Consider the following 57063-nt stretch of genomic DNA (forward strand, 5'->3'; position numbering starts at 1 on the left):
GGAACTGCGAGAGGCGCTTTTCGCTTCGGTCTTTCGTTGTGTCTTTATTCTTTCAGCGACCCGATTTACTGTCAAATTCGGCGCTTCCGGAATTCGGACTCTGCCCCGTCTCCGAGGCAACTCTCCAACCCTACTCCGACATCTGACCGATGTCAAAGCCGCTGTCCAGAGGCACGGTGCAGACGCACAGTGATCCGCCGGATGGCGATGGGACTGGGGAGGGGCCCTGAGCGAGGCCGGCGATCACCGCCGTCCTCGTGGGACTGGTGAACTCTATGCAGCCCTTCCCGAACCGTCAAATCAACGGATTCACGAGCCCTTTCCGGTGTTCCCGCCCAGCCCCGGGTAGGTACATGACGTGCGCGATCAACCTGCCCTACCCAGAGCGCTCATCGTCCTGCTGGGAATCGCCGGGGCGGTCATCGCCCTGTTCGGGATGCGTGAGGTCGCGTCCATCCTCGGCCCGGTCGTGCTCGCGCTCGTCCTCGTCATAGCCGTCTCGCCGGTGCGCCGGTGGCTGCAGCGGCGCGGCGCGCCCGGCTGGTCGCAGGTGCTCCTGCCGTTCCTGATCGTGGTGCTCGTCCTTCTCGGCATGGTCGCGGTCGCGACGTACTCGGTGACGCAGCTCGCCACGCTGCTCCCCACGTACGCCCCGCAGTTCCAGAAGCTCCTCAGCGACGCGCAGAGCTTCGCGGCGGCGCACGGCGTCAGCAACAGCATGATCAACGACGCGGTCAAGGCCATCGACGTGGACAAGATCGTGGGCGTCGTGCAGAGCCTGTTGTCCAGCCTGGTCAGTGTCCTGTCCAGCCTGTTCCTGATCGTGGTGCTGCTGCTCGCGATGTGCCTGGACGCGCCCGTGACCGCGAGGATCCTGGCCGCCGGGCACGCCCACCAGCACCGGCTGGTGGGCGCGCTGGACACGTTCGCCGAGAAGACCCGGCGCTACCTCATCGTCTCCACGGTGTTCGGGCTGATCTGCGCGGTGCTGGACACGGCGGCGCTGTCGATCCTCGGCGTGCCGCTGCCCGTGCTGTGGGGCGTCCTGGCGCTGATCACGAACTACATCCCGAACGTCGGCTTCGTCCTCGGTCTCATCCCGCCCGCCCTGCTGGCCCTGCTCGACGGCGGCGTCAAGCAGATGCTGCTGGTCATCGCCGCGTACTGCGTCATCAACGTGGTGATCCAGTCGTTCATCCAGCCGAAGTTCCTGGGCGACGCGGTGGGGTTGTCGACGACGATGACGTTCCTGTCGCTGATCCTCTGGGCGTTCGTGCTCGGGCCGCTGGGGGCGCTGCTGGCGATTCCGCTGAGCCTGTTCGCGCGGGCCCTGCTGGTGGACAGCGATCCGCGCGCCACCTGGGCCTCTGCGCTGTTGTCCGGTACGCCGCCGGACGAACCGCCCGCCGCCGCGCCGCCCGGCACCCCACCTCCGACGGAGTCGCGCCCGCCGGCCGCGACCGGAGACCCGGTGGCCGAGAACGCCAAGGCCGCCGGAAGTCCGGTCCAGCGGCGGCGATGACGCCGGGGCCGGGCGGAGTCAGGTGAGAAGGCGGCCCAGCGGGACGCCGCTCAGCCGCTTGACGTCGTGGGACAGGTGGGCCTGGTCGGCGTAGCCGGACGCCGCCGCCACCTCGGCCAGGGCGACACCCGAGCGGGCCAGCCGCAGCGCGTGCTGGAACCGCACGACGCGCTGGAGCGTCTTGGGCGGGTAGCCGAACCCGGCCACGCTCCTGCGGCGGAGCTGCCGCTCGCTGAAGCCGAGCTCCCGGGCGGCCTCCCGCACGCTCGACCCCGAGCGCAGCGCCGCGACCAGGGCCGGGGCCGCCGGGTCGGCGGGCGCCGTCTCCCGGATCCGGGCGGTGACGGCGGCCCGCATGAGGCGCAGGCGATCGGCGAGCGCGTTCTGCGGAGAGTCCGGTGACAGGACGGGGCGCCAGGCCGGGGCGTCCAGCGAGGCGAGGGTGACGCGCTCGTCGCGCAGCCAGTGGACGGGCACGCCGAACACCTCACCCGTCGCGCCCGGCCGGAACCGGATGCCGGCATACCTGTCGCCGGGCAGCATGGGCGCGGGCATCGGCCCGGTGTCCGGGCCCGCCACGAAGAGCCCGCCGGGCCCCCAGATGAGGTCGACGCAGCCGTCCGGGACCACGAGCTGTGTGCCTCCGGCCTCGCTGACGTGCGCCCACTCGCACACGACCCGGCCGGCGAGCCCGGGCGCGGGCGGCCGTTCCTCGTACATCCCTCCACGCTAGGCCACGGCACCGACAGCGCGGAGTGAGGGCTCAGGCGTTCAGGCGTTCAGGCGGCCGTACGCGCGCAGGGTCTTGAGGCGCTCGACGGTCACGTAGCCGCCCCACTCGTGCTCGACCAGCGGCGTCCACATCGTCCAGTTGCCGTTCCACCCGCCTTCGGGCGACTGGGCGGCGGCCAGCGCGTCCAGGTGCCGGTCCAGCAGCCCGGCGTCGAACAGCGGCAGCCGCAGCGGCGACGGCGCGAAGTCCAGCGGGAAGTGCGCCTCGCCGGATGCGTCCGGGTCGAGGGCGACGGTGTCCAGGATGGCGGGCCGTAGCCGAGCGAACTCGGCCTCCGCCCGCTCGCGGTCCGGCGCCTGCTCCAGGAAGGCGACGACGGCCCGCGCCTCGTACGGCGTGGTGCGCTCGACGGCGGCGATCCGCGTCCAGCAGAACCCGGTGGCCGGCTCCAGCCAGGGATGGCGGACGCGGTGCTTGTGCAGGAGCGCGACGATGGAGGCGGTCGGCACGAGGTTGCCCGGCGGGTCGTCGCCGGTCTCCCACCAGGGCGCGCGGGCCATGCCACGCACGCTGGGCAGCACGAACGGCACGCCGCCGTCCCCCGCCGTCACCGACAGCAGGTAGTCGCACGCCGGCGGCACCATCGGGTCGGCGAACGCGTCCAGCTCGTCGAGGATGTGGAAGGCCACCTCGACCGGTTCGGGCTGGCTGGCGGCGCCGCGCAGGTCGGGTTCGAGCGCGTTGCCGAAGCCGCCGTCGGCGTTCTGGTAGCAGCGCAGCGCGTCCAGCACCGGTCGCGCCGGTCCGCCGGCGAACAGCGCGGCGAAGCGCAGCCGGTCGATCAGCCTGCCGTGGAGCTCCAGGTAGGCGGCGGCACGGGCGAGCATGCCGTCGCCTGTCGTGTTCGTGTCCATGGGCGGACGCTATCCGGCACGGCACGCCCGGCTCTTGTAGGAAACGGACGTCCTAGACGGCGGAGGTGACGGGGGCCCTGCCTGTGGCCTCGTCCGGGGTGGCCGTCAGGCGGGAGGCGACGCGGCGGCCCCACGGCATGGCGACGAACAGCAGCGGCAGCAGCACGATGGACGCCCGTGACCATTGCGAGTGCAGGAACCACCAGGTGTCGACGTCGAACTGGGTCATGTACAGGTAGCCGTAGGCCGCCCACGCCGACCCGCCGATGATCGCCGGCCACGCGAACCGGGTCGGCCGGGCGATCAGGAACGGCATGAACCACAGCAGGTACTGCGCGCCGAGCCGCGGGGTGACGACCATGAAGATCAGCAGGATGGCCGTGGTCATGTCGATCGGGTCGGCCCGCCGCCAGAGGAAGATCACGCCGACGACGCAGGCGTAGATGAGGTTGGTGCCGAACTTGGCGAGATCGGCCCGCAGCTCCCAGTTGCCGCCGGTGAACCACGGGGTCCAGCCCCATTCGCCGACGATCGGGCGGATGTCCTGGATGGTCTTGATGACCTCAGGGATCTGCTGGAGCGTGGTGCCCGCGAAGACGGGCAGGGTGACCAGGAAGAACAGCGGCACCAGGCCGGTCATGAACAGCGCCGCCACCCGCGCGCGCAGGTGCGGCAGGAGCAGCAGCATGCCGGGGACGAGCCAGATCGGCCAGCTCTTCGCGCACAGGGCGAGGCCCATGAGCAGGCCCGCCAGGCAGGCCCGCTTGAGGTCGGCGCGGTCGGTCGGGCCGGGCGTCAGCGCTCGCCGGAGCATGCCGCCGGGGCCGAGCACGCGGTACACAGAGGCGCGCCAGCCGTAGGCCGTCACGCCACGGCGGACGCGGGCGACGACCCGGGTGGTGACGCCGGCGCGGTCGTGCGGGCCCGGCCCGCGCGCCACCACGAACGCGGCCACGCCGAAGACCAGCGCCACCGGCTCGACCTGGCCATGGATGCAGGCCACCAGCAGCGCGAGCGGGTTGAGCGCGTACTGCAGGGCGCGCAGCGACGCCTTGGGGCCGCCGGCCAGCTTGGCCACGAGCGGGATCAGGACGATGTCCGCGACGACGGTGACCAGCCGCCCGGCGTACTCCCACGGGATGCCCATCCACAGCAGGATGCCGTAGACGTACGGGATCGTCGGCAGGAAGTGCCAGCCGCCCTCGCTGGCCAGCACGGGGTCCTGGCCGTTGAGCACGGCCTCGCCCGCGGGCTTGAAGCTCTCGACGAAGTCGACGGGCTGCCACGAGTCGTGCGCCGCGGTGAACAGCAGCAGCACGCGGACGGCGACGCCCACGACCACTGCGACGACGATCGGCGGCCGCCAGTCACGCCACTGGGCGATGACGGCGAACACTACTCCTGCGACGAGGACTGTCCCGGTGAGAAATGCGTATTCCATGGCGGGTCTAGCCTGCCGTACTCGCCTGGATGCTGCTACTTGCGAGGGCATTCTTAACCCCGACATGGCGGGTCGTACCGCGATAGACCGTGACCGTCTGTGTTGAACTCTTTCCATGGGGGGATCGCAGGTCAACCGGGCTCTGGCCCGGCTCTACTTCGAGGTGAAAGATGAGCTTCGCGACCCGGTCGCCGCCTGGGCGAAACTCACAGCAAATTCTGAGGTGTACCGTCGCGCCCGGGGCGGGCGGCGCGTGCCGCTGGACGACGGTACGGCGGCGGAGCTGACGGCCGCGGCGATCGTGCACACGGTCGCCGAGCACGGCGCGGACCGGGTGGCCGCGCTCGCGACCTCGCCGCTGGCGGGGCTGGTGGGCGCGCTGGGCGGCGCGGTCCTGACCGAGCAGCCGAGCGCGCCGCGGCAGGTGCTCGGCCCCGGCTTCCGCGGTCCGGAGCCGGACGACTGGCCGCGTGTCGCGTACGTGATGCTCTGGGGTGAGAACAACCGGCTGACCCGGACGCCCGGCACGCCGTCGGTGATCGCCGGACGGTACAAGGGGCAGAAGGTCGTCGCGATCGGGCCGCATCCGACGCGGCTGTCGGACGAGACCCTGGTCGTGCGGCCGGGCACGGACGGCGCGCTGGCGATGGCGATGGGGCATGTGCTGCTCAGCGAGTTCCTGGTGGAGCGGCCGGTGTTCGCCGAGCACGCCCTGGACCACACCGACCTGCCGTGTCTCGTGCGGCTGCGCGAGGTGGGCGGGTCGTGGGTGGCGGGCTGCGGCATCGGGCGGCGCGCGGACCGGCTCAGCGTGTACGGCGGGCCGCGGGGCGAGGCGGTGGAGGTGCTGCTGCCACGCTTCGACGACGGGCCGGGCGCGCTGCGGCGCGGGGTGCCGGTGCGGCGGTACGGGGATCTGCTGGTGACGACCGTGTTCGACCTGCTGCTGGCGGTGTACGGGGTCGCCAGGGACGGGTTGCCGGGCTGCTGGCCGGGCGGCTACGACGACCGGGGCGAGCCGTACACACCCGCCTGGCAGGAGCCGCTGACCGGGGTGCCGGCCGCGCGGGCGGTCAAGGTGGCGCGGGAGCTGGGTGCGACGGCGGAGCGGACCGGGGGCCGGTGCGTGATCGTGCCGGGGCGGCTGGAGACGGCGCACGCCGACACCGCGTACCGGGCGATGCTGGCGCTGCTCGTGCTGGCCGGGTGCGGGCGCGGGTGGGCGCAGGAGGAACGGGGCGACGAGGTTGCGCTGGTGCCGTACCTCTGCCTGCACGCCCTGGGCGAGGACGGCGCGAACGTGGGGAAGCTGTGCTGGCCGCTCGCCGACGGCGTGCTGAGCGGGCGCACGGCGCGGTCGGTGCTGGTGGAGGCGGTGCGCGACGGGCTGCCGATGGCTCCCGCGCCGCGGGTGCTGGCGCTGCCGCGGCCGATCTACCCGGTGCCGCCCGAGCTGGACCTGCTCATCGGCCCGGACGACAGGTGCGACGTGGCGCTGCCGGACGCGGGGCTGGTGGCCGACGCGGTGGCCAAGCTGGCGGTGGGGCGCGTGGACCCGGTCCCGGCGCGGGCGGAGAGTTCGTCCGCGCCGGGGCCGATGCGGCTGATGGTGGACCACGCGTGGATGCACGAGTACGGGGAGGCGCTGCCGACGTACCGGCCGCCCGGGCCTGGGCTGCCGGTGAAGCCGACCGAGCTGGTGCCCTACCTGCCGCTGGTTCCGTTCATCCCCTGATCTCTCTCAGCCCGTGAAACCTTTGAAGATGCCGGTGAACTCGTAGGCCGACTGGGCGATGCCGCTGCACGTCGGCGAGACGCCGCCGCCGGGGCAGCCGCCGTTGTCGCGGCCGGCGGACCAGAAGCCCATGAAGCCGATGTGGTTGGCGTTGGCCCAGTCGCGCAGTTCGCGGGCGTCGGCCTGGGTGGTGGTCATGCCGGTGTCGTTGCGGCCGATCATCGGGGTGACGCCGAGCATCCGCCTGAGCTGGGCGTCGGACCGGGACGGCCAGACAGTCCTCATCTGGGCGAGGGTGGCCTGGGCCGCCGAGATCATGGCGTCGCCCCAGTCGCCGGTGTGGCCGAAGTTCATGAGCATCGGGTTGACGACGACCTCCAGCCCGCGGGCGGCGGCGTCCTGGAGGATCTGCAGCGAGAACGGGTCCACGCCGTAGTCCTGGCCCTGCACCCGCAGCGTGTAGCGGACCGTCGTGCCCCGCTCGGCCTGGAGCTGCCTGAGCGCGGTGTTGACCTTGGCCACGTCGATGGACGCCTCGACGTCGACGTCCAGGTGGTTGGTGCCGACGGTGTCGAGCACCTTCTTGTACGCGGCCAGCAGCGCGGCCGTGCTGCCGCAGGTGTGCTCCAGGTAGGGACCCATCGCGCCGCCGCTGGCCACGACGACCTGGCCGCCCTGGGCCTGGAGTGCCTTGACGTCGCCGATGATCCGCGGGTCGGCGAGCGGGATCGTGCCGCCCCAGGCGGGGTTGCAGCCGGTGCTGTCGCCGAGGACGAAGGCGAGCGTGTAGTTCTTGACGCCGGTGGCGGAGGCCGCGGCCGTCAGGGAGGGCGTGGTCATGGTGATGTCGATGTACGGGGCGTACCGGATGGCTCCCGTGGGCGGCGGCGTGGTCCCGGTCGTCCGGGCGGTGGCGGTGGCGCTGTAGGCGGAGCAGTTGCCGGCGGCGTCGCAGGCGCGTACGCGGAAGCCGTATGCCGTGTCGGCGCTCAGGCCGGTCGCGGTGTAGGTGGTGGACGTGACGGAGGCCGGGGCGCCGTTGTCGCGGGAGACCTCGTAGCGGGCGACACTGCCGGAGTCGTCGGTGGAGGCGTTCCAGGAGAGGGTGAGGCTGGAAGCGGTCGCGCCGGCGGCGGACAGGCCGGCGGGCACCGTGGGCGGCCGGGTGTCGGGGGCGCCGCCGGGGCCGTCGAGGACGACGTCGTCGGCCAGGTAGGCGGACTGGCCGTACCAGCCGTTGACGTACACCGTCACGGAACGGGTGCCGGCCGGGGCGGTGAAGGAGGTCGTGAGCTGTGCCCACTGCGAGCCGGGCGCACCCCAGGTGCTGACCTCCACGCCCGTGCCGGTGGCGCCGAGGAAGACGTACGAACCCTGGACCCAGGCGGACAGGCGGTAGGTGGTGCCGGGCTGGACGGTCACAGTCTGCCCGCAGCGGGCGTAGTCGCTGCCGGCCGGGGTGCCCTGGAGGGCGCGGGCGCCGCCGTGGACGGGTGAGGAGACGGCCGCGGCGGTGCCGGAGCAGGTCCAGCCGGCGAGGTCCGACTCGAAGCCGGGGTTGGGGAGGATGTTGGCGGCGGCGGCCGGGGCGGCGTTCAGGACGGTGAGGCCCGTCAGACCGGTGGCGAGCGCGACGGCCGCCACGAGTCCCCGGATGCGGAGCTTCATGGGGGTGTCCTTTCGTGGGAGCGCCCCACCGCGCGGGGCGCGCGGTGGGGCGGTGGTACGGCGGGCTCCTGGTCCGGCGGGTCAGAAGCCGGCGGTGATCCGGGTGAACTCCCAGTCGGCCTGCGAGATGCCGCTGCAGTTGGACACGACGCCGCCGCCGGGGCACGGGCGGTCACGGTTGACGGCCCAGTAGGCGAGCCTGGTCAGGCCCTTGCCCTTGGCCCAGTCGCGGATCTGCGTCCACGTGGCCGGCGAGGTGAGCTCCTGCTGGTCGGACAGTCCGTTCATGCCGGAGATGCCCATGTGCGCGTACGCCTGGGCGTCGCTCCAGCCGAAGGCGTTCTTGAGGGCGTTCTTCAGGCCCTCGGAGGCGTTGACGGTGTCCTGGTAGATGTTGGTGCCGCCGAAGTCGAACGGCATGATCGTGTAGTTGTCGATCGGCACGCCGAGGGCCTTCGACTGGTTGATCAGCCGGACGCCGTGCGCGTTGGGACCGGTCTTCGTCGTGCCGAAGGTGACGACGACCTTGACGCTCGGGTTGTTCTGCTTGACGATCTTCAGGCCGTTCAGGATGCGGTCCTGGACGGTGTAGTTCTCGAACTCGTCGGTGTTCTCGATGTCGAAGTCGACCACGGCGGGGCCGACGGCGTTGATGACCTGCTGCACCGCGCCCGCGAACGCCTGCGGCGTCGAGCAGTTCGGGCCGAGCTTGTTGCCCTGCCAGCCGCCGAAGGAGACCTGAACGCTGCCGCCCGCGGACTTGACGGCCGAGATGGCCTGCGCGTCTGCGCCGCCGGTCAGCGGGCGCTGCCCGTCCCACGCGGGGGTGCAGCCGCCGCTGGACAGGATGAACGCCATCGTGAACGACTTGACGCCGGTCGCGCTCATCACCGAGGCGGGGGCGGGCGGGTTGCCCCAGCCCATGTAGAGGTAGGGGGCGCCGGGCATCTTGGTGCCGCCGCCCGTGCAGCCGCCGGTGGTGCCGGTCACCGAGGCGCCGGCGGACTCGCCGGCCGAGTTGTAGGCGCGGACCGTGTACGTGTGCGTGGTGCAGGTGCCGAGCGAGCCGATCGTGGCCGAGGTGCCGGTGACCGTGGCGCGCACCGTGGAGCCCTCGTAGACGCGGTAGCCGGTGACGGTGCCGGTCGAGGCGGTCCAGGACAGGGCGATCGAGCTGTTGGTGGTCGAGGTCACCCGTGGGGAGCCGGGGGTGGAGGGGGCGCCGGGCGTGCCCGGGTCGCCGCTGACGGGCTTCCACAGGGCCGGCACGATGGGCGGCTCCCAGCCGACCTGCGAGGTGTGGGCCTGGATGCACTCGTAGTCGACGCCGTTGTAGGTGACGCGGGCGCCGACGGCGTAGGAGACGTTCGGCTGCCACTGGGCGGCGAACGCCGCGGAAGTGCTCGGGACGGCGGTGGCGCCGGCGGCGGGCACCGACGTGGCGGCTCCGGCGCCGATCATGGCGATGGCGGCGAGTAAGGCGAGGAACATGCGACGGAATCTCATGGCATTTCCCTGGAAGTGCGGCTTCACGGGTTGGGGGTGCGCACGGGTTGGGGGGTGCGCGGGGCGCCCGGTCCGGCGCCTTCCGCCCGGGGTGCCCGGACGCGCGCACCCGGGGGGGGGAGCGCGCGCCCGAAGGCACCGCCCCCCCCGGGGGGGGGGGGGGGGGGCGGGGGGCGCCGGCCCCGCGCCCCCCCCGGGGGGCGGGGCCCCCCCCCCCCGGGGGGGGGCCCCCCCCCCCCCCCCCCCCACGGCCCGCACGGGTGGGGCGGGCTCCTGGAGAGGCGGGGTGGTGGCTCGCTGGGGTGTCAGGTCAGGGCGGGGGGTGGCGGCGAGCGGGTCATGGCTCCCCGATTCAAGATTTCTTTTAGGAAAGTTTCCTAAGAGTTGGGGTGATCGTAGCCTTGACACCCGGTCCTTACAAGACCCAAAGAAGGGGCGCATGCGAAGGCGCCGCGGCCCGGTCGGCCACGGCGCCGGTGGTCCCGCGCCTCAGGGATCAGGGGCGGCGGGTGATGCGGACGTCGTCCACGCCCGCCTCGACCAGCGAGGCGCCTGAGACGTCCGCCGCGTCGATCACGACGCGGACCGTCTGGCCCGCGAACGCCGTCACGTCCGCCGTCGCCGCGCTCCACGAGCCGTTGCGGTTGGCCGCCGCTCCCGCCTGCTGCAGGACGGTCGCGGTGGTGTCGCCCACCACCCGCACGCGCAGGTAGTCCGCGCTGGAGCTGTTCGAGCCGTGCGCGAGGTACCACGACAGCGACAGGCTCAGCGTGCCGCCCGAGGGCAGCGTGATCGGCGGCGACTGGATCGAGGTGACGCCGCCGTCGACGTCGTGGTCACCGGCGGCGGTGCCGGCGAGCCGGCCGGTCACCAGGTCGTTGGCGCCGCTGACGGTGGTGCCGAGCTGCTTGGCCCCGGACGAGGTGGTGTCCGCGGGGTCGCCGCGCTCCCACTGCCCGGCCGTGGCCGTGTCGGTGCCGGACGGGTCGGCGGTCCAGGCCGTGGCCGACTCGAACGTGTCGGAGTACACGGTCTCCCCCGGGGTGCCGGTGCCGCAGTACTGGGAGTCCTTGCCGATGATCCGGTAGACGCAGTCGGAGTACTCCAGGAAGCGGAGCACGGCCTCGCGGTTGCGGGTGGTCTGCGGGCCGATCTGCTCGTCGGGCGGGTAGAAGCCCGGGCTGGTGCCGGTCGGGTACATCTCGAAGGTGAAGCTGAAGATCTTGTAGACGCCCCACATCCAGTCGTCGATGGTGCCGTCGGTGATGTAGAGGTCGCTGGCCTGCTCGGGCGTGTAACCGTTGGAGGAGGTCATGCTCCTCCCCAGCGCCGCGTGGGCGTCCCGGTCGTCCTGGGTCAGGCCGGGCGCCGTGTCGGCGTAGGTGTAGCCGTACGGCCACAGCACCAGCTCGCTGTAGGTGTGCCAGTCGAGGTGCGCCTTGATCTGCTGGACACCGCCCACGACCCGGCCGCGCACCCAGTCGGCGACCGCCCTCACCTCGGTCGCCGACTCGCCGGACGAGCCGCGGTACGTCTCACTGGATGTGGAGCCGGATGAGCCGCCGCAGCAGCCCCAGTTGTAGGCCCAGTTGCGGTTGAGGTCGGTGCCCACGGCCGAGGAGCCGGCGTTCGGCTGCCGGTTCTTCCGCCAGGACCGGTAGGAGCCGGTCGCGATGTCGTACTCGCCGCCGTCGGGGTTGAGGTCCGGCATGATCCAGATCTCCCGGGTGTTCACCAGGTCGGTGATCCGGCTGTCGCTGCCGTAGTTGTCGGCCAGCAGGTGCATGATGTACAGCGCCATCTCGACCGTGAGGTGCTCGCGGGCGTGCTGGTGGGCGGTGAAGAGCACCTCGGGCTCCGCCTCGTCCGTGCCCACGTTGTCGCTGATCTTGACACCGACGAGCTTCCTGCCCTCGTACGACGTCCCGTACGTGAACGTGCTCGCGATCCCGGGATGGGCGGCGACCAGCGCGTTCACGTCGGCGGTCATCTCGGCGTAGGTGTGGTAGCCGGAGTCCGACGGCGGGAAGTCGGCGGTCCCGGCGTCGGACCGGGGTGCGGGGCGCGGCACCTCCGTCACCCGGTAGCCGAGGCGCGTGATCGCGGTCACCTCGGCCTCCGTGGCCGTGACCAGGACCGAGTTCTTCGTCACCTCCTCGATCGCGGCGCCGGTGGCGGCGACGGCGCTGCGCTGCCGCGCGTCGGACGGGCCCTGTACGCGGTACTGCCGGTTCGGCGGCGGCTCGGCGGAGGCCCCCGCCCCGGTGGCGCCGGTCAGGCAGAGCAGTCCCAGGACGGCTAACAGGATGACAAAACGGCGTTGCACCTCGTCCTCCTCGGACGCGTGGGCTGGATGTTGACACGCGCCTGAACTGAGAGTGAGGACAGTTCCTTGCCAGGAGAAGGCCCAATTCTCCGCCCGGGGCCGCGCGCCTGCCGAAGCGGTGCGAGCATGGCAGACGCGCGGCGGCTGAGCCGGCGTCATTCCAAGAAGTTGACCAGTCAGAAGTCGTCGGCCGTCCGGATCCGGTCACGCACCCACACGCCCGCCGGCTTCAGCCGGGAGGTGCCGGTGAAGGAGCCGCTCGGGCAGGTGCCCTCGGTGAAGACCGCGCCGGAGCGCTCGTCGTCGGAGTAGTTCCAGTTGACCCAGCTGATCTTCTTCTGGGCCATCAGGTCCAGGTACTGCTGCGCCCGGGTGAAGTTGTTCGAGCCGTCGCCGGAGGCCGTCTGCGTGCCGTACTCGGTGACGAACATCGGGATGCGGTCGGCGGCCCGGCTCAGCGCGTTCAGGTACTCGGAGCCGTGGGAGGCCGCGTAGAAGTGGAACGTGTACATGATGTTGGTGGCGTTGACAGGGTTGTTGACGACCTCGCTCTCCGTCGCCCCGTCGGAGACGCCGAGGGAGGACCAGGCGCGGGTGCCGACCAGGATGGGCGCGTCCGGGTCGTACTGGCGGATGACCGGGATGATCTGGTGGGCGTAGTTGCGGATCGTGGACCAGGAGACGCCGCTCGGCTCGTTGGCGATCTCGTACAGGATGTTGTCCTTGGCGTTGTGCCGCTGGGCGATCTCGGTGAAGAACGTCTTGGCGCGTGACAGGTTGTAGGTGGGGTCGCCGGGGTCGAGCATGTGCCAGTCGACGATCGCGTACAGGCCGCGGGAGGTGGCCTGCTCGATCAGGTTGTGGACCCGGTCGGTGAACAGCCGGGGATCGGTCTCGTAGCCGTCCTCCTGGATGTACATGGAGATGCGCAGGACGTCGGCCTTCCAGTCGGTGGCCAGGGCGTCGAGCGAGGCCGTGTTGAGGCACTGGTAGTACCACTGGAGGCCGTGCGTGCTCATGCCGCGCAGCTGGATCTGCTTGCCGTTCTTGTTGCACAGGCGCACGCCGCACACGCTGAGCCGGCCGTTGGCCTCGACCGGGGTGCCGGTGGCGGGCGGCGGGGCGCCGTCGGTGACGGTGAGGCGGTCGAGGTTCGGTCCGCCGTTGGCGGTGGTGGCCGAGGCGCGGACGGTGTTGGCTCCGGCCTTGAGCGTCGCGGCGACGGTGACGTCCTGCCAGGTGGTCCAGGCGCCGGTGCCCGGGAAGTCCCTGGAGACGGAGGCGCCGTTGACGGTGATGGACATGGGGCGGTTCGCGGTGGTGCCGTTGGCGAACCGGAGGACGAGGGAGGCGGCGCCGGCGGTGGCGGCGTTGACGGTGAACTCCACGGAGGAGCCGGTGACGTTGTCGTAGTTGACGAAGCCCGTGCCGGTGTAGCCGGCGTGGTTGGACTCGACGACCCCTTGGGAGATCGTCGCGCTCTCGGCCTGGTACTCGGTGGCGGCCCGCGCCTGGGGCTGGGCCTGGGCGGGGGCGGCCTGGAGACCTGCCGCTATCAGCGGGATCAGTACGGCTGAACGTGCGAACCGGTGCATGGGGGGTGCTCCTACTCGTTTATTAGGAAACTTTACTAACGAGTATGGGGAGCATAGATCGGCCCCATTCCGCGCACAAGGCCCAATCTGACTGGAGTCGTCAAGTCGCGTCACGCGAGCTCGAACGTTTGTACGTCACTCCGAGTACGGACGCGGTAACTTTCCCGCAGCCCTGGACACCGTAGACACCCAAACCGCCGGATACTTCGCCGAGTTCACCGAGGTAGGCCTCGGTGACACCGACGCCCGACACCTGTGGAGAGACTTGATGTCCACCAAGACGTACCGCTACCAGTCCGAGTACGCCCAGCAGATCCGCGCCGAAGGTGTCGCCGTCGGCAAGGTCGAGGGCAAAGTCGAGGGTGAGGCTGTGATGCTCATACGCGTCCTCGAGGCGCGGGCCGTGGAGGTCACGCCGGCCGTACGCGAGCGGATCATGAGCTGCACCGACACCGACGTCCTCGAAGCGTGGGCCGCACGCGCCGTGAGCGTCACCACCGCCGACGAGCTCTTCGACTGAGGAGTCAGCCCAGAGACGTGGTCGCCAGTTTGGCGCCGAAGCCGAGGAAGAGGGCGCCGACGCCGGAGGTGAGGCCGGCGCTGAGGCGGCGGCGGGAGCGGAACTGGGCCGCCAGGAAGCTGCCGCCGAAGATCAGGGACGTCAGGTACAGCAGGCTGAAGACCTGGACGATCGCGCCCAGGATGAGGAACGACAGCGCGGGCGTCCCGTAGTCCCGGTCCACGAACTGGATGAAGAACGAGACGAAGAAGAGGATGGCCTTCGGGTTCAGCAGGCTGATCGTCAGGGCCTTGCGGAAGGGGCGGGGACGCCGGTCCGCCCGCTCGGCGAGGGCGGCGGTGCCGGTGCCGGCACCGGCGGCGGCGGTTTCCGGGGTGGTGGGTGAGGAGGAGGCCCGCCAGGCCCGCCAGGCGCCGCGGAGCATCTGGAAGCCGATCCACGCCAGGTAGCCCGCCCCCGCGTACTTCACCACCGCGAACAGCACCGGGTTCGAGCGCAGCAGCGACGCCGCCCCGGCCGCCGCGAGGGTCATGAGCACCGTGTCGCCCACGAACACGCCCGCCGCCGCGCGGTACCCCTGCCTGACGCCCTGCTGCGCCGCGAGGCTGAGCACGTACAGGGAGTTGGGGCCGGGCAGGAGAACGATGAAGAACGCGCCGATGACGTAGGTCCAGACGTCGGTGATGCCCAAGAACATGCCGCTGACTCCCGCGAGATGGTGACATATCACGGTATCGCGTGCTCAGCCGGTCGAGGGGCGCCTTGGCGGTTACGGTGCCGCGTTCCGGATCGTGTACGTCCGGCCGGCCCGGGCGTCCCAGCTCAGGACCTCGCCGTCGCGGCGCGCGCCGGGTTCGTGGCCCCGCTCGTCGTGGACGCGGTGGCGCCCGGCGACGACGGACGACCTGACCTTGATCGGCCCGGTCCTTCCGGTCCGGACGGTGATCGTGTCAGGGGCGCCGTTCGTCCAGGTGGCGCCCACGGTGACGTCGCCACGGGCGCGCAGTCCCGCCACCGAGCCGTCCTTCCACGCGGCGGGCAGCGCGGGCAGCACGTGGACCACGTCGTTCTGGCTCTGCACCAGCATCTCGGCGATCCCGGAGGTGGCGCCGAAGTTGCCGTCGAGCTGGAACGGCGGGTGGGTGTCCCACAGGTTGTCCAGGGTGGAGGTCTTCAGCTGCTCGACGAGCATCCGGTGGGCGTGGTCGCCGTCCAGCAGCCGGGCCCAGAAGTTGATCTTCCAGGCCTTGCTCCAGCCGGTGCCGCCGTCGCCGCGCCCGGTCAGGGAGACCTCGGCCGCGCGGGCCTCCGGGGTGCCCGCGACGACCTGGTGTCCCGGGTGGAGGGCGTACAGGTGGGAGACGTGCCGGTGGGTGTCGGTCGTCGCGTCCCAGTCCTCCTTCCACTCCTGGAGCTGCCCCCAGGAGCCGATCCGGATGCCCGGGTCGAGCTTCGCCAGCGCGGCGGCCGTCTCCGCCTGGAAGCCCTCGTCCACGCCGAGGGTCTTCGCCGAGGCCAGCGCGTTGGTGAGGAGCTCCCGCACGATCTGCTGGGACATCGACGCCCCGGCCGAGAAGTCGCCGTGCTCGGGCGAGTAGCTGGGCGAGACGACGAGCCGGCCGTCACGCGGGTCGGTGTGCAGGAGATCCAGCCAGAACTCGGCCGCCCCCTTGATGACCGGATAGGCGGTCTCGCGCAGGTAGTCCACGTCACCGGTGAAGCGGTAGGTGTCGTAGAGGTGCTGGGTGGTCCAGGCGGCGGCCTCCGGGAACCAGAACGCGGTGGCCCAGTCGTGCACGCCGGTGAAGCCGAACGGGTTGGTCTCGTTGTGCACCACCCAGCCGCGCGCGCCGAACATCTCCCGCGCCGTCCTGCGCCCCGGCGCGACCAGGGCCGTGATGTAGCGGTCGTACGGCCTCGTGGTCTCGTGCAGGTTGGTCTGCTCGGCCGGCCAGTAGTTCATCTGCAGGTTGATGTTGAGGTGGTAGTCGGCCGACCAGGGCGGGCTCGTCGAGTCGTTCCACACACCTTGCAGGTTCGCGGGCAGGAGGTCGTTCTCGCGGGAGGAGGAGATCAGCAGGTAGCGGCCGTAGGCGAAGAACAGCGCCTCCAGGGCCCGGTCGTCGGCGGAGGAGCCGCCGGTGTAGCTCGCGCGGAGCCGGTCGGTGGGGATCGCCGGGGTGGCCTGGCCGAGGTCCAGCCGTACCCGGTCGAACAGCTCACGGTAGTCCGCGACGTGCGCGGCCCTCAGCTCGTCGTAGCTCCTGGCGGCGGCCGCGTCGACCGCCGCGGTGACCTTGGCGTGCGGGTCCTCACCGCGGTACGCCGGGTGGACGTCGGCGTAGTCGGTGCCGGCCGACAGCACGAACACCGCGCTGTCGGCGCCGGTGACGGTGATCCTGTCGCCCGCGTCCGTACGGGTGCCGCCCTCGGCGATCACCTGCACCTGGGCCTCGAACCTCATCCCGTTGTCCGGCAGTCTGCCGCGGATGGTGAGCCGGCCGCCGGAGGCGGTAACCGTCTTGTCCTGGTGGGGCGAGGTGTGGCGGAGCGTGAACGAGATGCCGCCGCCCCGGTCGGCCGAGAGGCGGCCGACGATCACGTTGCCCGGGTTGCCGGCGAAGTACTCGCGCGTATGGGCGACGCCGTCGGCGGTGTAGCCGACCCGGGCCACGGCCTCGCCCAGGCTGAGCTCGCGGCGGTAGCCGGTGGGGCTCCGGGGAGCGCCGGCGATGTCCAGGTACAGGTCGCCGAACGTCTGGTAGGCGCCGAACCCGGTCTTCGGCCGGCCGAGCAGGGCCGCCACCTCATCGGGCGTCACCCTGCCGTCGCGGTCGATCCGCCGCCGGACCTCCGCGACGGCGTCCGGGCGGGGGCTCGTCCAGTTGCCGGAGTCGTAGCCGCCGTGGCCGGGGCCACCGGTCCACAACGTCTTCTCGTTGAACTGGATCCGCTCCGTGGCCACGCCGCCGAACACCATGGCGCCGAGCGGGCCGTTGCCGATCGGCAGGGCCTGGGTCTCCCAGTCGGTCGCGGGCTCGTCGTACCAGAGGGTCAGGCTCTCTGACGGGGGGTGGACCACCCCTAGGGAGTTAGCACCCCGAGGTGCCCCGCGGCAAGAGGCGGGAGTTCGAGGCCGAACGCGTCAAAAGAGGCGGTCCCATTCCGGTGCGTCAGGTACGGTAAGCCACCGGCGCCGGGTCGCGCGGCGCCGGGGTAAGCAGCAACTCACCCCGAACGGTCCATCCGGCACGCCTGGTCGCGCGAGGCGCGGGTAGTCGCCGGTCAACGGCCTACCTGCGGAGCAACCCGTGAACCATCCTGCGGTCACCCTGCCACGCCTCACCTCTCTGGCCCGCCAGGCGGTGCCCCGGCTGCTGGAGGGCGTGGTGGCGCCGCTCGCCGTGTTCTACGCGGCTCTCGCCCTGCTCGGGCTGACGGGCGCGCTGGTGGCGGCGGTGGCCTGGGTGTACCTGGGGGTCGCCTGGCGGCTGGTCCGCGGTGTCCGGGTGCCCGCCACGATGGTCCTCGCGGCCATCGCGATCACCGCGCGGGCCGCCGTGGGTCTCTGGACGGGGAGCTGGGTGGTGTACTTCATCCAGCCCGAGCTGGGCACGATCTGCATCAGCATGGCGTTCCTGGCCTCGGTGCGGCTCAACCGGCCGCTGGTGCAGAAGCTCACCCTCGACTACATCCACCTGCCGTCGGCCGTGCTCAAGCACGAGCGTATGCGCAGGTTCTTCGCCCGGATCACGCTGCTGTGGGGGTTCGTGCTGCTCGCCAACTCGACGGTGAGCATCTACCTGGCGCTGCACGAGTCGCTCGGCACGTTCATGCTGCTGCGCACCTCAGCCGTGGCCGCGATCAGCGGGCTGGCCGTCGCGTTCTCGATCTTCGCGTTCAAGCGGGTCCTCCGCCGCCTGCACGTGTCCCACGCCTGACCGCTCGGCCAGCAGGAACGCCCCGCACATCCCCATGACGAGACCTGTCAGCGTCTCGAAGAGCTGAACCAGCCCGAGTGCGCCGCCGGGCTCCCCGCCGAGCGGGGCACCCGTGACCGTGATGATCATCGCGTACAGGCCCCAGCCGAACATCGTGCCGCTGCCGAGCCAGGCCACCGCCACGGGCCGCCAGATCGGGCCGCGCCCTCGCGCCCGGACGACGACGAGCAGCGCCACGCCCGCGCCGATGGCGAGCAGGCCCTTCAGCCCGTCCTGGACGGCGCCGACGAAGGAGCTGGGAGCACCCGCCACGGCGGCCGGCAGTCCGGCGTCGCCACCGAACGCCCAGTACAGGCGCGCCCCGCCGAGCAGGACCGTCATCCCCAGCGCCCCCACGGCCACGACCCGCTGGAACGACGCCGACGGGCCGGCGTGACGCCGGAGGGGCGGGGCCGCCAGCGGGTACGCCCAGCGGTCGCGGGCATACAGGGCGAACGCCGTCAGCAGGCAGACGCCCTGGCCGATGAACCCGCCGTACACCATGGCGTACACCCACGGCCGGATCGGGCCGCCGGTCTCCAGCAGGGACGGGCCCTCGACGAGGAGGGCGAGCGGCACCGTCGCGACGACGATGCCGAGCAACCCGGACGCCACCCAGAGCGGCAGGAGCACCAGCCACGCGGGCAGACGCCTGCCCCAGCGCATGGTGAACGACAGGGCCAGCACCAGGGCGACGGCGTCCATGGCGAAGGTCATGGCGTTCAGCCCCACCATGGCCGGGTCGTCCAGGAACGCGGGGTCGTCGACGCCCACCGGACGGCCGGTCAGCCAGAGGGTCTTGATGGTCAGGTAGGGCAGCGTGGCGGCCATGGCCACGATCGCGGCGGTGATCCGCCCGATCCCCGGCGTGCCGGACCTTCCCGGCGCGCGGTGGTCATCGGTCGTGGGCTGTGTCATGGCTCCAGGCTCGCGGCCGGCGCGGGGCCGGACCTCCCGGTGTGAGGGGATCGCCCTCCCCCGCCCGGGGGAGCCGGTCAGACGGGGGAAGCCGCTCAGGGCAGCTTGACGGTCAGCTCGAAGCCGGTGTCCTCGCGGGGCCCGGCCGTGAGGGTGCCGCCCGCCAGCCGTACCCGCTCCCGCAGCCCCGCCAGGCCGAGGCCGCCCGGCACAGCGACGGGACGGGCCCGCGAGGGCCCGTTGCGCACGGTGACACGGCCGGGCGAGACCTCGACCGTCACCGGGGCGCCCGGCGCGTGCTTGGCCGCGTTCGTCAGCCCCTCCTGGACCACGGCGTGCGCCAGGGCGGGCGTCGCCCCCTCCGCCGGCCGCAGAGTGATCGCCATGCCGGAGGCGCGGGCCCGCTCGACCAGTGCCGCCACGTCCTCCCCCACGGGCGTCAGCGGCGGCGGCCCGGCGTCGTCGCCGAGCAGCCCGATGATCTGGCGCAGCCGCTCGGTGGCGTCCGCCGCCGCGACCCGCAGCTCGCCCGCCGCCCTCACCTGGGAGCCGTCCAGGCCGGGCGACATCTCCAGCCCCGCGGCCCGCACCGCGATGAGCGCCAGGTCGTGGCCCAGCGAGTCGTGCATGTCACGGGCGATCCTGGCCCGCTCGCGCAGCCGCGCCTGCGCCGCGACCGACAGCGCCGCCTGCTCGCGCTGCTGGAGGAGCCGCCACCGCACCAGCCCCAGCGTGTACGGCAGGGCGTAGGTGCCGAGGAGCCCGCTGGCCATCGTGATCCACGTCGCCGCCCCGCTCCCCCGCGAGACCGCGAGCCCCGCGCCCACCAGCGCCACCGCCGCGAACACGGCCAGTACGCGCCCCCGCCGCACCGGCCGCCGCCCGCACAGGTACGCGTACCCCATCACGAACGGCGAGGCCGTCACGAAGGGAAAGATCTTCACGCCCGGCAGCGCCAGCGGCCAGACGAGGTCGGAGGTGGCGAGCCCCTGCTCGAAGTGCCACGGCCCGAAGGGCAGCAGCAGCAGCACGGCGATCTCCGGCCGGCGCCTGCCGGCGGCCACGGCGAGCGCGGCGAGTGCCATCCGCGGCACGGTCCGGAGGCCGAACGCGCCCGCGTCCTCCAGCGGGTCGGGGCCCGCGGCCGCGAGCGCGACGGACAGCAGCGACCAGAGCAGCACGCAGGAGACGAGCCGGCGGCGGCTCTCGTGGCGCTGATCCTTCACGGGGATGACCGTACCCGCCGGGCCGGGACGGCGGCCCCGCCGAAAGGCACGCGGGCCCCCTGACGAAAGTCGGGGTGGGGCGCGGGCCCCCGCGGGGGTGGGGCTGGCACCACCTCGGATCCGGATACCCGCCCTGCTGTCTTCCCGCCTCCCGGCCGCTTTGATCGTAGGTGTCAGCGGCGGTCGCACCACCGACCCCTACGAAAGTCGGGGGCCCGGTGTGCCGATCGTCGGATGTGCCGTGACCTGCGGGCTTCCTATCGTGCCTAAGGTGCGGGCCCTACCCCTTCCCAGGGACATGCCCGCGCCGGACCGGGGGTTTCCCCGATGTCCCACGGCTCCTCCCGCCACCAGGCTGTGAGGCACGACGATCGGAGTCCCACGCATGTCGCACGCCATCCTCGACCTGGTCCAGCAGGCGATGTCCTCACCCTGGCTGTATGCCGCGCTGTTCGCCCTGGCGCTGCTCGACGGGTTCTTCCCGATCGTGCCCGCGGAGACGTCGGTGATCACCGCCGGGGTGTTCGCCGCGACGGGCGAGACGAACCTGGCCCTGGTGATCCTGGTGTCCGCGCTGGGGGCGTTCGCCGGTGACCACGTGTCGTACCTGATCGGCAGCAGGGCCGCCGGCCGCCTGCGCGAGCGCAGGGCGCTCGTGTGGGCGCGGCGGGCGCTGGCCGAGCGGGGCGGGCTCGTGCTGGTGATCGCCCGGTACATCCCGGGTGGACGCACCGCGACCACGCTGACCATGGGAGCCGTACGGCACCCGCTGCGCTCGTTCACGTTCTTCGACGCGATCGCCGCCTCCTCCTGGGCGGTGTACTCCGCGCTGATCGGGTTCTTCGGCGGGATGGCGTTCGAGAACGACCCGGTCAAGGGGCTGCTGCTCGGCCTCGGGATCGCCCTGTCCGTCACCGGGGTGGTCGAGCTGGTGCGCTGGGCGCGGAAGCGACGCGCCATCCAGCCTTCCCCGGAACGCCTTCCGGTGGACACGTCCGTTTGACCCTGCCCAGTGACCATCCGAAGCGAGAGGTGAGGACATGACGCTGCTGGCCGCGGTGACAGCCCTGGTCGGTTCGCTGTTCTTCGCGCTGGGCGCCGCGCTCCAGCAGTTCGAGGCGGCCGGCGCGCCCGGCGCGCGGGGGCTGCTCGCGCTGCTGCGCAGGCCGCGCTGGCTGGCGGGCGGCGCGAGCATCCTGGTGGGCGGCGGCCTGCACATCGTGGCGCTCGGCCTCGGACCGCTGACCGTGGTCCAGCCCATGGGGGTGGCCAGCCTGCTGTTCGCGCTGCCCATCGCGGCCACGCTGCACGGCCGCCGGCCCTCGCGTGCCGAGCTGGGCGCCGCCGGTCTGGTGGCGGCGGGGCTCATCGGCCTGGTGCTGCTCGTGCCGGAGTCGGCCGGGCCGACCGCGCTCAGCCCGGCCGGGGTGGTGACGCTGCTCGCGGTCTCCGGGCTGGCGGCGGCGCTGCTGTGGGCGGGCTCCCGGATCGCCTCTCCGGCGGGCCGGGCCGCCCTGCTCGCCACCAGCTCCGGAGTCCTGTACGGCGCCACCGCAACACTCATGCGGGTGCTGGTGGACGGCGCGTGGAACTGGTGGTACCTGCTCGCGCTCCCGGTGCCGGCGCTGCTGGCGCTGGCGATGCTCCAGCGGGCCTACGCCGTCGGCCACTTCGGCGTCTCGTTCGCCTCGTTGCAGATCGCCGACCCGCTCACCGCGGTGGCGTTCGGCGCGCTGCTGCTGGGCGAGCCGCTGCCGACGGGGCTCGCCCCGATCGCCGCCGCCGCGCTGACCGCGGCGGGCACCGTCGCGCTGGCCAGGACCACTCCCCTGGAGGCGCGCCCCTGACGCTCGCCCCCTGCCCTTCCTCCTTCCTTCCCTCGACGACCGTCCCCCCTGAAACGGAGCTCCTCCCCATGGCCATGCCCCTCTCCAACGCCGCCACCATCACCCACAGCGCCGACGTCGCCGAGGCCGGGCTCGCCCCCGTCGCCGAGCGGCCGCGCCGCGTCCTCATCTCCACCGACACCTATCCCCCCGACGTGAACGGCACGGCGTACTTCACCCACCGCCTGGCCACCGGCCTGGCCGCGCGCGGCAACGAGGTACACGTGATCTGCCAGTCGGACGCGGGCCCCGCCGGCGCGGACGTGGTCGAGGGCGTCATCGTCCACCGGCTGCGCTCCGCCCCGCTGGTCGTCCACCCCACGATGCGGGTCACGGTCCCCACCCGCCTGGACCGGTTGATGGCCTCCATCGACCCCGACGTGCTGCACAGCCAGGGCCACTTCGTGGTGGGGCGCGCCGCCATCGCCGCCGCCCGCCGCCGCGGGGTTCCCGTCGTCGCCACCAACCACTTCATGCCCGACAACCTCTTCCAGTTCGGCCACATCCCCGCCGGGCTGCGCGAGCGCGCGGGCCGGCTCGCCTGGCGCGACTTCAACCGGGTCTTCCGCCGGGCCGACCGCGTCACCACGCCCACGCCGCTGGCCGCCGGGCTGCTGCGCGACCAGGGCTTCACGGGCGACGTCGAGCCGGTGTCGTGCGGCATCGACCTGGCCCGCTTCCACCCCCACACCGAGCCGAAGCAGTGGGCGCGCAGGCTGTTCGACCTGCCGGACCGGCCCACCGTGCTGTTCGTCGGCCGCCTGGACGAGGAGAAGCACCTCGGCGAGCTGGTGCGGGCGCTGCCGCACGTGCTCAACACCACCGACGCGCAGGTGGCGCTGGTGGGCCGCGGCAACCAGCGGGAGGTGCTGGAGCGCCTGGCCGGGCGGATCGGCGTGGCCGAGCGGGTGCGCTTCCTCGGGTTCGTGCCCGACGAGAACATGCCGCAGGCGTTCGCGGCGGCCGACGTGTTCGCGATGCCGGGCGTGGCGGAGCTGCAGAGCATCGCGACGCTGGAGGCGATGGCCTCCGGGCTGCCCGTGGTCGCCGCGAACGCGATGGCGCTGCCGCACCTGGTGAACGGCAACGGCTACCTGTTCGAGCCCGGCGACGTCGTCGGGCTGGCGAGCCACTTGACCGCCATCCTCACCAACGGCGAGCTGCGCGCCCGCCTCGGCCGGACCAGCCGCGAGCTCGCCCGGACGCACGACCACCAGGTGTCGCTGGCCCGCTTCGAGCAGATCTATGACGAGGTGACGCGATGAGCGAGCCGTCCCGGGCGACGCTCGGCGGTGCCGTGGCGGCCACGGTCGCCGCCGCCGGGGCGCTGGGCTACACGGAGGTGGCGCTGCCCGCGCAGCCGCTGATCAGCGACTACGCCCTGGTGCCCGGAGGGACGATCCCGGTGCTGGGCGGCATGCTGGCCCTGGCCGTGGCCTGCGTCTTCCTGGCGTACGGGCTGGCGCAGCGCGAGCCGTCCCGCTCCGCCGCCGCCCGGGTGCTGCTGGTGGCCGCGGCGGGCGGCCTGATGCTGGGCGCGGTCTTCCCGACCGATCCGGCCGCCTCGGAGATCTCCTCGATGGCCGGGGAGATCCACCGGTGGGCGTCCGCCGTCGTCTTCACCGCCCTGCCGGTCGCCGGCTGGACCCTGGCCCGCGACGCCTCGGCGCCGCGCCGGCGCTCGGGCCCGCACGGCTCCGGCGCCTCCCGCTGGAACGCCGTCCGGGCCGTGAGCGTCACGTCCGCGCTGGTGCTGGCCGCGTTCCTGGCCGCCCACCCGGCCTCCTTCCTGTCTCCGCTGATCGGCGGCGACGCCTACTACGGGCTGCTCGAACGGGGGCTGGTGGTGTCGGAGATCGCCCTCGTCGCCCTCATGGCGCTGGCCGCGGCCCGCCGCGGGCGCACCGCCGTCCCGGACAACGCCTCCTCCCTGACCTCCTCACCGGCTGAGCCCACCCTTCCTGAGCCCGTCGTCCCCCGCGTCCCCGCGACCGGGCGTGATCGGGGCGGAAGCGTGGCGGCCTGACCTTCTCCGGCGTCCCCGGGCGCGCGGCATGCTTCGGCCGTGGTCGAAGGATTCCGCGCCTAACGTGGAGCGCATGGTCATCACACGTCACGCCGAGGCCCGGGCAGTGCTCGCGGACACCCGGTACGTCCCGCCGCCCGTACGCCAGGACGCGCCGCCGTACACGCTGGGCTGGCTCAGGGCGCGGGTGTCGCGGTTCAGCAGCGGCGAGACGCACGCGGAGCGGCGCCGGGCCCTGGAGGAGCGGCTGGCGGAGCTCGACCCGGCCGCGCTGCGGAGGCGGGCCCGCGAGGTGACGCTGGAGCGGGGCGGCGAGTGGAGGGGCGTGCCCACGCGGGTGCTGGCCGCCGCCCTCGGAGTCCGCGCACCGGTCCCGCTGGTGGAGGCGGTCGCCGCCGGCTACCTGTCCGGCGAGGAGAGCCCCGCGGCGGACGCGGCGGTGGCCGAGCTGGCCGGGCTGCTCGGCGACGGGCCGTCCGCGATCACGGACCTGACGCTGTTGCTCCAGGCCCACGCCGCCACCGAGGGACTCATCGCGAACACCCTCACCCACCGCGAACCCGCCGGCGTCGAAGGGCTGCTGCGCGAGACGCTGCGCCACGACCCGCCGCTCAGGGCGACCCGCCGGGTGGACCGGGCCACCGGTGAGGAGATCGTCATCGACCTCGTCGCCGCCAACCGCGACCCCGCCGTGTTCGCCGAGCCGGAGCGGTTCGACGCCGCCAGGGATGAGACCCCGCATCTGACGTTCGGCCACGGCGTGCGGCCCTGCCCCGCCTCGGCCCACGCGCTCGCGCTCGCGGCGGGTGTCCTAGACGCGCTCCGCCCCGCGCCCACCGCCCCGGCGGCGTCCCCGGCCCCGTTGCCCGCTTCCGCGCCCAAGGAGAACTCGTGAGCTTCCATGACCTGCACCGGCCCGGCGACCCGCTGCTGCTCCCCAACGCCTGGGACTACGGCTCCGCCGCCGCGCTCGCCGCCCAGGGGTTCGCCGCGATCGGCACCACCAGCCTCGGCGTGGCCGCCGTGCACGGCCGGCCGGACGCCGCGGGCGCCACCCGGGCGGAGACCGTCGAGCTGGCCCAGCAGATGTCGGGCCTCGATGTCATGGTGACCGTGGACATCGAGGGCGGCTTCAGCGACGACCCGGCCCAGGTGTCGGACCTGGTGGCGTCGCTGGCGGCGCTCGGCGTGGCCGGGGTGAACCTGGAGGACGGCCGGCCCGACGGGACGCTCCGCCCCATGACCCTCCAGCAGGAGATCATCGAGGCCGCGCTGGGTCATGGGGTGTTCGTGAACGCCCGTACCGACACGTGCTGGCTCAAGACGGGCGACACGCTGGAGCGCGTGCGCGCCTACGGGCACGCGGACGGCGTCTTCGTCCCCGGACTGGGCGACCCCGGCGAGATCGCCGAGGTGGTCGCCGCCACACCGCTGCCGCTCAACGTCCTTTACCAGCCCGGCGGGCCGTCGCTGGCGCGCCTGGCCGAGGCGGGCGTGGCGCGGGTCAGCACGGGGTCGCTGCTCTACCGCGCCTCCCTGCAGGGGGCGCTGGCCGCGGTGCTGGCCGTCCAGGGGCGGCCGAGCCCGCCCGTGCCGTCGTACGCGGACGTCACCGCGCTGCTGCCGCGGTCCTGACGCCCGTAGGAGACCGGCCACGTCGGTCGGCCGGTCCGGAGGAGCCCCGCCGTCGCCGGGTCCGGCCGGGATAATCGGGGTATGCGCTTCGAGATCCTTGGCCCGGCGCGGGTCCTGGGCGAGGACCGGGAGCCGGTCCCGCTCGGCGGCCCCCGTCTGCGGGCGCTGCTCGCCCTGCTGGCGCTCGACGCGGGCCGGGTCGTCGGAGCGGACCTGCTGGTCGACGGCCTGTACGGCGAGCTGCCCCCGGAGGGCGTGGCGAACGCGCTGCAGTCCCAGGTGTCGCGGCTGCGCCGGGCCCTCGGCAGGGAGCGGGTGGAGTTCCACCCGGCGGGCTACCGGCTGGTGGCGGACCCGGAGGACGTGGACGCCCACCGCTTCGCGCGGCTCGCCGCCGAGGGCAGGCGGGCGCTCGCCGCCGGGGACGCCCGCCGCGCGGCCGGGCTGCTGCACGAGGCCCTGGGCCTGTGGCGCGGCAGGCCCCTGGCAGACGTCCCGCACGCCGGGCCCGCCGCCGCCGGGCTGGAGGAGCTGCGGCTGGCGGCCACCGAGGACCGTATCCAGGCCGACCTGGAGCTGGGGCGGCACCGGGAGCTGGTGGCCGAGCTGCGCCGGCTCACCGCCGCCCATCCGCTGCGCGAGCGGCCGCACTCCCAGCTCATGCGCGCCCTGTACGGCGACGGGCGGCAGGCGGAGGCGCTGACCGCGTACGAGCAGGTCAGGCGGGTCCTCGATGACGAGCTGGGCGTCGAGCCCGGCCCCGAGCTGTCGGCCACACACGTGGCCGTCCTGCGGGGCGACCTGTCCCTGACGCCGGCCGCGGGTCGCCCCGTGGCCGGACAGGTGCGCGCCGGGGAGGGGGGCGACGCCGGAGGCGGACAGCGGTACGGGGTGCGGGCGCAGCTCACCAGCTTCGTGGGCCGGGCCGAGGAGCTGCGCCAGGTCGGCGCGTACCTGCGGGAGACGCGGCTCGTCACCCTGGTCGGCGCGGGCGGCGCCGGCAAGACGCGGCTGGCCCAGGAGGCCGCCGGCCGCGCGGACGGCGACGTCTGCGTCGTGCAGCTCGCGCCGCTGGCGGTCGGCGGGGACGTGCCGAAGGCGGTGCTCACGGCCCTGGGCGTCCGCGAGCCGCTGCTGTCCGGCCCGGGACGCCCGGCCGGTGACCCGGTCGCCCGGCTGGTGGCCGCGCTGGCGGGCCGGGACCTGCTGCTCGTCCTCGACAACTGCGAGCACCTCGTCGAGGCCGCCGCCGAGCTGACCGACGCGCTGCTGGCCGCCTGCCCGGCGCTGCGGGTGCTGGCGACGAGCCGCGAGGCGCTCGGCATCACCGGCGAGCGGGTGCTGCCCGTGGCGCCGCTGAGGCTGCCGCCGCCCGGCGCGGCCGGTCTGCTCGGCCACCCCGACGACCTGCTCGGCTACCCGGCCGTCCGGCTGTTCGCCGACCGGGCGGCGGCGGTGCGGCCCGGCTTCGCCGTGGACGCGGCCAACGCCGCGGTGGTGGCGGGCGTGTGCCGAGCGCTCGACGGGCTGCCGCTGGCGATCGAGCTGGCCGCGGCCCGGCTGCGCACGATCAGCCTGGACGACGTCGCGGCACGGCTGGACGACAGGTTCCGTCTGCTGGCGAAGGGCAGCCGCACCGCGCTGCCCCGGCACCAGACGCTGCGCGGCGTGGTCGCGTGGAGCTGGGACCTGCTCGGCGAGAGCGAGCAGCGGCTGGCCAGGCGGCTGGCCGTGTTCGCCGGAGGCGCGACTGCCGAGGCCGCCGAGCGGGTGTGCGGGGTGTCCGAGGAGGTGCTGTTCGCGCTGGCCGACAAGTCGCTGGTCGAGGTCGTGGACGGGCGCTACCGGATGCTGGAGACGATCCGGGCCTTCTGCGCCGAGCGGCTCGCCGAGGCGGGTGAGACCGAGGCGGTGCGCGCCGCCCACGCCACGTACTACCTGGACCTGGCGCTCACCGCCGACCGGCACGTGCGCCGGGCCGAGCAGCTCGCCTGGCTGGCCCGGCTCGACGCGGAGAGCGGCGACCTCGACGCGGCCGTGCGCTGGGCCGCCGAGACGGGCCACACCGAGCTGGGCCTGCGGCTGCTGGCGGCCGCAGCCTGCTACTGGTGGATGCGGGGACACCGGCTGACCTGCGCGGAGCTGGCCCAGGCGGTGCTGGCCGCGGCGCCCGCGCGGGCGCCCGAGGGGCTGGAGGAGGAGTACGGGATGTGCGTCCTCGTCGCCGCGTGGGGCGGCGAGCCGGACACGTCGCTCCAGGCGCGGCTGGCGGAGCTGCGGCTGCTGCTGCCGCCGGACCTCCTGCCCGCGCGGGTGGAGTTCCTCGCCCTGGTGCTGCCGATGTTCGTCGGTCCGCCGGAGGACGTGGAACGGTTGCGGGAGCTCTGGGCCGGCGCCGGGCAGTCGATGACGCCCTGGTCGCGGGCGCTGTCGTACTGCGGGATGGCGCTGGTCGAGCAGTTCGCGGGGCACCTGGACGAGGCGAGGACGGAGTTCGGGCGGGCGCTGGCCGCCTTCCGGGAGCTGGGCGAGCGCTGGGGGACGACCCTGGTGCTGTCCGGGCTCGGGGACCTGGCGTTCGCTCAGGGCGACTACGCCACCGTGTACGAGCTGGCCGGGCAGGCGCTGGAGACGGCGCGTGAGCTGGGCGCCGTGCCGGACGTGGCGCAGAGCCTGTGCCTGCGCGCGGACGCGGCGGTACGCCTGGGCGACGCCGAGGGCGCGCGGGCCGGGTACGAGCGCGCGGACGAGCTGGCGCGGCGGGTCGCCTCCAGCGAGACGACGGCCCGGGCGCAGGTGGGGCTCGGGGAGGTGGCGATGCGGCGGGGCGACCTCGCCGAGGCGCGGGCCCGCCTGGAACAGGCGCTGGCCGAGTGCCCCCACGGCTGGTACAGCGCCGAGGACACCCGCGCCCGCATCCTCACGAGCCTGGAGGAGCTGGGCGAGCTGGAGCGGTCGCCGGCCCCGCCGAGGCACGTGACGGAGGCCGCCGAGGCGGCGGGGACGTAACCCGGGGCGGCTCAGGGGGCGGCGCCGGCCGGGCAGGTGTGGGCGCGGAAGGGGGTGAGGAGGCGCAGGCGGCGGCCGATCGTCCGGGCCAGCCCCTCGATGGCCTGGATGCCCTGCCCCTCGCCGGCCTGCTGGTCGGTCTGCACGGACAGGAGCAGGTCGCGGCCGTCCCCGGTGATGCGGCCGTAGCTGGTGACGGCCCACGTGTCGTGCACGAACGGCCGCGCCGTCCAGCCGTTCTTGAGCGCCACCCGGTCGTGCGGACGGGCGGCGGCGCTGACGCCCCACGCCTGGTCGGCCTGGACGCGGCCCATCAGCCCGAGGATCGTCCGGCGGGCCGGCGGGGCGAGGCCCTCGCCTCCGTCGACGAGGAGTCTGAGCAGCCGGAGCCGGTCGGCGGGGCTGGTGGTCGTGCCGCCCCAGTACCTGCCCGGTCCCGGCACGGTCTCGCGCAGGCCGACCCGGCGGTAGAAGGCGCTCATGCCCTCGCCCGCGCCGACCCGCGCCCACAGCGCGTCGGCGGCCAGGTTGTCGCTCTCCCTGATCATGCGGGAGGCGAGGTCCTGCTCGGCGGCGTCGAGGCTCGGGCGGCGCAGCATCAGCGCGGTCAGGATGTCCACCTTGGCGCCGCTGGCCGTGATGATGTCGTGCTCGTGCTCGCCCTGGCCCAGCCGGACGCCCGTCACCAGGTCGTGCGCGGCGAACACCACCCGCCCCGGGCGTCCGGCCACGTAGCGGCGCAGGTCGGCCGTCAGCTCGGCGCGGGCCGCGGCGCCCGCCACGGGGTCGGGAAGCCTGAGCAGGCACCGCGCGGCCCGGACCCGCTCGCCGGCCGCCTCGACCACCGGCGGCAGAGTCCTCGCCGGCTGATCCTCGCAGCCGGCGAACCACGGCGGACCGAGCAGCAGCATGGCAGCCGCGGACCACGTCACGCGCACGCGCCCCACCCCCTGTGAGATCACCGGGGGTTCAGCCGGTCTTCTCCCCGCGCGCCCGCCTCGCCACACCTCCGCCTCGCCACACCTCCTGCCGCTCCACGGCAGGAGCGCTCAGAGGTGAGCGTCGAGGAACGCGGCGGTGGCCTCCACGGCCTGGGTGACGTAGGGCTCCTGGTCGTAGAGGTCGATGTGCCGCTTGGCGTCCAGCCAGACCAGCCGCTTCGGCTCGTCCAGCCTCCGGTACGCCTCCTCGGCGCCCTCGGGCGAGCAGAACCGGTCGACCACCCCGTGGACGATCAGCGCGGGCTTGGGCGACAGGAAGTCGGCGCCCATCATGTTGTCCACGGTGATCAGCTCCCGCACGCTGGCCCGCGTGACCTCGTTGGACCAGTGCGGGGAGGCGCTGCGCGGGCCACCGTAGTAGGCGTACGGCTCGTCGCCGGGCATGGCGGCCTCCCCCTCCTCCGCCACGGCGGGGAGGTACTCGACCGGCCCGCCGTGGTCCTGCCGCTCCAGGGTCTCCCCCAGAGTGGCCAGCGCCGCCTGGTAGTCCATGCCGGAACGCATCGTGTACGGGTTGTTGTACGCCCCGGCGATCCCGGCGAAGACCTTCACCCGAGGCTCGAAAGCCGCAAATTTCAGGGCATATCCAGCGCCAAGGCAGATGCCCACGGCCCCGATCCGCTCCCCGTCCACCTCCGGCCGCGACCGCAGCAGCGACACCGCCGCCCGCAGGTCGTGCAGCTTGCCCTGCGGGTCCTCGTGCCGCCGGGGCCGCCCGCCGGACTCGCCCCAGTTGCGGTGGTCGAAGGCCAGCGTGACGTACCCGAGGCGGGTCAGCCGCTCCGCGTACAGCCCGGTCACCTGGTCGCGCACCCCGGTGAAGGGGCCGGTGAGCACCAGCCCCGGACGCGGCCCCTCGGCCTCCGGCACCCTCAGCTCGCCGGCCAGCGTGACCTCGTCGGCCTGGAAGTCGATTCTCATGCCCCCAGTGTGCGGGCCGCGGGGATCGCCCGCGGCCCGCACAGGGAGCGGATCAGGAGTCGAAGCCCAGCCCCATCCGGTCGAGGGCGCGCAGCCACAGGTTGCGCCGGCCCTCGTGCCGGTCGGCCTGCGCGATCGACCAGCGGGTGAACTGGATCACCCCCGACCGCATCGGCTCCGGCGGGAACGGCACCGGCTTCTCCTTGACCATGCGCAGCTCGGTCCGCTCCGTGCGCTCGCCCGACAGCAGGTCCAGCATCACGTTGGCGCCGAACCGGGTGGCTCCCACGCCCATGCCGGTGTAGCCGGCCGCGTACGCGAGCCGCCCGCCGTGCGCCTGCCCGTAGAAGGCGCTGAACCGGCTGCACGTGTCGATCACGCCGCCCCAGCGGTGCGTGAAGCGCACCCCGGCGAGCTGCGGGAACGTGGCGAAGAAGTGCCGCGCCAGCGTGGCGAAGGTCTCGTCGCGCTGGTCGTACTCCGGCTTGACCAGGCCCCCGTTGTAGTAGACGGCGTCGTAGCCGCCCCACAGGATCCGGTTGTCCTCGGTGAGCCGGTAGTAGTGGAACCGGTTGGCCGAGTCGCCGACGCCCTGCCGGTTGCGCCAGCCGAGGGCGCCGAGCTGGGACGGGGTGAGCGGCTCGGTCATCAGCGCGTAGTCGTAGACCGGCACCACGAAGTGCCTGAGCCGCCGCAACAGCGGCGGGAACACCCCGGTGCCGAGCGCGACCCGGCGCCCGGAGGCGACGCCGTGCGGAGTGCGCAGGCTGAGCGTGACGCCGTCGTCCTCCAGCGAGCGCACCGGGCTGCGCTCGTACACGCGCACGCCGAGCCGCAGGCACGCCTCGCGCAGCCCCCACGCCAGCCGGGCGGGGTCGAGCATGGCGCAGCCTCTGCGGTCCCACAGACCGCCCAGGTAGGTGGGCGAGTCCAGCTCGGCCCGCACCTGGTCGCGGTCCAGCGGGACGTGGTCGAGGCCGAGGTCGGCGATGAGGCCGAGGTGCTCGTTCAGGCCCTCCAGCTGCCAGGGCTCGGTGGCGACGTTCAGCTCACCGGTGCGCTCGAAGGCGCAGTCGATGCCGTAACGCCCCAGGGTCGCCTCGATCTCGTCGAGGTTGTCCACGCCCAGCCGTTCCAGCCGGGCGATCTCGTCCGGCCAGCGCTCCAGCCCGTTGGCCAGGCCATGGGTGAGGGTCGCCATGCAGAACCCGCCGTTGCGGCCCGAGGCCGCCCAGCCGATCCTGCGCCCCTCCAGCAGGACGACGTCCTGCTCCGGGTCCCGTTCCTTGGCCATCAGGGCGGTCCACAGCCCCGAGAAGCCTCCGCCGACGACGACCAGGTCGGCGCTCGTGTGTCCGAAGAGCCGCGGCAGCGGCTCGGGTCTGGCCGGGGTGTCCAGCCAGTACGGCTTGCGCTCCGCGTCAGCAAGCGCCTTCAGCGGATCCACAAATCCCACTTCCCTACGAAAATCAGAGTTCTATGAAAAATTGCGGGATCTCAAAGGGTTGATCACCGCGCGGGTTCCCCCCGCCGGTATCCGATCTCGCCTCCCTGTTCTTGGCCGGAGTACGCCGAACCCCCCGCGGGACCGCGGGGGGAAGCCTGGTGAAATGGCAGGGTCAGGTACGGCGGCGGGCCGCGACCGCGTTGGCGATCGCGATGAGCACGCCGATCCCGAAGATCAACGTTCCCATGACGTTGACCTGGGGCGGGATGCCCGTCTTCACCGACCCGATGATCCACAGCGGGAACGTGATGGTGGAGCCGTTGACGAAGCTGGTCACCACGTAGTCGTCGATCGACAGCGCGAAGGCCAGCATGGCGCCCGCCAGCACGCCGGGCAGCACGGCCGGCAGCGTGACCTGCCGGAAGGTGCCCCAGCCCGTTGCGCCGAGGTCCCTGGCCGCCTCCTCCAGCGACGGGTCGAGGGTGACCACCCTGGCCCGCACGGTGACGGTGACGAAGGACAGCGAGAACAGCACATGCGCGATGATGATCGTGCCGGCGTCGCGCGGCAGGTTGGCGGAGACGAACAGCGACAGCAGCGACGCCCCCATGACCAGCTCGGGCGTGGAGATGGCGGCGAAGACGAGGAAGTTGGTCACCCCGCGACCGCGGAAGCGGTGGCGGCCGAGCGCGAGACCCAGCATGGTGCCGATGACGACGGTGATGACCGTGCTCACGACCGCGACGACGAGGGAGTTCTTCAGCGCCGTGGTCAGGTCGGAGATGCCGAACAGCTCGTGGTACCAGCGGAGCGTGAAGCCCTGCCAGCTCGTGTTCGACTTGCTCTTCTTGTCGTTGAACCCGAACAGGATCATCACGGCGATCGGCGACGACAGCCAGACGATGATCAGCCAGGTGTAGGCGTGCAGCAGGCGGTCGCCGATCCGCCGCCGTGGCCCGGCCGTCCGGGTGGCGCTCATCGGGCCGCCGCCTCGAGGACGTTCTCGGTGCCCAGCGCCCGGGCGTAGATGAAGATCCCGACCAGCAGCACCGCCATGAGCGTGAACGACAGCGCCGAGGCCGTCGGGTAGTCGAGGTTCGTGAGGTACTCGGTCTGGATGATGTTGCCGATCATGGTGTTGCCGGTCCCGCCGAGCACCTGGGCGTTGACCGGGTCGGCCGTGGCCGGCACGAACGTCATGAGGACGCCGGCGAACACCCCGGGCAGCGACAGCGGCAGCACCACCCGCCGGAAGGCCGCCGCCCGCGAGGCGTACAGGTCCTGGGCGGCCTCGACGACCCGCGGGTCCACCCGCTCCAGCGCCACGTAGATCGGCAGGATCATGAACGGCAGGAAGTTGTACGTCAGCCCGCCCACCACGGCCACCGTGGTGGCCAGCACGTGGAACTCGGGCGGCAGCAGCCCCCAGCCCTTCAGGGTGCCGAAGACGATCCCGTCGTCGGCCAGCAGGAACCCCCACGAGATGGTCCGCAGCACGAACGACACGAAGAACGGCAGCAGCAGCAGGAACAGGTACACCGACTTGCGGCTGCCGCCCTTGAAGGCGATCCAGTACGCCACCGGGTAACCGATGACCAGCATCGCCGCCGTGGCCAGGCCGCCGTACCAGAGGGACCGGACGAGCTGGGTGCTGTACCTGCTCAACGCGTCGGTGTAGTTGGAGAAGCTGAACGTCATCGCGAAGCCGTCGATGGCGTTGCCGGTCTGCAGCGACACCGAGGCCATCGCGGCCAGCGGCACCACCAGGAAGACCGCCAGCCACATCCAGCTCGGCAGCGCGAGCAGGTAGGGAGTCAGCCGCTTCATCGTCTACGCCTGGGTGATCGACTGGAAGATCGGGTTGAACACCTGCTCCTGCTGGGTGGTGAGCTTGGTGTAGGTGCGGAGCTTGGCGTAGTCCGCCTCCGACGGGAACATGAGGGGGCTGTCCACCATCTCCTCCAGCGCCTTCCTGTCCTCGCCGGTGGCCTTGGCGGCCTTCTCCCGCAGGAGGTCCTGCACGGCGGGCACCGGGGTGACGAACTGGATGAACTCGTCCAGCTCGGCGGCGACGGCCGGCTGGTAGAGGAAGTCCATGAGCATGAGCGCGTCGACCGGGTTGGCGGCGCCCTTCGGGATGAGCATGTTGTCGGTCCAGATGGTGCCCCCCTCCTCGGGCACCACGAACTTGACGGGCTCACCGGCGAGCTGGCGCTGGAAGACGTCGCCGGACCACGCCATGCTCAGCCAGACGTCGCCCTTGGACACCGCGTCGATGTACGACTGGTCGTAGTACTTACGGACGATCCCGGCGTCGCGCTGCGCCTTGAGCTTCTCCCCGGCCTTCTTCCAGTCGGCCTCGGAGGAGTTCTCCGGGTCGATGCCGAGGGAGATCATGCCGAAGTTGGCGATCTCCTGGGCGTCGCCCATCATGCCGACCCGGCCCTTGTACTTCGGGTCGAACAGCGCCTCGATGCTGGTGATGTCGTCCTTGACGTACTTGGTGTTGTACGCGATCCCGGTCACGCCCGAGGTGTACGGGACCGTGTAGGTGCTGCCCGGGTCGTAGGAGCGGTTCTTGTACTTGTCGCCGGCGTTGGCCGCGAAGTTCGGCAGCTTGGAGTGGTCCAGGGCGACGCAGTAGCCGAGGTCGATCATGTGCTGGAGCTGGACGCCGTTGGTCATGACGACGATGTCGTAACCGAGCGACTGCCCGGCCCGCAGCACCGGGTCGGCCTTGCCGAAGAACTCCGCGTTCTCCTGGATGACCTCCTTGTACTGGTAGGAGATCCCGGTCTCGCTCTGGAACTTCTTCAGCGGCGCCTGGTCCTCGGGCATGTACTCGGGCCAGTTGGCGAACACCACGCGGCCGTGCTTGGTCTGCTGCGACCAGTAGTCCTTGACCGCGTCGGCCTTCGGCGGCGCCGCCTTCTGACCCTGCACGCCGCAGGCGGCCAGCGCCAGGCCGGCGGCGGACAGGCCCGCGAGGCGGAAGGCGTCGCGGCGGGTACGGGGCCGGGTCATGCCCCTCAGCAGGGCGGGGTCGTGCTGGTGGTCCATGGGGTGGTTCAACTTCCTATCGCGTAAGAGTGCTGCGCCGGCCACGACAGCCAGACCGGGTCGCCCCGCTCGGCCGTGGTGGTCGCGTCGTGCGCGTTCTGCTGGAACACCGTGACCTCGGCCCCGTCCCCGACGCGCACGGCGTAGCTGTTGTACGTGCCCAGGTAGACCACCTCGCTGACGGTCCCCGGCACGGCGCTCACGTCGCCGTCCGGCTTGTCCAGGGTGATGGTGATCTTCTCCGGCCGGACGGTGAGGGTGACGTCCCCGTCACGGTCCGGCACGAGGACCCGGCCCCCGCCGACCTCCAGGACCCCGCCGGCCGCGGTGCCGGTGAGCAGGTTGGAGGTGCCGATGAAGCCGGCGACGAACGCGGTGGCCGGCCGCTCGTAGATCTCCCTCGGCCCGCCGAGCTGCTCGACCAGCCCGTCGTTCATGACGGCGATCCGGTCGCTCATGGTGAGCGCCTCGTTCTGGTCATGGGTGACGTACACGAAGGTGATGCCGACCTCGCGCTGGATCCGCTTGAGCTCGATCTGCATGGCCTGGCGCAGCTTGAGGTCGAGCGCGCCGAGCGGCTCGTCGAGCAGGAGCGCACGCGGCCGGTTGACCAGGGCGCGGGCCAGCGCGACCCGTTGCTGCTGGCCGCCCGACATCTCGCGCGGCCGGCGCTTCTCCCTGCCGGTCAGGTCGACGATCTCCAGCATCTCGCCGACCCGCCGCCTGATCTCCTCCTGCGGCGTGCGCCGCTGCTTGAGGCCGAACGCCACGTTGTCCCACACGTTCATGTGCGGGAACAGCGCGTACGACTGGAAGACCATGTTGACGTCACGCTTGTTCGGCGGGACGTTCGTGACGTCGTGGCCGTGCAGCCTGACCACGCCGCTCGACGGCTCCTCGAAGCCGGCGATCATCCGCATGGTCGTGGTCTTGCCGCACCCGGACGGGCCGAGCAGGGAGAAGAACTCCCCTTCGGCGATGCCGAGCGTGACACCCTTCACCGCCTGAACGACCTCGCCGTGCGAGAGGTACTCCTTGACGACGCCGTCGAGTTCGATCGCGTTCAGCTCGGCCATGTTCCGGATCTGTCCTTGTCGCGCTTATTCGCCGATGTAGTGCATGACGTGCTTGACCCTCGTGTAGTCATGCAGACCGAACACCGAGAGGTCCTTGCCGTAGCCGGAGTGCTTGAAGCCGCCGTGCGGCATCTCCGACACGAACGGGATGTGCGTGTTGACCCACACCACGCCGAAGTCGAGACGGTTCGACATGCGCATGGCGCGGCCGTGGTCGGAGGTCCACACCGAGCCGCTCAGGCCGTACCTCACGCCGTTGGCCTTGGCCAGCGCGTCGGCCTCGTCGGTGAACGTCTGGACGGTGATGACGGGCCCGAAGACCTCGTTCTGCACCATCTCGTCGTCCTGCCGCAGCCCGTCGACGATCGTGGGGGCGAAGAAGTAGCCCTTGTCGCCGACGCGGTGGCCGCCGGTCAGCACCTTGGCGTGCGCCGGGACCCGCTCGACGAAGCCCTGCACCTTGGCGAGCTGGTCGGCGTTGTTGAGCGGGCCGTACAGGGCGTCCGCGTCGGACAGGTCGCCCGTGACGGTGCCGGCCGCGGCCTCGGCGAGCGCGGCCACGAACTCGTCGTGGACGCTCTCCTGGACCAGCACGCGGCAGGCCGCGGTGCAGTCCTGGCCCGCGTTGTAGAGGCCGGCGGTCGCGATGTCCGAGGCGGCCTTGCGCAGGTCCTTGACGTCGTCGAAGACCACGACGGGCGCCTTGCCGCCGAGCTCCAGGTGGACGCGCTTGAGGTCGTCGGCCGCGCTCCTGGCCACCGACATGCCCGCGCCGACCGAGCCGGTGATGGCGACCATCGCGGCCGTCGGGTGGCCGACGACCAGCGCGCCGGTCTCCCGGTCGCCGGTGACGACGTTGAAGACGCCGGCGGGCAGCACGTCGCCGAGGATCTCGGCCAGCTTGAGGGTGGAGGCCGGGGTGGTGTCGGACGGCTTGAGCACGACCGTGTTGCCGGCGGCCAGCGCGGGGGCGATCTTCCAGACGGCCATCATCATGGGGTAGTTCCACGGCGTGACCTGACCGACCACGCCGATGGGCTCGTGCCGGATGACGCTGGTGTGGTCGGCGAGGAACTCACCGGCGGTCGGCCCCTCCAGCGTGCGCGCCGCGCCCGCGAAGAACCGGAAGTGGTCAGCGGCGACCGGGGTCTCGTCCTCGGCCATGCGGGCGCGCGGCTTGCCGGTGTCACGGCACTCGGCCTCGTTGATCTCGTCGGCCCGCGCGTCGATCGCGTCGGCGACCTTGAGCAGCAGGTTCGCCCGCTCGCCCGGGGTGGTCCGGCCCCATGACTCGAAAGCGGCAGCCGCGGCGGCGTAGGCAGCGTCGACGTCCTCGGCTCCGGAGATCGGGGCCTGGACGTAGGCCTCGCCGGTGCACGGGTCGATGATGTCGGAGAATCGGCCGCTCTTGGCGTCCACGAACTCACCGTTGATGAAGTTCTGCAGACGGGTGGTCAAGGTGATGACCTCCTGGTGAGGTGGCTGAGATGCCGCGACTCTTACAGAGTGGTTGCATCCGGGACAAGGGATTTCGTGGCGAAGATACCAAATTGCTACGAATTCGCTTGACAGGGCGTCGAGAACTGACAACATGTCGCACCAGGACGGCAATGGAACGGGAACGCGCCCGTAACGCGCGCCGCTAGGAGGACTCGCTCGCGATGACGACCCCGCCACGCGCACGCCGCGGCAGTGACACGGCGCCCGGACAGTTCACGCTCGACGACCTGTCCAAGCGGATCATCGAGCAGCTCCAGATCGACGGGCGCATGCCGTACGCGGCGATCGGCAAGGCCGTGGGCCTGTCGGAGGCGGCCGTCCGCCAGCGGGTGCAGCGCCTCCAGGACTCGGGGGTCATGCAGATCGTCGCGGTGACCGACCCGCTGACCCTGGGGTTCCCGCGCCAGGCCATGATCGGCGTGAACATCGAGGGCGACCTGGAGTCGGTCGCCGACGAGCTGGCGGCCATCGACGAGATCGACTATGTCGTCCTCACGGCGGGCTCCTTCGACGTGATCGTCGAGGTCGTGTGCGAAGGCGACGGCCACCTTCTCGACATTCTCAGTAAAATTCGGGCAATTCCTGCGGTTCGCGCCACGGAGTCGTTCGTCTATCTGAAACTTCGGAAGCAGACGTACTCATGGGGCACCCGCTGACCTTTTGTCACAGAGGTCCCAGACGCGCCACCGCTCTCACCGGTGCGCCGTCGGCCGCGGGCAGTCGCAGCGGCATGAGCCAGACCTCCACCGCCCTGCCCTCCGCCTGAGCCGCCAGCACGCGGTCGAGCCCGGTCAGGTTCTCCGCGATTACGGCGTGGGCGCCGCACAGCACCCGGTGCGCCGGGAAGTCCTCCGCGGGCGTCGGGTCGACGCTCAGCGCGTCCACCCCGACGGTCCTGACGCCCCGCTCCACCAGCAGCCGCGCCGCCTCCTCCGTCAGGTACGGGTGCGCCGCGTAGGCGCCGGTGCCCCAGTGGACCGACCAGCCCGTCGCCACCAGCACGATCGGCGGGACCCCGCCGGCCGGCACCGCGCCGAACGCCGCCGGCCCGATGGCCGCGCGCGGCTCCAGTCCCCGGGCGTCCACCACGACAGCCGGGCCGGCGAACCGCTCCAGCGGCAGCTCGTCCAGCGCCGGCAGCGCGTCGTCGATGTGGAAGGGGGCGTCCACATGGGTGCCCGACTGGGAGCCCAGGTGCAGCGCCAGCACATTCACGCCGTCACGCGCGGCCGTGAGCGCCGGGCCGACCGTCACCTCGGGGTCACCGGGGTAGACCGGCATCCCGGTGACGATCGGCACCGACAGATCCACGAGTTCAGCGGTCATGGCGCCATCGTCACACGGGCCGCTCGGCCGCCGCGCCGACGATCGGGGGACCGGGCGTGTCCGCCACCCGCACCAGGCGCGGCTCCTTCACATTCAGTCGCCGAGCTGGATGGTGGCGATCTCCCAGGGCCGGAGGGGGAGGCGCACGGTGCCGTCCGTGACCGGGAGCGGGTCGCCCGGGCGGCCGCGGAGGTCGGCGTGGCGGGCGCGGGTGAAGGAGCCCTCCACCACGGCCTCCGTCGGCTCCGGGGAGAGGGCGACGATCCGCAGCTCCCTCCAGTCGTCGCGGAGCCGCAGGGAGGTCATCACCACGCCGTCGCCCGTGACCGACAGGCCGGGGGCGGCCGGGGGCAGCGCGAGCGACGGGTCACCCGTGCCGGGCACCGGGAGCAGGTCGTGGCGGAAGGTCTCCGCCGCCGGCGGCACCGCCTCCCAGCCTCCCTCCGCCCCGCCGTTCTCGTACGGCATGAGCGCCAGCGTGACGGAGCGCAGCCCGCGCGACTGGGCGGCGGGCGTCGGGAGCTGGGGACCGGCGGGCTCGGGGCGCAGGGCGTGGCGGTTGCGCGACAGGTAGCCGATGGAGCGGAGCAGGGTCAGGGCCAGCTCCGTGCCCTCGCCCTGTCCCGCGCCGCCCCAGGCGGAGCCGTCCACGAGCTCGTACTCCGTGACGTGCTCCAGCAGCGCCGCCACTCCCCCGGCGGCCACCCACGACGAGGCCGGGAAGGTGGGCAGCGGCTCCTCGCCGCAGCCGCCCTCGGCGGTCAGGCCGCGGGTGACGACCGCGAACTGGCCCTCGGCGTGCGAGGCCGTCGCCGGCGCGGGCAGCGGCACGTGCAGCCTGACCCGGTGGTCGTCGCAGCGGTTGTCGAATGCCACCCGCAGGCGGACGAACGGCTCGCCGGTCCGGAGCTCGACGCGGGTGTCCACGACGATCTCCTCGGTGGCGCCGGTCCGAGCGGGCGCGGGCAGCTCGGGCGTGCCCTCGATGCCGGCTCCCGCCGCGGGCCACCGGTACGTACGGCGCACGTCCAGGGCGGCGACCAGCGGGCCGGAGCAGACCGTGACGACCTCGACGGTCTCGGGGGCGGAGACGATCCGGTCCTGGGCGGGAGGCGCGTGGTTGTAGCTGTCGCCGACGTCGCCGCCGTCCACGACGCGGGCCGCGCCGGTGAGCGTGACGCCGCCGGCGGAGGTCAGCGTCAGGGTTCCGTCCTCGGCCACCTCGACGCGGAGGAGCCCGTTGTCGAGCGCCCCGTCCTCGATCCGGACGCCGTCCGGCGCCTCGTGGGTCTGCGGGGTCACGGCGGAGCCGTTGGAGCCGGCCCGGACGGCGACCGGCGGCTCCGGGCGGAGGCTCGTGTGGCCGAGCGGCGGGACCTCCACCAGGGCGGCCACCTTGCGGCGGGGCTCGGCGACGATGCGGACCCGCGTCACTCCCTCGACCGCGTCCCGGACCTCGGCCACGTTGAAGGCGGTGCGCGGCTCCCGCGCCACCTCGAAGGTGAGCACCCCGTCCTCGACCGACCAGCCCGTGATGTGCTGGCCGTACAGCTCGGTCCCGTGGACGAACGTCAGCGCCGTGGCCGGGTCCATCTCCTCGTCGAGCAGCAGCGTGGGGGCGTACTCCAGCGGCTGGACGGGCACGGGGGCGCCCGTGGCGTCCACCAGCGGGTCGTGCCCGGCCATGTCCACGTGGACGACGCCGCGCCGGGTGGCGGGCGTGGGGTTGACGACGAGCACCCCGCCGGAGGGGACCGTGGCGGCCAGCTTGGCGGTCACCATGTCGCGGACGGCGTGCCCGAGGTGCTCGGCCTCGGCGATGCGCGCGGCGACCTGCTGGGCGGTCTCGTCCACGCCGCAGCCGGTGACGGAGTCGTGGCCGCTGGCGTCGACGAGCCGCCACCACGCCATGTCGAGGAACCGGCCGGGCCACGCGTCGCCCCAGAGGGCGGCCAGCGGCTCGGCGTAGCGCTCGACCATGCGCTCGGCGCGGCTCATGGCCTGCTTGACGTGGGCGCGGACGGAGATGACGCCGGGCAGGATGTTGGCGCGGGCGTGGGAGCGCAGCTCCCCCTCGACGCGCGGCAGGCCCTCGACGGACCCGCCGTCGCCGTACGCCGTGACGTAGCCGGACAGGGTGTCCATGCGGGCCCCGATCGCGGTCACCATGCCGGGCAGCCCGCGTACGGGCGCCGAGTGGTCGGTGCCGTACATCGCGAGCAGCGCGCCCTCGGGCCCGTGCCACTCGCGCATGCGGCGGGTGAACACGGCCGCCCGCTCGGCCAGCCGCTCCGGGTCCTCGAACAGGTGGGCGCCGTTGCCGTAGCCGCCGATGGGCAGGTACTGGGTGCGCACCGCGGTGCCGTCGGGAGCCGTCCAGGCGAACGCGTCGGACACCACGGACGACGGCACCCCCCGGTAGACGCAGGCGTACAGGAGCCCGGCCTTCCGCAAGATCTGCGGCATCTGCGCGGTGTGGCCGAACATGTCCGGCAGGTAGCCCACGGGCATGGCGCCGCCGAGCTTGTCGGCCCGGTCCATGCCGAGCTCCAGGTTCCGGATGATGTTCTCGCCGGAGCACAGGAACTCGTCGAGCAGGATCTGCCACGGCCCGACGGCGAGCCGCCCCGACTCGACCAGCGCCGCCACGCGGTCGCGCTGCTCGGGCCGGACCTCCAGGTAGTCGTCCACGCAGGCGAGCTGCCCGTCGAGGGTGAAGTGGTAGGCGGGCTCGCGCTCCATGGTGTCGAGCACCTCGTCCAGCAGGGCCACGAGCCGCAGCCGGAAGCGCTGGAACGGCTCGTACCACTCGCGGTCCCAGTGCGTGTGCGGGACCACCACGATGTCGTCCGAGCCGGTCACGCTGCTTCCCCTCCGATCGGCAGTCCGTGCTGTACGGCGTAGCGGGCGGCGATCCGCTGGGCCGTGACGATGTCCTCCAGGGCGCCGGCCGCGCCGGTGAGCGGCGGCTCGCCCTCGGTGACGTAGGCGTGGAAGGCGGCGAGCTGCGTCTCGAACGCCTCGGTCACCTCCCGCCACTCGGTGCGTCCCTCACCGCCGGGATCGGCGCCCGGCGTGACGACGGTGAGCGTGGTGGGCGCGTTGACCAGGTACGGGGCGGGAAAGGCCAGCTCCAGGGTGCCCCGGTCGTGGTGGATGGCGACCGTCTCCCGGTAGGCGGGGTAGTCCTCCAGGTAGTGCCAGCGGATGGAGAACCGTCCGGCGGCCGGGAGCGTGCCGGCGATCTCCACGGAGCCGGGGGCGGGGCCCCAGGTCTCGACGTGGGAGATCTCGGCCGGGGAGCCGGTGAACCTGCGCAGCAGCGACAGGTCGTGGCAGACGGAGCCGAGGGCCACGCCGTACAGGGCGCGGACGGACTCGGGGGCCTGCTCGCCGAGGGCGCGGGAGACGAGGGCGTCCTCCTCGGCGCGCAGCGAGGCGAGCAGCGCGGGGTCCAGGTCGCCGGCCCGGGTCAGGCTCGCGAAGGCGAGCTGCGACCCGGCGCTCGGGTGCAGCACGGTCACCTCGACGGACCGGACGGCCTCGGGGCCGCCCAGCTCGGCCAGCAGCCGCTCGGCCCGCCGCACGGCGGGGTCGTACTGCTTCATGTAGCCGACCATGAGCCGCCCCTCGGGCAGCGCGGCCACCTCCGCCCGGGTCAGCGCCAGGGGCTTCTCGCACAGCACGGCGTGACCGGCGGCCAGCGCCTGCCGTACCGGCTCGCCGTGGGAGCCCGAGGCGAGCATGACCACGGCCTCGAACCCGCCGCCGGCGAGCATGTCCTCCAGGGACGTGTAGCGGCCGGGGGCGCCCAGGCGGTCGCCGACGGCACCCGCGAGCGTGGGCGACAGGTCGCACACGGCGGTCACCTCGAACAGGTCGCGGCGCCTCGACAGCAGCGGCGCGTAGACCGCCTGCGTGACGGCTCCGCATCCGACCAGCGCGATCTTCAGAGTCACAGTCCCAGCTCTCTCAGCTTCTCCCGGTTGGCTGCCTGGTCGGCGATGTTGCGCTCGACCGTGCGGCGGCCGGGCAGGGTGTCCTGCTCGATGATCACCCAGCCCTGGTACCCGATGTCGTCCAGCGCCCGGACCACTCCGGGCAGGTCCAGCTCGCCCTCGCCGAGCTGGGCGAACCCGCCGCGGCCCATCAGCTCGCGCAGGTCCGCGCCGTCGGCGATCGCCTGGGCGAGGATCTCGGTGTCGCCGTCCTTGATGTGGACGTGCCCGACGCGGCCCGCCCAGTCGCGCAGCGCCGTCACCGGGTCGCCACCGGCGAGCAGCAGGTGGCCGGTGTCGAGGCAGAGCGGCACGTCGGTCAGCTCCAGCAGCCGCTCCACGTCCTCGGGGGTCTCGACGTACGTGCCGAGATGGTGGTGGAAGACGGGCTCGAGGCCGCGGTCGCGGCAGCGCTGGACCGCCTCCTGGACGCGGGCGGCGTACGCGGGCCACTCGGAGGCGGGCAGCCCTGGAGCGTTCCCGCCGGGGCGGGCGAAGCGCTCGGGCGAGCCGGAGCAGGCCAGCGTCGGCCGGGGCGCGAGGTGCGCCGGGGCGGGTGGCGCGGCGGCGAACACGTCGAGCGTGGCGTCGAGCGTGACCAGGCTGCGCCGGAACGCCTCCGCGTCGTGGTAGGCCAGGTCGGCCCAGCCGCCGGCGAGCAGCAGCCCGCCGAGCCGGTCGGCGATGTCCCCGGCGGTGCCGAGGTAGCCGAGCGGGCCCAGGTCGATGCCCTCGTAGCCGGCGTCGGACAGCGCGCGCACCATCTCGCCGGCGCTCAGCGGCGGCGCCTCGGTGGCCAGCTCGAACACCCCGAAGCTCACGGGGGCGTTGGCGACGCTGATCATTCGCGTGTTCATGGCTGCTCGTTCACTCGCATAGCGCGATCACCTCGTTCTCGTAGGTTTCCAGCCGGTGCCGGCCCTCGCCGGCGGGCACCAGGGTCCGGGCGCCGCGGATGACCTGCCGGGCGCCGCCGGGGCGGACCAGGACGAGGCCGTCGGCGTCCAGGGCGAGCAGTTCGTCGCCGAGCCGGAGCAGCAGCGGCTCCCCCGGCCCCGCCGAGATCGCGGTGCGGCCGGCGGCCACGGCGCCGAACGCGGCGGCCGGGTCCTCGGCCAGCACCCACGTGGTGGGCGAGCCGGGCAGGCCGTCGTCGCCCGGCCGGTGGAAGTCGCTGGCCCCGATCGCCACCAGGTCGTCGCGCCAGGCGTCGGCCCAGGCCAGGGGCGCTCCCCAGCGGCGGTCCCACCAGCCGGAGTGCCACACCTCGGCCACGTGCGGCCGCTCGGCGAGGGGCTGCAGCCAGGCGCAGTCGCCGCCGAGCGGATGGTTGATCGACATGAGGCCGCCGTGGTCGCGGGCGTGCCGGGCCCAGGAGTCGGCGGGCCGGCGGAAGTCGACCCAGCCGACGTCGCCGAACACGTTGGCGTGGCCGCGGTCGGTGGTGACCTCCTGGCCGGGCAGCAGGGCGATGCCCCGGTCGGCCGAGGTCAGCTCGGGGTGGTGGCTGACCGTGTTGTGGTCGGTGACGGCCAGGAAGTCGAGTCCCCGGCCGCGGGCCAGCGCGGCCAGCTCGCCGACGGTCAGCGAGCCGTCGCTGTGGACGGTGTGCGAGTGGAAGTCTCCGGCGTACCAGCGCAGGCCGTCCACGGCGGGGATGTCGCGGCGCGGCGGGCGTTCGGCGACGGGCGGCTCGGCCGTGACCGGGGCGGGCGGCGCCGTGTCCGCGACGGTGATCTCCAGCGTGTAGTCCAGGCCCTCGGGAGGGACGCGGTGCAGCCGCAGCCACACCTGCCACGGGCCGGGCTCCAGGGGGCCGGGCAGGTAGCCGGGCGTCGCCCAGTCCTCCGTGATCGTGTACGTGTCCCGGGCGCCGCCCGACCAGCCGCGGAAGCCTCGCGGGCTCCCGCCGCCGAGGTCGAGCACGCCCCGGGACCGGTCGTAGGACAGCGCCACGGTCACCGCCGTGGCCCCGGCCGGGACCTCGAACGGCACTTCCCGGAGCATGCTCTCCAGCCGGTCGTCGAGGGTCCAGTGCCCCCGGATCACGCTCATCCCACCAGCTCCCCGTCGCGGTAGACCAGCGCCCGGTCGCGGCGCGGCACGGCGAAGCCCTCGTCGCCGACGGCCGGCTCGCTGCCCTCGGGCACGACGGCCTGCACGGTGACGTCGTTGACGTCGAGGGTCACCAGGTGGGAGGCGCCGAGGTTCTCCACGATCACCACCTTCCCGGCCAGCGAGCCCTCCGACGAGCCGTCCGCGGGCTTGGTTGCGTAGGCGTTGTACTCGGGCCGTACGCCGTAGACGACCTTCTCGCCGTCGGTCAGCAGCCCGGCGGCCGAGGTGGGCACGGGCACGGTACGGCCGGCCACCTCCAGCGTGTCACCGCGGACGACGGCGTCGAGCAGGTTCATGGGGGTGGAGCCGATGAAGGACGCGACGAACGTGTTGGCGGGCCGCTGGAACACCTCGGCCGGGGTGCCGATCTGCCGGATCACGCCGGCCTCCATCACGGCCATCCGGTCGGCCATGGCCAGCGCCTCGGCCTGGTCGTGGGTGACGAAGACGGTGGTGACGCCCAGCTCGCGCTGGAGCTTCTTCAGGAACGTGCGGGCCTCCAGGCGCAGCCGGGCGTCCAGGTTGGACAGCGGCTCGTCGAACAGGAACGCCTGCGCCTGGGTCGCCATGACGCGGGCCAGCGCGACCCGCTGCTGCTGGCCGCCGGAGAGCTGGCCGGGCCGCCGGTCCATCAGGTGCTCCAGGCCGAGCCGGGCCGCGACCTCGCCGGCCCTGCGGTGGCGCTCGGCCTTGGGGACCTTCTTGATGCGCAGCGGGTAGGCGACGTTGTCGGTGACGTCCATGTGCGGGAACAGCGCGTAGTCCTGGAAGACCATGGCGATGTCCCGGGCGCCCGGCTGCACCGAGGTCACGTCGCGCTCGCCGATGACGACCGAGCCGCCGGTGGCGGTCTCCAGCCCGGCGATCGTGCGCAGCAGGGTGGTCTTGCCGCACCCGGAGGGGCCGAGCAGCGCGAAGAACTCGCCGTCGGGGATGACCAGGTCCAGCGAGTCGAGCGCCTTGACGCCCCCGGGGTAGACCTTGGTCAGCCCTCGCAGTTCGATTGCCGCCATTACCGCTTGATCCCTCCGTGGAAGCGGAAGCCGTACTTCTTGCTGACGAACAGGTACATGAGCACCACGGGCACCGAGTAGAGCAGTCCGAACGTGGACAGCAGCCGCAGGTTCGCCTGGCCGCCCTCGGTGTAGAGCGTGTACATGATGACCGCCGCCGGCTGCTTCTCCACGTCGCTGAGCAGCAGGTACGGCATGAGGAAGTTGCCCCAGACGTTGGCCACGGCCCACACCGCGATCGTCGCCAGGCCGGGCCGTACCAGGGGGACGACCACATGCGCGACGATCTGCAGCGGCGAGGCGCCGAAGACCCGCGCCGACTCCTCGTACGACTTCGGCGTGGAGTCCATGAAGTCCTTGAGCATGAAGATCGCCGCGGGCAGCAGGCCGCCGGTCAGGATGAGGATCAGCCCGAACTGCGAGTCGATGAGGCCGAGCTCGACCGCGAGCTGGAACAGCGGCACCATCGCGGCCGTGCCCGTGATGATCGACGAGAGCAGCAGCAGCGCGTAGAGCAGCGCGTCCCGGCCGGGCAGGCGCACGCGGCTGAGCGCGTAGGCGGCCAGCGCCGACAGCAGGACCACGAGCAGGGCCGTGCCGACGGACAGCAGCAGCGAGTTGTACAGCGACGGCAGCGCGTAGGGGTGATCCAGGATGGCCTGGAAGTTGTCGAAGGTGAAGTCCGGCAGGCGGACCTCGTAGGTGGGGTCGCTGGTCAGCGGCGCCGACGCCAGCCACAGCAGGGGGATGGTGAAGAAGGCGAGCAGCACCGCGGTCAGCGTGTAGAAGCCGATCCGGCCCAGCACGAAGCGCGTCATTTCTTGCTCCTGAGCAGGCGCAGGTAGAACACCGCCACGACCAGGTTGATCAGCAGGATGGCCGTGGAGACCGCGGCGCCGTAGCCGAGCTGGCCGCCCTGCAGGGCGACCTTGTAGACGTGGACGGCCAGCACCTCGCTCTTCCCCTCGGGGCCACCCGCGGTGATCATGAACGGGGTGAAGTCGTTGAACGTCCAGAGGCTGATCAGCAGCAGGTTGGTGAGGATGTGCCCCTTGATGTGGGGGAAGACCACGTCCCTGAGCTGCTGCCAGCCGGAGGCTCCGGCCAGGCGGGCGCTCTCCAGGTGCGAGGGCGGCACGTTCCCGAGGGCCGCGCCGTACAGCATCATCGAGAACGCGGTGCCGCGCCAGGTGTTGAAGATGACGATGGACAGCATCGGGTGTTCGAGCAGCCAGGCGTAGTCGCCGGTGGCGAGCAGCGCGTTCAGCGTGCCGCCGTCGGCGTCGAGCAGGGCCACCCACAGGAACGACACGACGGCGCTCGGCAGGATCCAGGCCAGGATGACCAGACCCTCGACGATCCGCCTGAGCGGCCCGCGCCTGTCGCGCAGCAGCCAGGCGATCGTGAACCCGAGCCCCACCTGGCCGATCACCGCCGAGCCGAGCACGAACTGGACGGTCAGCCAGGTCGAGTTCCAGAACGACGGGTTGCCGATCGCCGACAGGAAGTTGTCGAGCCCGACCACCTTCGGGTCGGCGGCGGCGACGCCGGTCAGCCGGTAGTCGGTCAGCCCGAGATAGAGCACCCACAGCGCGGGGAAGACGAGGAAGACCGCGATGAGCAGCAGTGCGGGGGCCACGAAGGCGCCCGCACGCCACCGGCCCAGGCCCGCCGCGTCGACGCTGTAGCGGCGGGCCGTGGAGTCCGTGGCTTCGCCGGCGAGGTCAGGAGGAGACGTTACCTGCGCCACCGACGATTCCTTCGAGCTTCTTCTGGTACTCGGCGGCCGCCTCGTCCGGCGTCTTGCCGCTGACCACCGCCGAGGTGGCCTCCTGGAGCGCCACCGACACCTGCGGGTAGACGGCGACCGGCGGCCGGTAGGCCGTGAGCGGCAGCACCTTCTCCGAGATGAACGTCAGCAGCGGCTCGCCGGCCAGGATCTCCTTGTTGACGTCCGTGCGCGGGGTGATGCGCACGTTGCCGTCCTTGGTCTCCTCCTTCAGCGCCTCGGGCGAGAGCGTGAAGGCCAGCAGCTCGAAGGCCTCCTTCGGGTGCTTGCTGTTCGGGTTGACCGTGCGCAGCGCGCCGCCGGACATGCTGACGAAGTCCTGGCCGCGGATGCCCTTGCCGGGCTCCATGGCGGGGATGAGGGCGTAGCCGACGCTCTGGTCGCGGTCGGCCATCTTGGCGACGCCGTCCTTGGGGTTGACGACGCCGCGCCAGAAGTAGTCGCCCTCCAGCAGGATGCCGATCTTGCCCTGGGCGAACTGCTGGAACGACTTGTCCCGGCCCTTGGCCTCCTGCTGGAGCCGGGGGTCGCCGAGGCCGCTGCCGCCGTAGATCTTCTGGTAGAGGCCGAGGACGTCCTTGACCGGCTGCGAGGCGCCGGCCCACTTGCCGTCCTTCTGGACCTCGCCGCCCGCCCCGGCCAGCAGCGGCAGCACGCCCTGCATGGTGGTGGCCTCGCCCATCGCGGTGCCGGCGTTGACCTGGATCGGCACGGGCACGCCGGCCGCCTTCAGCTTGGCGCCCGCGTCGAGGACCTCCTGCCAGCTCTTCGGCTGCCAGTCGGCCGGCAGGCCGGCCTTCTGGAAGAGCGGCTTGCTGAAGTAGAGCACGCGGCCGTCGGTGCCGACGGGCAGCGCGTACTTCTTGCCGTTGAAGGTGGCCAGGCCCTGCACGGACTCGGGGATCTGGGCCCAGCCGTCCCAGCTCTCCGCCTCGGGCCCGACCAGCTCGGCCAGCGGCTTGATGTAGCCGGCCTCGGCGAACTCGCCGGCCCAGATGCCGTCGATGTCGATCACGTCGGCGCCCTTGCCGGACTTCAGATCGAGGGAGAGCTTGGTCTTGTACTGCTCGTCGTCGACACCGCTGGGGACGAACTTGACCTTGACGTCCTTGCCCTTGGCCTTCTGGGCCTCCTCGAACTTGGGAACCACCCAGTTGGCGACGAAGTCCGCCGCCTTCGCGTTCTTGCCGCCGGCGATGGCGTTCTGCGCGATCGTCAGCTCTATCGTGCCGCCGTCACCGTCACCGGACGACCCGCCGCACGCGGTCAGCGCCAGACCGGACGCGGCCAGAACCGCGACCACGCTCACCGATCTTCTCCGCAATCCCATCGATACCCTCCGACTCATCCGTAACGGAGCCCACGCCAATATGTCATGACATCTAGATGACGTAAAGGTTTGGCTATATTTCAGGGATGTGTCGACAGTACTCCGGGGCCCGGCCCGCTGACCGGTGAAGACGGCCCGGGTTCGGATGATCCGGTGGTGGCACCTACCCAGCAGGGATTCGGACTGGCAGAATGCACGACTGAACGGACATCGGTATGTCAGGACAATAGATCATACTAGGGAGTGGGACTCTCACTGGAGGTGCGTTGTTCGACCTGATCACGATCGGCCGCTGCGGCGTCGACGTCTACCCCCTGCAAACAGGCGTGGGCTTGGACCGCGTCGAGACCTTCGGCAAGTTCCTGGGCGGCAGTCCGACGAACGTCGCCGTGGCGGCGGCCCGGCACGGCCTGCGCCCCGCGGTGATCACCGCCACGGGAGCCGACCCCTTCGGCGCGTACGTACGGCGGGCGATCCGCGACTTCGGCGTGGACGACACGTTCGTGGCCACGGTCGAGGGTTCGCCCACGCCCGTCACGTTCTGCGAGATCTTCCCGCCCGATGACTTCCCGATCTACTTCTACCGGGGCGAGCATCCACCCGACCTCCAGGTCGGCGCGGACTCGCTGGACCTGGACGCGATCCGCGCGGCCACGGTGTTCTGGTTCACCGCCACCGGCCTGAGCCAGGAGCCGAGCCGCTCGGCCCACGCCGCGGCGCTGGCCGCCCGCGGCTCCGGGTGGACCGTGTTCGACCTCGACTACCGGCCCGTGCTGTGGGAGTCGCCCGAGGCGGCCCAGAGGGGCGTGCGCGAGATGCTGCCCCACGCGAACGTGGCCGTCGGCAACCTCGACGAGGTCGAGAACGCGGTCGGCACACGCGACCCCGAGGCCGCGGCGCAGGCGTTGCTCGACGCCGGGATGCGGGTCGCCGTGGTGAAGATGGGACCCGAAGGCGTCCTGGCCCGCTCCGCGGACGAGCGGGCCGTGGTGGAGCCGGTCAAGGTCGAGGTGGTCAACGGCATCGGCGCCGGGGACGCCTTCGGCGGAGCCCTGTGCCTCGGGCTGATCCGGGGCTGGCCACTGGAGCGTACCGTCCGCTTCGCCAACGCGGCCGGCGCCTACGTGGCCGCCCGCCTGGCCTGCGCCGACGCCATGCCGACCACGGACGAGGTGCTTGCCCTCCTATGAGTGACGTGATCCTGCCCACCGACGCCGTGTCGAACGGCTCCCCTGCCACCACCGACTCCCGCTACGAGCAGCTCACCCGCATCCGCTCCACCCGGCCCGGCGAGATCGCGCGGGCCGCGGCACGGCGACGCCGGCGCGGGCTGCCCGCCGAGGACGAGCGGCTGCTCGTCATCGCCGCCGACCACCCGGCCCGCGGCTCGCTGTCCGTACGCGACCGGCCGCTCGCCATGGCCAGCCGCACGGACCTGCTGGACCGGCTGTGCACGGCCCTGGCCAGGCCCGGCGTGGACGGCATCCTCGCCTCCCCCGACGTGCTGGAGGACCTGCTCCTGCTGGGAGCCCTGGAAGGCAAGCTGGCCTTCGGCTCGATGAACCGGGGCGGCCTCCAGGGATCGGTGTTCGAGGCCGACGACCGGTTCACCGGCTACGACGCCGCCTCCATCGACGCCATGCGGCTCGACGGCGGCAAGATGCTGTGCCGCATCGACCCCGACGACCACGCGACCGTGTCCACGCTGGAGTCGTGCGCCCACGCCATCACCGACCTGGCCCGGCGGCAGCTCGTCGCCATGGTCGAGCCGTTCTGGTCGAGGCGCTCCGACGGCGGGCGGCTGCGCAACGACCTGTCGCCCGACGCGGTCATCCGGTCGATCAGCGTCGCCCAGGCGCTCGGCGTCACCTCCGCCTACACCTGGCTGAAGATCCCCGCGGTGGCGGAGATGGAGCGGGTCATGGCGGCCACCACGCTTCCCGCGCTGCTGCTCGGCGGCGACCCGCCCGACATGGACGCCGCCTACGCCGACTGGGGGCGCGCGCTGCGCCTGCCCGGCGTGCGCGGCCTCGTGATCGGCCGCGCCCTGCTCTACCCTCCGGACGACGACGTCGCCACGGCCGTGGACGGTGCGGCCGCGCTGATTCGAGAGGTTGGCTGATGACATACCTTCCGTACGGCAAGGCCGCCGGCGGGCCCTGGTCGGTGGAGATCACCCCGGACGTGGCCGGCTGGACGTACTCAGGGCTGCGGGTGGTCGAGCTGGGGGACGAGCCGGTGTCGTTCGCCACGGGCGGGGAGGAGATGATCGTCCTGCCGCTGGCGGGCTCCTGCACCGTGCGGTGCGCCCCCTCGGGCTCGGCCGAGGCCGTGTGGCGACTGGAAGGGCGCGAGTCGGTCTTCCACGGCCCCTCGGACTTCGCCTACCTGCCGATCTCCTCGGAGGTGACGCTGGAGGGACGGGGCCGGATCGCGCTGCCCTCCGCCCGCGCCGGCCGCGCGCTGGAGCCACGGTACGTGCCCGCCTCGCGGGTGCCGGTGGAGCTGCGCGGCGCCGGCCAGGCCAGCCGCCAGGTCAACAACTTCTGCGCGCCCGGCGTCTTCGACTGCGACAAGCTGGTGGCCGTCGAGGTGCTCACCCCGGGCGGCAACTGGTCGTCCTATCCCCCGCACAAGCACGACACGCCGGGCGAGGGCGAGGCCGTGCTGGAGGAGGTGTACTACTTCGAGGTGGCCGGCGAGGGCCAGGGCTACCAGCGGGTCTACTCCTCCGAGCGGGGCCGCGTCGACACCCTCGCCGAGGTGTCCTCCGGTGACGTGGTGCTCGTGCCCTACGGCTACCACGGCCCGTCGATGGCGGCGCCCGGCTACGACATGTACTACCTGAACGTACTGGCCGGACCGGCCGAGGAGCGGACCATGGCCTTCTGCGACGACCCACGGCACGCCTGGATCCGCGCCACCTGGCAGGACCAGGCCATCGACCCGCGCCTGCCGTTCGGGGGCGGGCGATGACGCGCCTGACCGTCGCCCAGGCGGTCGTCCGCTTCCTGGCCGCCCAGTGGACCGAGCGCGACGGCGCCGAGCACCGGCTGTTCGGCGGCTGCCTCGGCATCTTCGGCCACGGCAACGTCGCCGGGCTCGGCCAGGCCCTGGCCACGTCGGAGGAGGACCTGCCCTACCGGCTCAGCCGCAACGAGCAGGCGATGGTCCACACGGCCGCCGCCTACGCCCGGGCCGCCAACCGCCTGTCCACGCTGGCCTGCACCACCTCCATCGGCCCCGGCGCGACCAACATGATCACGGGCGCGGCGGGCGCCACCATCAACCGGCTGCCCGTGCTGCTGCTGCCCGGCGACGTGTTCTCCACCCGCGTGGCCAACCCGGTGCTCCAGGAGCTGGAGGACCCGCGCTCGTACGACGTGTCGGTCAACGACTGCTTCCGGCCCGTGTCCCGCTTCTGGGACCGCGTCAACCGGCCCGAGCAGCTGCCCTCGGCGCTGCTCGCGGCCACGCGGGTGCTCACCGACCCGGCCGAGACCGGCGCGGTGACGCTCGCGCTGCCGCAGGACGTCCAGGCGGAGGCGTACGACTGGCCGGACGAGCTGTTCGAGCGGCGCGTCTGGCACATCCCGAGGCAGCGGCCGGAGCGGGCCGCCGTGGCCAGGGCCGCCGAGCTGGTCAGGTCGGCCGCCCGGCCGGTCATCATCGCCGGCGGCGGCGTCCTCTACAGCGAGGCCGCCGAGCGGCTGCGCGAGTTCGCCGAGGCCCACGGCATCCCGGTGGCCGAGACGCAGGCAGGCAAGGGCGCCCTGCCGCACGGTCATCCGCTGGCGCTGGGCGCGGTCGGCGCGACCGGCACGACGGCCGCCAACACGCTGGCTCGCGAGGCCGACCTGGTCATCGGCGTCGGCACCCGCTACAGCGACTTCACCACGGCCTCCCGCTCCCTGTTCGGGGCCGGCACGCGGTTCGTGAACCTCAACGTCACCGCCTTCGACGCGGCCAAGCTGTCCGGGCTGCAGCTCGTGGGCGACGCCCGCGAGGGCCTGGCCGACCTCGGCGAGGCGCTGGCCGGCTGGGACACCGGCGCCGCGTACCGCGAGCGGGCCGCCGCGCTGATCCGCGCCTGGGACGCCGTGGTGGACGCCACGTACGGGCCGGAGCGCTCCGGGCAGGACGGATCGCCGCTGCCGCAGGGCGCCGTGCTCGGCGCGGTCAACGCCGCCGCCGGCGACGACGGGGTGGTGGTGTGCGCGGCCGGCTCCATGCCGGGCGACCTGCACAAGCTCTGGCGGCCCAGCGGCCCGGGCTCCTACCACGTCGAGTACGGCTACTCCTGCATGGGCTACGAGATCGCCGGCGGCCTCGGGGTCAAGCTGGCGGCGCCCGAGCGGGAGGTGTTCGTCCTGGTCGGCGACGGCTCCTACCTCATGATGGCCCAGGAGCTCGTCACGGCCGTGGCCGAGGGGATCAAGCTGGTCGTGGTCCTGGTCGACAACTCCGGCTTCGCCTCGATCGGCGCCCTGTCGGAGAGCGTCGGCGCCGAACGGCTCGGCACGTCGTACGCCTACCGGGGCGCCGGCCGCTACGACGGCGGGCCGCTGCCGGTGGACCTGGCCGCCAACGCCGCCAGCCTGGGCGCCACCGTCCTGCGCCCCGACTCGGTGGAAGGGCTGCGCGAGGCGCTGCGGGAGGCGCGGGCGGCCACGGCCACCACGGTCGTGTACGTCCGCACCGACCCGCTCAGCCAGTCGCCCTCGTCGGAGGCGTGGTGGGACGTGCCGGTGGCGGAGGTCACCACGACGGCCGCAGGCGAGCAGGCGCGGCAGGCGTACGAGTCGGGCAAGAAGGAGCAGCGGCAGCACCTGGCGCCCCTGGAGTGAGTGGTTGCCCGGAGAGATCCGGGGAACGCCTCTGACGAGCACGACGTCGGGAGGCGGGGATGGCCGGGAGCCGGGCATGAGGGTGTGGCGCGCGCTGGGCTGGATCGCGCTCATCGCGGTGGGGCTCTACCTCTTCTCCGTCCTGCGCACCGTGGCCCTCTCGATCATCGTCGGCCTCCTCCTGACCGCGCTGCTGCACCCGCCGGCCGAGTGGCTGCGGCGGCGCGGCCTGAACCGCGCGCTGGCCACCACGGTGGTCTTCCTCGGCGGCTTCCTGCTCGCCGGGGCGTTCGTGGCGCTCGTCGTGCCGCCCACCGTGGCCAGCGTCGCGGAGCTGCACGACAGCGTGGGCAAGGCCGTCAACGACCTGAACGGCCTGGCCTCCCGGTTCGGGCTCAACGGCGGGTCCCTGGCCGCGCAGGCCAGGGACTACCTGTCCACGCAGGGGCGGCAGATCGCCAGCGGGGCGCTCACGGGCGTGCGGACGGCCGGGGAGATCGTCGTCGGCGCCGTGGTGGCCGTCGTCCTGGCCATCTACTTCATCCACGGCGGCGACCACCTGTGGCGGTGGCTGGTCGAGCTGCTGCCCGTCCCGGCCCGCCCGCGCGCCGAGCGGACCGGAGAGCTGATCTACGGCATCGTCGGCCGCTACATCCGGGGCGTCGCCCTGGTGGGGCTGGTGGACGGGTTCTTCATCGGGCTCGCGCTGTGGATCCTGGGTGTGCCCATCGCGCTGCCGCTCGCGGTGCTGACGTTCGTCGGGGCGTTCCTGCCGGTGGTGGGGGCGTTCGTGGCGGGGCTGCTGGCCGCGGTGGTCGCGTTCGTGGCCAAGGGCTGGCTGGTGGCGCTGATCGTCGTCGCGGTGACCGTGCTCGTGCAGCAGCTGGAAGGGCACGTGCTGGCGCCGCAGATCTACGGCCGGGCGCTCGACCTGCCGGCCCCGGTCATCCTGATCGCCATCGCGGTGGGCAGCCTGGTCGGCGGGATCACCGGCGCGTTCCTCGCCGCGCCGGTCGCGTCGGTGATCGTGGCCCTGCTGCACGACCGCGGCCACGACGCCGCGCACGAGCCGCCCCCGGCTCTGCCCCCCGCTCCGGCTCCCGCTCCGGCCCCCGCCCGGCCGGCCGAACCGGCCGGAGACGCCGGAGACGCCTGAGACGCCTGAGACGGGCCATGATGGTCACCATGCGATGGGTGACGTTCGACTGCTTCGGCACGCTGGTGGACTGGCGGCACGGCATCACGACCAGCGCCGAGCTGGTCGCGCCCGGACACGGCGGGCGGCTGCTCGACGCGTACGGCCCGCACGAGCGCGCGGTCCAGCAGGAGTCCCCGCGCCTGCGCTACCGCGAGGTGCTGGCCGAGGCGCTGCGCCGCGCCTGCGCCGAGGAGGGTGTCGCGCTGCGGCCCGACGACGCCGGGGTCCTGGCCGCCACGCTCCCCTACTGGCCCGTCTTCCCCGACGTCGGCGCCGAGCTGGCCCGGCTGCGGGAGGCCGGCTGGCGGATCGCGCTGCTGACCAACTGCGACCGCGACCTGATCGCCGCGACCCGGCGGCGGCTGCCCGTGCCGTTCGACGCGGTCGTGACCTCCGAGGACGCCGGCGCCTACAAGCCGGACCTCGCGCCCTTCACCGTGTTCAGGGACTCGTTCGACCCCGAGCGGTGGGTGCACGTGGCGCAGAGCTACGTCCACGACATGGTGCCGGCGCACCGGCTGGGGTTGCGCCGCGTGTGGATCAACCGGCAGGGTGAGCGGCCCGCCGACCCGTCGGTGCCGCAGGACGTCCTGCCGGACCTGCGCGGCCTGGTCACCCTGCTCTGACCGGCCTCAGGGCTGCCCGCGCTGCTCCAGCACGTCGGAGATGCCCGCCAGGAAGGCGTCCACGTCCGAGATGAGGTAACCCGACCTCAGCAGCACGGTCGAGAACTTCGCCTCCCGCACCTCCTTGGCCGTCACCGGGTACTCGGTGGTGCCGCGCAGCGTGGCCACGATCCGGTCGAGGAACGCGTCCACCTCGTCCTCGTTGTAGCCGGTGCCCATCCGGCCCGGCCGGAACGCCACCCGCTCCACCCGCGCCGCCTGGGTCTCGAACCACTCCTCGCGCAGCATCTCCCCGGTCGGCTCCGCCAGGGCAGCCAGCCTGACGGGGCTCCTGGCCTGTGTCTCCAGCGCCACGACGAACGCCTCCAGGGCGAAGTCCACGGCCGTCTCGTGGTAGCCGCCGCGTCTGGGGCGGAACGTGGCCCGGCGGACGTCGTCGGCGGTCACGGGCTCCGCCTCACCCGCTCCCCGGCCCAGCGCCGACTCGATGCGCCCGATGAGGGCGTCGACCTCGGCCGGGTCATATCCGGAACGCATGCCCATGACGCGCGGAAAGCGGTTCAAGCCCACTCCTCCCGGAAGCTGCTGAGGGGTATCGATCTCTATTGTGGGGTTCTTTATCCCGATGATGCGAGCCGCCTTATACCGTTACAGCACCATGTGGCTCGCTCAGGTCTCATTCCGCTACCGAAGACACGACCGTTACGTCATCGAGGCCGCCGAGGCCCGCCTCGCTCCCGGTGACGTGGTGGAGCTCGCCGGCTCGAACGGCGCGGGCAAGTCCACGCTGCTGCGCCTGCTGGCCGGTCTCACCCGGCCCACCTCCGGGACCGTCACCGGACGCCCCGGCGTCGTCGGGTACGTCCCCGACCGCTTCCCGGCCGGTCAGCCGTTCACCGTGGCCGGCTACCTGGGTCACCTGGCGCGCGTGCGCGGCGGCGCCCGCTGGGAGCCCTGGGCCGAGCGCCTCGGCCTGGACCGGTTCGCGGGGGTGCGGCTGGGCGAGCTGTCGAAGGGCACGGCGCACAAGGTCGGCCTGGTGCAGGCGCTCATGGCCGAGCCTGGGCTGCTCGTGCTGGACGAGCCGTTCGCGGGCCTGGACCGGGACACCCGCGACGCGCTGCCGGGCATCGTCACGGAGGTGGCCGCGCGGGGCGGCGTCGTCGTGGCGAG

General features: G+C 72.7%; 48 protein-coding genes (1 of these 48 only partly in view). 19 read left to right on the top strand and 29 right to left on the bottom strand.

The window, feature by feature from the left end; all coding sequences use genetic code 11:
- Window positions 1–358: 358 nt before the first annotated feature.
- Entirely contained in the window at window positions 359–1522 is a 1164-nt protein-coding gene (locus ACIBG4_RS40050; RefSeq protein ID WP_397207575.1) for an AI-2E family transporter, read from the top strand.
- 18 nt (window positions 1523–1540) lie between these two features.
- Here ACIBG4_RS40050 and ACIBG4_RS40055 read toward each other — a convergent pair whose 3' ends face one another.
- The 3 genes from ACIBG4_RS40055 to ACIBG4_RS40065 are packed head-to-tail and all read right to left on the bottom strand — an operon-like array spanning window position 1541 to window position 4610.
- A complete protein-coding gene (locus ACIBG4_RS40055; protein ID WP_397207577.1) occupies window positions 1541–2242 on the bottom strand; it encodes a helix-turn-helix domain-containing protein in 702 nt (233 codons plus the stop codon).
- A gap of 51 nt (window positions 2243–2293) precedes the next feature.
- Window positions 2294–3169, bottom strand: a complete 876-nt coding sequence (locus ACIBG4_RS40060) for a hypothetical protein (RefSeq protein WP_397207579.1) — start codon at window positions 3167–3169, stop codon at window positions 2294–2296.
- Window positions 3170–3221: 52 nt separating this feature from the next.
- Window positions 3222–4610: a hypothetical protein gene (locus ACIBG4_RS40065; protein ID WP_397207581.1), complete on the bottom strand. Its 1389-nt coding sequence runs from the start codon at window positions 4608–4610 to the stop codon at window positions 3222–3224.
- A gap of 115 nt (window positions 4611–4725) precedes the next feature.
- On the opposite strand from ACIBG4_RS40065, the gene ACIBG4_RS40070 reads away from it, so the two are divergent.
- The gene (locus ACIBG4_RS40070; RefSeq protein ID WP_397207583.1) at window positions 4726–6345 is read left to right on the top strand and encodes a molybdopterin-dependent oxidoreductase; all 1620 of its coding nucleotides are present in this window, start codon (window positions 4726–4728) and stop codon (window positions 6343–6345) included.
- A gap of 6 nt (window positions 6346–6351) precedes the next feature.
- Here the strand turns inward: ACIBG4_RS40070 and ACIBG4_RS40075 are convergent, their stop codons facing one another.
- The 4 genes from ACIBG4_RS40075 to ACIBG4_RS40090 form a co-directional block, all read right to left on the bottom strand.
- Window positions 6352–8013 (bottom strand): carbohydrate binding domain-containing protein, encoded by a 1662-nt coding sequence (locus ACIBG4_RS40075; RefSeq protein WP_397207585.1) that lies wholly within the window; start codon window positions 8011–8013, stop codon window positions 6352–6354.
- A gap of 81 nt (window positions 8014–8094) precedes the next feature.
- Window positions 8095–9519, bottom strand: a complete 1425-nt coding sequence (locus tag ACIBG4_RS40080) for a carbohydrate-binding protein (RefSeq protein ID WP_397207587.1) — start codon at window positions 9517–9519, stop codon at window positions 8095–8097.
- 496 nt (window positions 9520–10015) lie between these two features.
- Complete coding sequence (locus tag ACIBG4_RS40085) at window positions 10016–11845, bottom strand: M14 family zinc carboxypeptidase (protein WP_397207589.1); 1830 nt, start codon at window positions 11843–11845, stop codon at window positions 10016–10018.
- A gap of 176 nt (window positions 11846–12021) precedes the next feature.
- Window positions 12022–13440 carry a cellulase family glycosylhydrolase gene (locus tag ACIBG4_RS40090; RefSeq protein ID WP_397207591.1) on the bottom strand — a complete coding sequence of 473 codons (1419 nt, stop codon included), beginning with the start codon at window positions 13438–13440 and terminating at the stop codon, window positions 12022–12024.
- 268 nt (window positions 13441–13708) lie between these two features.
- Here ACIBG4_RS40090 and ACIBG4_RS40095 point away from each other — a divergent pair, with 268 nt between their 5' ends.
- Window positions 13709–13960: a hypothetical protein gene (locus ACIBG4_RS40095; protein ID WP_397207593.1), complete on the top strand. Its 252-nt coding sequence runs from the start codon at window positions 13709–13711 to the stop codon at window positions 13958–13960.
- 4 nt (window positions 13961–13964) lie between these two features.
- Here the strand turns inward: ACIBG4_RS40095 and leuE are convergent, their stop codons facing one another.
- Both leuE and ACIBG4_RS40105 read right to left on the bottom strand, forming a co-directional pair.
- Window positions 13965–14657: a leucine efflux protein LeuE gene (gene leuE / locus ACIBG4_RS40100; RefSeq protein WP_397207595.1), complete on the bottom strand. Its 693-nt coding sequence runs from the start codon at window positions 14655–14657 to the stop codon at window positions 13965–13967.
- Between the two features lie 72 nt (window positions 14658–14729).
- Window positions 14730–17042, bottom strand: a complete 2313-nt coding sequence (locus tag ACIBG4_RS40105; RefSeq protein WP_397207597.1) for a glycosyl hydrolase family 95 catalytic domain-containing protein — start codon at window positions 17040–17042, stop codon at window positions 14730–14732.
- Between the two features lie 229 nt (window positions 17043–17271).
- Here ACIBG4_RS40105 and ACIBG4_RS40110 point away from each other — a divergent pair, with 229 nt between their 5' ends.
- Complete coding sequence (locus ACIBG4_RS40110) at window positions 17272–17901, top strand: VC0807 family protein (protein WP_310710770.1); 630 nt, start codon at window positions 17272–17274, stop codon at window positions 17899–17901.
- Here ACIBG4_RS40110 and ACIBG4_RS40115 read toward each other — a convergent pair.
- Together ACIBG4_RS40115 and ACIBG4_RS40120 are read right to left on the bottom strand one after the other, a co-directional pair.
- Entirely contained in the window at window positions 17809–18858 is a 1050-nt protein-coding gene (locus ACIBG4_RS40115; protein WP_397207600.1) for a hypothetical protein, read from the bottom strand. The genes ACIBG4_RS40110 and ACIBG4_RS40115 overlap by 93 nt on opposite strands.
- 95 nt (window positions 18859–18953) lie before the next feature.
- On the bottom strand, window positions 18954–20084 hold the full coding sequence (locus ACIBG4_RS40120; RefSeq protein ID WP_397207602.1) for a sensor histidine kinase: 1131 nt from the start codon (window positions 20082–20084) through the stop codon (window positions 18954–18956).
- Window positions 20085–20469: 385 nt separating this feature from the next.
- Between ACIBG4_RS40120 and ACIBG4_RS40125 the strand changes: the two genes are divergently transcribed.
- The 7 genes from ACIBG4_RS40125 (at window position 20470) to ACIBG4_RS40155 (ending at window position 28640) form a co-directional block, all read left to right on the top strand.
- Window positions 20470–21087 carry a DedA family protein gene (locus ACIBG4_RS40125; RefSeq protein WP_397207604.1) on the top strand — a complete coding sequence of 206 codons (618 nt, stop codon included), beginning with the start codon at window positions 20470–20472 and terminating at the stop codon, window positions 21085–21087.
- Window positions 21088–21124: 37 nt separating this feature from the next.
- Window positions 21125–21931: a DMT family transporter gene (locus ACIBG4_RS40130; protein ID WP_397207606.1), complete on the top strand. Its 807-nt coding sequence runs from the start codon at window positions 21125–21127 to the stop codon at window positions 21929–21931.
- Between the two features lie 68 nt (window positions 21932–21999).
- Window positions 22000–23235 carry a glycosyltransferase gene (locus ACIBG4_RS40135; RefSeq protein ID WP_397207608.1) on the top strand — a complete coding sequence of 412 codons (1236 nt, stop codon included), beginning with the start codon at window positions 22000–22002 and terminating at the stop codon, window positions 23233–23235.
- Window positions 23232–23996: a DUF998 domain-containing protein gene (locus ACIBG4_RS40140; RefSeq protein WP_397207610.1), complete on the top strand. Its 765-nt coding sequence runs from the start codon at window positions 23232–23234 to the stop codon at window positions 23994–23996. The genes ACIBG4_RS40135 and ACIBG4_RS40140 overlap by 4 nt, the downstream gene beginning before the upstream one ends.
- A 73-nt stretch (window positions 23997–24069) precedes the next feature.
- On the top strand, window positions 24070–24891 hold the full coding sequence (locus tag ACIBG4_RS40145; protein WP_397207612.1) for a cytochrome P450: 822 nt from the start codon (window positions 24070–24072) through the stop codon (window positions 24889–24891).
- Complete coding sequence (locus ACIBG4_RS40150; protein ID WP_397207614.1) at window positions 24888–25631, top strand: isocitrate lyase/phosphoenolpyruvate mutase family protein; 744 nt, start codon at window positions 24888–24890, stop codon at window positions 25629–25631. The genes ACIBG4_RS40145 and ACIBG4_RS40150 overlap by 4 nt, the downstream gene beginning before the upstream one ends.
- Window positions 25632–25712: 81 nt before the next feature.
- Window positions 25713–28640 (top strand): AfsR/SARP family transcriptional regulator, encoded by a 2928-nt coding sequence (locus tag ACIBG4_RS40155; protein ID WP_397207616.1) that lies wholly within the window; start codon window positions 25713–25715, stop codon window positions 28638–28640.
- Window positions 28641–28651: 11 nt separating this feature from the next.
- Here the strand turns inward: ACIBG4_RS40155 and ACIBG4_RS40160 are convergent, their stop codons facing one another.
- The 8 genes from ACIBG4_RS40160 to ACIBG4_RS40195 form a co-directional block, all read right to left on the bottom strand.
- Entirely contained in the window at window positions 28652–29578 is a 927-nt protein-coding gene (locus ACIBG4_RS40160) for a serine hydrolase (RefSeq protein ID WP_397207618.1), read from the bottom strand.
- 111 nt (window positions 29579–29689) lie between these two features.
- Entirely contained in the window at window positions 29690–30562 is an 873-nt protein-coding gene (locus ACIBG4_RS40165; RefSeq protein ID WP_397207620.1) for an alpha/beta hydrolase, read from the bottom strand.
- Window positions 30563–30614: 52 nt separating this feature from the next.
- Entirely contained in the window at window positions 30615–32009 is a 1395-nt protein-coding gene (locus ACIBG4_RS40170; RefSeq protein ID WP_397207692.1) for an NAD(P)/FAD-dependent oxidoreductase, read from the bottom strand.
- Window positions 32010–32181: 172 nt separating this feature from the next.
- A complete protein-coding gene (locus ACIBG4_RS40175) occupies window positions 32182–32988 on the bottom strand; it encodes an ABC transporter permease (protein WP_397207622.1) in 807 nt (268 codons plus the stop codon).
- Window positions 32985–33836 (bottom strand): ABC transporter permease, encoded by an 852-nt coding sequence (locus ACIBG4_RS40180; RefSeq protein WP_310710758.1) that lies wholly within the window; start codon window positions 33834–33836, stop codon window positions 32985–32987. Before ACIBG4_RS40180 ends, ACIBG4_RS40175 begins: the two co-directional genes overlap by 4 nt.
- A 3-nt stretch (window positions 33837–33839) precedes the next feature.
- On the bottom strand, window positions 33840–35069 hold the full coding sequence (locus tag ACIBG4_RS40185; RefSeq protein ID WP_397207624.1) for a spermidine/putrescine ABC transporter substrate-binding protein: 1230 nt from the start codon (window positions 35067–35069) through the stop codon (window positions 33840–33842).
- Window positions 35070–35077: 8 nt separating this feature from the next.
- Complete coding sequence (locus tag ACIBG4_RS40190) at window positions 35078–36145, bottom strand: ABC transporter ATP-binding protein (protein ID WP_397207626.1); 1068 nt, start codon at window positions 36143–36145, stop codon at window positions 35078–35080.
- Window positions 36146–36169: 24 nt separating this feature from the next.
- Window positions 36170–37603: a gamma-aminobutyraldehyde dehydrogenase gene (locus ACIBG4_RS40195; protein ID WP_397207628.1), complete on the bottom strand. Its 1434-nt coding sequence runs from the start codon at window positions 37601–37603 to the stop codon at window positions 36170–36172.
- 203 nt (window positions 37604–37806) lie between these two features.
- Between ACIBG4_RS40195 and ACIBG4_RS40200 the strand changes: the two genes are divergently transcribed.
- Window positions 37807–38301, top strand: coding sequence for an Lrp/AsnC family transcriptional regulator (locus ACIBG4_RS40200; protein WP_310710754.1), 495 nt, complete (start codon window positions 37807–37809; stop codon window positions 38299–38301).
- A gap of 7 nt (window positions 38302–38308) precedes the next feature.
- On the opposite strand, the gene ACIBG4_RS40205 is transcribed toward ACIBG4_RS40200, so the two are convergent.
- From ACIBG4_RS40205 to ACIBG4_RS40245, 9 genes are all read right to left on the bottom strand, one after another.
- Window positions 38309–38971, bottom strand: coding sequence for a cyclase family protein (locus tag ACIBG4_RS40205; RefSeq protein ID WP_397207630.1), 663 nt, complete (start codon window positions 38969–38971; stop codon window positions 38309–38311).
- Window positions 38972–39064: 93 nt separating this feature from the next.
- Window positions 39065–41833: an alpha-mannosidase gene (locus ACIBG4_RS40210; RefSeq protein ID WP_397207632.1), complete on the bottom strand. Its 2769-nt coding sequence runs from the start codon at window positions 41831–41833 to the stop codon at window positions 39065–39067.
- On the bottom strand, window positions 41830–42930 hold the full coding sequence (locus ACIBG4_RS40215) for a Gfo/Idh/MocA family oxidoreductase (RefSeq protein ID WP_310710751.1): 1101 nt from the start codon (window positions 42928–42930) through the stop codon (window positions 41830–41832). The genes ACIBG4_RS40210 and ACIBG4_RS40215 overlap by 4 nt, the downstream gene beginning before the upstream one ends.
- Window positions 42927–43826 (bottom strand): TIM barrel protein, encoded by a 900-nt coding sequence (locus ACIBG4_RS40220; RefSeq protein ID WP_310710750.1) that lies wholly within the window; start codon window positions 43824–43826, stop codon window positions 42927–42929. Before ACIBG4_RS40220 ends, ACIBG4_RS40215 begins: the two co-directional genes overlap by 4 nt.
- A gap of 10 nt (window positions 43827–43836) precedes the next feature.
- Window positions 43837–45024, bottom strand: a complete 1188-nt coding sequence (locus ACIBG4_RS40225; RefSeq protein WP_397207635.1) for a CehA/McbA family metallohydrolase — start codon at window positions 45022–45024, stop codon at window positions 43837–43839.
- The gene (locus ACIBG4_RS40230) at window positions 45021–46100 is read right to left on the bottom strand and encodes an ABC transporter ATP-binding protein (protein ID WP_397207637.1); all 1080 of its coding nucleotides are present in this window, start codon (window positions 46098–46100) and stop codon (window positions 45021–45023) included. Before ACIBG4_RS40230 ends, ACIBG4_RS40225 begins: the two co-directional genes overlap by 4 nt.
- Entirely contained in the window at window positions 46100–46918 is an 819-nt protein-coding gene (locus ACIBG4_RS40235) for a carbohydrate ABC transporter permease (protein WP_397207639.1), read from the bottom strand. Before ACIBG4_RS40235 ends, ACIBG4_RS40230 begins: the two co-directional genes overlap by 1 nt.
- A complete protein-coding gene (locus tag ACIBG4_RS40240) occupies window positions 46915–47850 on the bottom strand; it encodes a carbohydrate ABC transporter permease (protein WP_397207641.1) in 936 nt (311 codons plus the stop codon). Before ACIBG4_RS40240 ends, ACIBG4_RS40235 begins: the two co-directional genes overlap by 4 nt.
- The gene (locus tag ACIBG4_RS40245; RefSeq protein WP_397207643.1) at window positions 47825–49198 is read right to left on the bottom strand and encodes an extracellular solute-binding protein; all 1374 of its coding nucleotides are present in this window, start codon (window positions 49196–49198) and stop codon (window positions 47825–47827) included. Before ACIBG4_RS40245 ends, ACIBG4_RS40240 begins: the two co-directional genes overlap by 26 nt.
- A 287-nt stretch (window positions 49199–49485) precedes the next feature.
- Here ACIBG4_RS40245 and iolC point away from each other — a divergent pair, with 287 nt between their 5' ends.
- The 6 genes from iolC (at window position 49486) to ACIBG4_RS40275 (ending at window position 55890) form a co-directional block, all read left to right on the top strand.
- A complete protein-coding gene (gene iolC / locus ACIBG4_RS40250; RefSeq protein WP_310710744.1) occupies window positions 49486–50409 on the top strand; it encodes a 5-dehydro-2-deoxygluconokinase in 924 nt (307 codons plus the stop codon).
- Window positions 50406–51341, top strand: coding sequence for a deoxyribose-phosphate aldolase (locus ACIBG4_RS40255; protein WP_397207645.1), 936 nt, complete (start codon window positions 50406–50408; stop codon window positions 51339–51341). Before iolC ends, ACIBG4_RS40255 begins: the two co-directional genes overlap by 4 nt.
- The gene (gene iolB, locus ACIBG4_RS40260; protein ID WP_397207647.1) at window positions 51341–52195 is read left to right on the top strand and encodes a 5-deoxy-glucuronate isomerase; all 855 of its coding nucleotides are present in this window, start codon (window positions 51341–51343) and stop codon (window positions 52193–52195) included. The genes ACIBG4_RS40255 and iolB overlap by 1 nt, the downstream gene beginning before the upstream one ends.
- Complete coding sequence (gene iolD, locus ACIBG4_RS40265) at window positions 52192–54066, top strand: 3D-(3,5/4)-trihydroxycyclohexane-1,2-dione acylhydrolase (decyclizing) (protein ID WP_397207649.1); 1875 nt, start codon at window positions 52192–52194, stop codon at window positions 54064–54066. The genes iolB and iolD overlap by 4 nt, the downstream gene beginning before the upstream one ends.
- A gap of 76 nt (window positions 54067–54142) precedes the next feature.
- Window positions 54143–55222, top strand: a complete 1080-nt coding sequence (locus ACIBG4_RS40270; protein WP_397207651.1) for an AI-2E family transporter — start codon at window positions 54143–54145, stop codon at window positions 55220–55222.
- Window positions 55223–55251: 29 nt separating this feature from the next.
- A complete protein-coding gene (locus ACIBG4_RS40275) occupies window positions 55252–55890 on the top strand; it encodes an HAD family hydrolase (protein WP_397207653.1) in 639 nt (212 codons plus the stop codon).
- Between the two features lie 6 nt (window positions 55891–55896).
- Here the strand turns inward: ACIBG4_RS40275 and ACIBG4_RS40280 are convergent, their stop codons facing one another.
- Entirely contained in the window at window positions 55897–56454 is a 558-nt protein-coding gene (locus ACIBG4_RS40280; protein WP_310710738.1) for a DivIVA domain-containing protein, read from the bottom strand.
- A 94-nt stretch (window positions 56455–56548) separates the two neighbouring features.
- On the opposite strand from ACIBG4_RS40280, the gene ACIBG4_RS40285 reads away from it, so the two are divergent.
- A protein-coding gene (locus ACIBG4_RS40285; protein ID WP_397207656.1) for an ATP-binding cassette domain-containing protein crosses the window boundary here: on the top strand, window positions 56549–57063 show its 5' portion. 247 nt of this gene lie beyond the right edge of the window; 515 of the gene's 762 nt are visible here — the first part of the coding sequence; it begins with the start codon at window positions 56549–56551; the stop codon falls past the right edge of the window.

The organism is Nonomuraea sp. NPDC050383, assembly GCF_044459125.1.
GTDB lineage: Bacteria > Actinomycetota > Actinomycetes > Streptosporangiales > Streptosporangiaceae > Nonomuraea.

Excerpts from the sequence above, each read along its gene's own strand:
- ACIBG4_RS40055 (WP_397207577.1), bottom strand. The coding sequence starts at position 2,242 with ATGTACGAGGAACGGCCGCCCGCGCCCGGGCTCGCCGGCCGGGTCGTG.
- ACIBG4_RS40060 (WP_397207579.1), bottom strand. The coding sequence starts at position 3,169 with ATGGACACGAACACGACAGGCGACGGCATGCTCGCCCGTGCCGCCGCC.
- ACIBG4_RS40065 (WP_397207581.1), bottom strand. The coding sequence starts at position 4,610 with ATGGAATACGCATTTCTCACCGGGACAGTCCTCGTCGCAGGAGTAGTG.
- ACIBG4_RS40070 (WP_397207583.1), top strand. The coding sequence starts at position 4,726 with ATGGGGGGATCGCAGGTCAACCGGGCTCTGGCCCGGCTCTACTTCGAG.
- ACIBG4_RS40075 (WP_397207585.1), bottom strand. The coding sequence starts at position 8,013 with ATGAAGCTCCGCATCCGGGGACTCGTGGCGGCCGTCGCGCTCGCCACC.
- ACIBG4_RS40080 (WP_397207587.1), bottom strand. The coding sequence starts at position 9,519 with ATGAGATTCCGTCGCATGTTCCTCGCCTTACTCGCCGCCATCGCCATG.
- ACIBG4_RS40090 (WP_397207591.1), bottom strand. The coding sequence starts at position 13,440 with ATGCACCGGTTCGCACGTTCAGCCGTACTGATCCCGCTGATAGCGGCA.
- ACIBG4_RS40095 (WP_397207593.1), top strand. The coding sequence starts at position 13,709 with ATGTCCACCAAGACGTACCGCTACCAGTCCGAGTACGCCCAGCAGATC.
- leuE (WP_397207595.1), bottom strand. The coding sequence starts at position 14,657 with ATGTTCTTGGGCATCACCGACGTCTGGACCTACGTCATCGGCGCGTTC.
- ACIBG4_RS40115 (WP_397207600.1), bottom strand. The coding sequence starts at position 18,858 with ATGACACAGCCCACGACCGATGACCACCGCGCGCCGGGAAGGTCCGGC.
- ACIBG4_RS40125 (WP_397207604.1), top strand. The coding sequence starts at position 20,470 with ATGTCGCACGCCATCCTCGACCTGGTCCAGCAGGCGATGTCCTCACCC.
- ACIBG4_RS40130 (WP_397207606.1), top strand. The coding sequence starts at position 21,125 with ATGACGCTGCTGGCCGCGGTGACAGCCCTGGTCGGTTCGCTGTTCTTC.
- ACIBG4_RS40135 (WP_397207608.1), top strand. The coding sequence starts at position 22,000 with ATGGCCATGCCCCTCTCCAACGCCGCCACCATCACCCACAGCGCCGAC.
- ACIBG4_RS40140 (WP_397207610.1), top strand. The coding sequence starts at position 23,232 with ATGAGCGAGCCGTCCCGGGCGACGCTCGGCGGTGCCGTGGCGGCCACG.
- ACIBG4_RS40145 (WP_397207612.1), top strand. The coding sequence starts at position 24,070 with ATGGTCATCACACGTCACGCCGAGGCCCGGGCAGTGCTCGCGGACACC.
- ACIBG4_RS40155 (WP_397207616.1), top strand. The coding sequence starts at position 25,713 with ATGCGCTTCGAGATCCTTGGCCCGGCGCGGGTCCTGGGCGAGGACCGG.
- ACIBG4_RS40165 (WP_397207620.1), bottom strand. The coding sequence starts at position 30,562 with ATGAGAATCGACTTCCAGGCCGACGAGGTCACGCTGGCCGGCGAGCTG.
- ACIBG4_RS40175 (WP_397207622.1), bottom strand. The coding sequence starts at position 32,988 with ATGAGCGCCACCCGGACGGCCGGGCCACGGCGGCGGATCGGCGACCGC.
- ACIBG4_RS40180 (WP_310710758.1), bottom strand. The coding sequence starts at position 33,836 with ATGAAGCGGCTGACTCCCTACCTGCTCGCGCTGCCGAGCTGGATGTGG.
- ACIBG4_RS40185 (WP_397207624.1), bottom strand. The coding sequence starts at position 35,069 with ATGGACCACCAGCACGACCCCGCCCTGCTGAGGGGCATGACCCGGCCC.
- ACIBG4_RS40190 (WP_397207626.1), bottom strand. The coding sequence starts at position 36,145 with ATGGCCGAGCTGAACGCGATCGAACTCGACGGCGTCGTCAAGGAGTAC.
- ACIBG4_RS40200 (WP_310710754.1), top strand. The coding sequence starts at position 37,807 with ATGACGACCCCGCCACGCGCACGCCGCGGCAGTGACACGGCGCCCGGA.
- ACIBG4_RS40205 (WP_397207630.1), bottom strand. The coding sequence starts at position 38,971 with ATGACCGCTGAACTCGTGGATCTGTCGGTGCCGATCGTCACCGGGATG.
- ACIBG4_RS40220 (WP_310710750.1), bottom strand. The coding sequence starts at position 43,826 with ATGAACACGCGAATGATCAGCGTCGCCAACGCCCCCGTGAGCTTCGGG.
- ACIBG4_RS40225 (WP_397207635.1), bottom strand. The coding sequence starts at position 45,024 with ATGAGCGTGATCCGGGGGCACTGGACCCTCGACGACCGGCTGGAGAGC.
- ACIBG4_RS40230 (WP_397207637.1), bottom strand. The coding sequence starts at position 46,100 with ATGGCGGCAATCGAACTGCGAGGGCTGACCAAGGTCTACCCCGGGGGC.
- ACIBG4_RS40235 (WP_397207639.1), bottom strand. The coding sequence starts at position 46,918 with ATGACGCGCTTCGTGCTGGGCCGGATCGGCTTCTACACGCTGACCGCG.
- ACIBG4_RS40255 (WP_397207645.1), top strand. The coding sequence starts at position 50,406 with ATGAGTGACGTGATCCTGCCCACCGACGCCGTGTCGAACGGCTCCCCT.
- iolB (WP_397207647.1), top strand. The coding sequence starts at position 51,341 with ATGACATACCTTCCGTACGGCAAGGCCGCCGGCGGGCCCTGGTCGGTG.
- iolD (WP_397207649.1), top strand. The coding sequence starts at position 52,192 with ATGACGCGCCTGACCGTCGCCCAGGCGGTCGTCCGCTTCCTGGCCGCC.
- ACIBG4_RS40270 (WP_397207651.1), top strand. The coding sequence starts at position 54,143 with ATGAGGGTGTGGCGCGCGCTGGGCTGGATCGCGCTCATCGCGGTGGGG.
- ACIBG4_RS40275 (WP_397207653.1), top strand. The coding sequence starts at position 55,252 with ATGCGATGGGTGACGTTCGACTGCTTCGGCACGCTGGTGGACTGGCGG.